Origin of the sequence: Stieleria maiorica, assembly GCF_008035925.1 — a bacterium.
Lineage (GTDB): Bacteria > Planctomycetota > Planctomycetia > Pirellulales > Pirellulaceae > Stieleria > Stieleria maiorica.
This window is the reverse complement of sequence record NZ_CP036264.1, coordinates 7,201,068-7,258,738: the sequence shown is the minus strand read 5'-3', so window position 1 is coordinate 7,258,738 and position 57,671 is coordinate 7,201,068. Positions and strand designations below refer to the sequence as shown.

The 57,671-nt window shown below is 59.6% G+C and carries 40 protein-coding genes (2 of these 40 cut by a window edge); 12 read left to right on the top strand and 28 right to left on the bottom strand.

The features are described from left to right. From Mal15_RS24625 to Mal15_RS24565, 13 genes are all read right to left on the bottom strand, one after another. Positions 1-766: the 5' portion of a glycosyltransferase family 4 protein gene (locus Mal15_RS24625; RefSeq protein ID WP_167547025.1), read on the bottom strand. 134 nt of this gene lie to the left of the window's left edge; 766 of the gene's 900 nt are visible here — the first part of the coding sequence; its start codon is at positions 764-766; its stop codon lies off the left edge, out of view. Between the two features lie 208 nt (positions 767-974). Next, on the bottom strand, positions 975-2,135 hold the full coding sequence (locus tag Mal15_RS24620) for a glycosyltransferase family 4 protein (RefSeq protein ID WP_167547024.1): 1,161 nt from the start codon (positions 2,133-2,135) through the stop codon (positions 975-977). A gap of 190 nt (positions 2,136-2,325) precedes the next feature. Continuing rightward, positions 2,326-3,261 carry a glycosyltransferase family protein gene (locus tag Mal15_RS24615; protein ID WP_147870177.1) on the bottom strand — a complete coding sequence of 312 codons (936 nt, stop codon included), beginning with the start codon at positions 3,259-3,261 and terminating at the stop codon, positions 2,326-2,328. Beyond that, on the bottom strand, positions 3,246-3,968 hold the full coding sequence (locus Mal15_RS24610) for a hypothetical protein (protein WP_147870176.1): 723 nt from the start codon (positions 3,966-3,968) through the stop codon (positions 3,246-3,248). Before Mal15_RS24610 ends, Mal15_RS24615 begins: the two co-directional genes overlap by 16 nt. Positions 3,969-4,144: 176 nt before the next feature. Then, positions 4,145-5,410, bottom strand: a complete 1,266-nt coding sequence (locus Mal15_RS24605; protein ID WP_147870175.1) for an MATE family efflux transporter — start codon at positions 5,408-5,410, stop codon at positions 4,145-4,147. A gap of 9 nt (positions 5,411-5,419) precedes the next feature. Continuing rightward, positions 5,420-6,469, bottom strand: coding sequence for a GDP-mannose 4,6-dehydratase (locus tag Mal15_RS24600; RefSeq protein ID WP_147870174.1), 1,050 nt, complete (start codon positions 6,467-6,469; stop codon positions 5,420-5,422). Between the two features lie 85 nt (positions 6,470-6,554). Then, positions 6,555-7,673: a GDP-mannose 4,6-dehydratase gene (gmd, locus tag Mal15_RS24595; RefSeq protein ID WP_147870173.1), complete on the bottom strand. Its 1,119-nt coding sequence runs from the start codon at positions 7,671-7,673 to the stop codon at positions 6,555-6,557. A gap of 232 nt (positions 7,674-7,905) precedes the next feature. Next, positions 7,906-8,268: a four helix bundle protein gene (locus tag Mal15_RS24590; protein ID WP_233903005.1), complete on the bottom strand. Its 363-nt coding sequence runs from the start codon at positions 8,266-8,268 to the stop codon at positions 7,906-7,908. A 47-nt stretch (positions 8,269-8,315) separates the two neighbouring features. After that, complete coding sequence (locus tag Mal15_RS24585; RefSeq protein WP_233903004.1) at positions 8,316-10,013, bottom strand: sugar transferase; 1,698 nt, start codon at positions 10,011-10,013, stop codon at positions 8,316-8,318. A gap of 288 nt (positions 10,014-10,301) precedes the next feature. Then, entirely contained in the window at positions 10,302-12,734 is a 2,433-nt protein-coding gene (locus Mal15_RS24580; protein WP_147870172.1) for a polysaccharide biosynthesis tyrosine autokinase, read from the bottom strand. A gap of 1,652 nt (positions 12,735-14,386) precedes the next feature. Next, on the bottom strand, positions 14,387-16,387 hold the full coding sequence (dnaX, locus tag Mal15_RS24575; RefSeq protein WP_147870171.1) for a DNA polymerase III subunit gamma/tau: 2,001 nt from the start codon (positions 16,385-16,387) through the stop codon (positions 14,387-14,389). Positions 16,388-16,698: 311 nt separating this feature from the next. Then, on the bottom strand, positions 16,699-18,873 hold the full coding sequence (locus tag Mal15_RS24570) for an ABC transporter permease subunit/CPBP intramembrane protease (protein WP_261344520.1): 2,175 nt from the start codon (positions 18,871-18,873) through the stop codon (positions 16,699-16,701). Positions 18,874-18,879: 6 nt separating this feature from the next. Further along, the gene (locus Mal15_RS24565) at positions 18,880-19,608 is read right to left on the bottom strand and encodes an ATP-binding cassette domain-containing protein (RefSeq protein WP_147870170.1); all 729 of its coding nucleotides are present in this window, start codon (positions 19,606-19,608) and stop codon (positions 18,880-18,882) included. Between the two features lie 483 nt (positions 19,609-20,091). Here Mal15_RS24565 and Mal15_RS24560 point away from each other — a divergent pair, with 483 nt between their 5' ends. Together Mal15_RS24560 and Mal15_RS24555 are read left to right on the top strand one after the other, a co-directional pair. Then, complete coding sequence (locus Mal15_RS24560; protein ID WP_233903003.1) at positions 20,092-21,591, top strand: MerR family transcriptional regulator; 1,500 nt, start codon at positions 20,092-20,094, stop codon at positions 21,589-21,591. A 354-nt stretch (positions 21,592-21,945) separates the two neighbouring features. Next, a complete protein-coding gene (locus Mal15_RS24555; protein ID WP_147870169.1) occupies positions 21,946-22,683 on the top strand; it encodes a hypothetical protein in 738 nt (245 codons plus the stop codon). Positions 22,684-22,842: 159 nt separating this feature from the next. On the opposite strand, the gene Mal15_RS24550 is transcribed toward Mal15_RS24555, so the two are convergent. The 8 genes from Mal15_RS24550 to Mal15_RS24515 all read right to left on the bottom strand — a co-directional run bounded on the left by Mal15_RS24550 (position 22,843) and on the right by Mal15_RS24515 (position 35,795). Then, positions 22,843-25,167 carry a VWA domain-containing protein gene (locus Mal15_RS24550; RefSeq protein ID WP_167547023.1) on the bottom strand — a complete coding sequence of 775 codons (2,325 nt, stop codon included), beginning with the start codon at positions 25,165-25,167 and terminating at the stop codon, positions 22,843-22,845. Beyond that, positions 25,164-27,707, bottom strand: a complete 2,544-nt coding sequence (locus tag Mal15_RS24545; RefSeq protein ID WP_167547022.1) for a BatA domain-containing protein — start codon at positions 27,705-27,707, stop codon at positions 25,164-25,166. Before Mal15_RS24545 ends, Mal15_RS24550 begins: the two co-directional genes overlap by 4 nt. A 12-nt stretch (positions 27,708-27,719) precedes the next feature. Beyond that, complete coding sequence (locus Mal15_RS24540) at positions 27,720-28,073, bottom strand: hypothetical protein (RefSeq protein WP_147870166.1); 354 nt, start codon at positions 28,071-28,073, stop codon at positions 27,720-27,722. 11 nt (positions 28,074-28,084) lie between these two features. After that, the gene (locus tag Mal15_RS24535; RefSeq protein ID WP_233903002.1) at positions 28,085-29,218 is read right to left on the bottom strand and encodes a M28 family peptidase; all 1,134 of its coding nucleotides are present in this window, start codon (positions 29,216-29,218) and stop codon (positions 28,085-28,087) included. A 384-nt stretch (positions 29,219-29,602) separates the two neighbouring features. After that, positions 29,603-31,078 carry a Si-specific NAD(P)(+) transhydrogenase gene (gene sthA, locus Mal15_RS24530; RefSeq protein ID WP_147870165.1) on the bottom strand — a complete coding sequence of 492 codons (1,476 nt, stop codon included), beginning with the start codon at positions 31,076-31,078 and terminating at the stop codon, positions 29,603-29,605. Between the two features lie 252 nt (positions 31,079-31,330). After that, entirely contained in the window at positions 31,331-32,626 is a 1,296-nt protein-coding gene (locus tag Mal15_RS24525; RefSeq protein ID WP_233903001.1) for a polysaccharide biosynthesis/export family protein, read from the bottom strand. 77 nt (positions 32,627-32,703) lie between these two features. Then, positions 32,704-34,281 (bottom strand): hypothetical protein, encoded by a 1,578-nt coding sequence (locus Mal15_RS24520; protein WP_147870164.1) that lies wholly within the window; start codon positions 34,279-34,281, stop codon positions 32,704-32,706. Between the two features lie 398 nt (positions 34,282-34,679). Then, complete coding sequence (locus tag Mal15_RS24515) at positions 34,680-35,795, bottom strand: EAL domain-containing protein (RefSeq protein ID WP_147870163.1); 1,116 nt, start codon at positions 35,793-35,795, stop codon at positions 34,680-34,682. 486 nt (positions 35,796-36,281) lie between these two features. Between Mal15_RS24515 and Mal15_RS24510 the strand changes: the two genes are divergently transcribed. After that, a complete protein-coding gene (locus Mal15_RS24510) occupies positions 36,282-37,607 on the top strand; it encodes an ATP-binding protein (RefSeq protein WP_147870162.1) in 1,326 nt (441 codons plus the stop codon). A gap of 31 nt (positions 37,608-37,638) precedes the next feature. Continuing rightward, complete coding sequence (locus tag Mal15_RS24505; RefSeq protein ID WP_147870161.1) at positions 37,639-40,881, top strand: protein kinase domain-containing protein; 3,243 nt, start codon at positions 37,639-37,641, stop codon at positions 40,879-40,881. A gap of 28 nt (positions 40,882-40,909) precedes the next feature. Here the strand turns inward: Mal15_RS24505 and Mal15_RS24500 are convergent, their stop codons facing one another. Continuing rightward, the gene (locus Mal15_RS24500; RefSeq protein WP_233903000.1) at positions 40,910-41,767 is read right to left on the bottom strand and encodes a sensor histidine kinase; all 858 of its coding nucleotides are present in this window, start codon (positions 41,765-41,767) and stop codon (positions 40,910-40,912) included. A 161-nt stretch (positions 41,768-41,928) separates the two neighbouring features. Between Mal15_RS24500 and Mal15_RS24495 the strand changes: the two genes are divergently transcribed. Next, positions 41,929-42,204: a hypothetical protein gene (locus Mal15_RS24495; protein ID WP_147870160.1), complete on the top strand. Its 276-nt coding sequence runs from the start codon at positions 41,929-41,931 to the stop codon at positions 42,202-42,204. A 67-nt stretch (positions 42,205-42,271) separates the two neighbouring features. Further along, complete coding sequence (locus Mal15_RS24490) at positions 42,272-43,315, top strand: type II secretion system F family protein (RefSeq protein WP_199773727.1); 1,044 nt, start codon at positions 42,272-42,274, stop codon at positions 43,313-43,315. A gap of 17 nt (positions 43,316-43,332) precedes the next feature. Here the strand turns inward: Mal15_RS24490 and Mal15_RS24485 are convergent, their stop codons facing one another. Beyond that, positions 43,333-43,797: a hypothetical protein gene (locus Mal15_RS24485; protein WP_147870159.1), complete on the bottom strand. Its 465-nt coding sequence runs from the start codon at positions 43,795-43,797 to the stop codon at positions 43,333-43,335. 345 nt (positions 43,798-44,142) lie between these two features. Here Mal15_RS24485 and Mal15_RS24480 point away from each other — a divergent pair, with 345 nt between their 5' ends. Next, the gene (locus Mal15_RS24480) at positions 44,143-45,381 is read left to right on the top strand and encodes a response regulator (protein ID WP_167547021.1); all 1,239 of its coding nucleotides are present in this window, start codon (positions 44,143-44,145) and stop codon (positions 45,379-45,381) included. A 147-nt stretch (positions 45,382-45,528) separates the two neighbouring features. Here the strand turns inward: Mal15_RS24480 and Mal15_RS24475 are convergent, their stop codons facing one another. Together Mal15_RS24475 and Mal15_RS24470 are read right to left on the bottom strand one after the other, a co-directional pair. Beyond that, a complete protein-coding gene (locus tag Mal15_RS24475; RefSeq protein ID WP_147870157.1) occupies positions 45,529-48,039 on the bottom strand; it encodes a transglutaminase TgpA family protein in 2,511 nt (836 codons plus the stop codon). Beyond that, positions 48,026-49,345, bottom strand: a complete 1,320-nt coding sequence (locus Mal15_RS24470) for a DUF58 domain-containing protein (RefSeq protein ID WP_147870156.1) — start codon at positions 49,343-49,345, stop codon at positions 48,026-48,028. The genes Mal15_RS24475 and Mal15_RS24470 overlap by 14 nt, the downstream gene beginning before the upstream one ends. Before the next feature lie 89 nt (positions 49,346-49,434). Here Mal15_RS24470 and lhgO point away from each other — a divergent pair, with 89 nt between their 5' ends. Genes lhgO through Mal15_RS24455 form a run of 3 tightly spaced genes read left to right on the top strand, consistent with a single transcriptional unit; the run spans position 49,435 to position 52,259 of the window. Then, positions 49,435-50,640: an L-2-hydroxyglutarate oxidase gene (gene lhgO, locus Mal15_RS24465; protein WP_147870155.1), complete on the top strand. Its 1,206-nt coding sequence runs from the start codon at positions 49,435-49,437 to the stop codon at positions 50,638-50,640. A gap of 3 nt (positions 50,641-50,643) precedes the next feature. Beyond that, a complete protein-coding gene (locus tag Mal15_RS24460) occupies positions 50,644-51,456 on the top strand; it encodes an ABC transporter ATP-binding protein (protein WP_147870154.1) in 813 nt (270 codons plus the stop codon). Then, positions 51,453-52,259: an ABC transporter permease gene (locus tag Mal15_RS24455; protein ID WP_147870153.1), complete on the top strand. Its 807-nt coding sequence runs from the start codon at positions 51,453-51,455 to the stop codon at positions 52,257-52,259. The genes Mal15_RS24460 and Mal15_RS24455 overlap by 4 nt, the downstream gene beginning before the upstream one ends. A 110-nt stretch (positions 52,260-52,369) precedes the next feature. Here the strand turns inward: Mal15_RS24455 and Mal15_RS24450 are convergent, their stop codons facing one another. The 3 genes from Mal15_RS24450 to Mal15_RS24440 all read right to left on the bottom strand — a co-directional run bounded on the left by Mal15_RS24450 (position 52,370) and on the right by Mal15_RS24440 (position 55,525). Further along, complete coding sequence (locus Mal15_RS24450) at positions 52,370-53,224, bottom strand: WecB/TagA/CpsF family glycosyltransferase (protein ID WP_233902999.1); 855 nt, start codon at positions 53,222-53,224, stop codon at positions 52,370-52,372. An 83-nt stretch (positions 53,225-53,307) separates the two neighbouring features. Then, on the bottom strand, positions 53,308-54,261 hold the full coding sequence (locus Mal15_RS24445) for a polysaccharide deacetylase family protein (RefSeq protein WP_147870152.1): 954 nt from the start codon (positions 54,259-54,261) through the stop codon (positions 53,308-53,310). 52 nt (positions 54,262-54,313) lie between these two features. After that, positions 54,314-55,525 carry a sugar transferase gene (locus tag Mal15_RS24440; RefSeq protein WP_233902998.1) on the bottom strand — a complete coding sequence of 404 codons (1,212 nt, stop codon included), beginning with the start codon at positions 55,523-55,525 and terminating at the stop codon, positions 54,314-54,316. A 366-nt stretch (positions 55,526-55,891) separates the two neighbouring features. On the opposite strand from Mal15_RS24440, the gene Mal15_RS24435 reads away from it, so the two are divergent. Together Mal15_RS24435 and Mal15_RS24430 are read left to right on the top strand one after the other, a co-directional pair. Then, entirely contained in the window at positions 55,892-56,593 is a 702-nt protein-coding gene (locus Mal15_RS24435; RefSeq protein ID WP_261344519.1) for a class I SAM-dependent methyltransferase, read from the top strand. A 547-nt stretch (positions 56,594-57,140) separates the two neighbouring features. Further along, positions 57,141-57,671, top strand: the start of a protein-coding gene (locus Mal15_RS24430) for a tandem-95 repeat protein (protein WP_147870150.1). It continues 19,389 nt past the right edge of the window; 531 of the gene's 19,920 nt are visible here — the first part of the coding sequence; the start codon lies at positions 57,141-57,143; its stop codon lies beyond the right edge, outside the window.

Here is a 57,671-nt window from a genome sequence, read left to right as displayed (position 1 = left end):
CTCCGTCGTGGCGGAGGTCGACGATCCCGGGATGGTCACCGAGGATGTAGCGAGCGGCCGGAAAGTCATTGCAAATGATCGGTAAACCGGCAATCGCAGCTTCGGCAATCACGGCCCCCAAGGCTTCGTTGTGGCTCGCCAATACAAACAGATCGGCCGCGTGGTAAGCATTCGATAACTCGGCGAGCGGAAGCGTCATCCACCGCACATTGTCGCCCAATAGTTCACGCGCCAGTTTCTGAAGCCCCGGCGTTTCCGGTGTCGGCTGACCGCACAAGAGCAACTTGTACTGCTCGTGATCACGACGCACCGCTGCCATCTCGCGTATCACATAGTCGATACGCTTATGGTGGGAATTCCAAGCCGCGACCGAGATCACCAATCGGTCGCTCTCGCGAAAGCCCAACGATTGCCGCCAGGTTGCACGATCCTTCGTAGGCGCCGGTATCGTGACCGGATGCGGAATCAACCGGGTTCGAGACTCGGGATACCCATGTGAGATGAGTTCCTCGCGGGCCGTCGGCGTCAGGTTCACGACGAAGTCGAATTCGGACGAAAACTCCGCGCCGACGGGCGCTCCGTCACAAAAGACCAGACGAGTTGGGATGCGATTCCGCCGGATCCAGCGTTGCAGCGACCTGGCCAACGTTCCTTCTTGCAGCCAAACGTATTCCGGTTGGAACTTCAATATCGCGCGCTTCGCCAGTGGCGTAAAACTGCGTTGCTGGAGCCGCGCCCCGTCATTGATCAACTTGACGCTTCGCATGCAACTTGCAACCCATCCCGTCTGCGACAGACACGGGATCCTTCGCGCATCAGGGTGCACCCCACCAGACAGAAGCTCGACATCGGCTCCGCGGTCCCGGAGAGCGGACGCCCACTGTGTTGCCGACACCTCGAATCCGCGATTGACGATGCCCAAGCCCGTAGCGATCAAAGCAATCTTGATTTGTAGACCTCGATTGGAAAGCTGTTCAGTTCGTCGAAAGCGACGCCGCAAATCGTCGCGCGATCTCGGGCAAGGCATGCTCCGCCGGTTGCCGTCGTTCCAGCTTCATCGGCTGGTCGATCGCATCACCAAAAACCGCAAGTGGACAATTCTGACGCACGTGCGAGACGAACCGATCACCCCAGATCGGTGCGCGTGTCACGACCACGGGCAATCCGTGCTCGAACATCGCCGCAGCGGCGCCACTCTTCTCGATCAAGTCCGGGGAAGAAGCGCTCAAGCCGAAATCGCACGATTGCAGTAACGCCGACACCTTTGGTTCATCGCACCTGCCGTGTTCCTCGACGGGGACGCCGGCCGTCCGGAACCGCTGCCACGCTGCGGCGGCGCCGGCGCCACCGCTTCCGATCGCACAGATCTGTGGCGTTCGTCCATTGGGGGCGGCGATCCGATGGAGCAGACCGGCTGCGTCCTCGATCCCCCAACCATCATGAACCGAACCGAAATAACAAAATCGAATCGGCCCCGAATCGTCACGGGGAACCTGCTGCGGTTCCACGGGGATGTTACCGAACAATGGCACGCGACCGACATGCTGCGTAAACTTTCCGAGTAGCTCGATATACGGCGATGCGTGAGAGTCGACACGACAAGGACGCAAACGCGCGATCATTGAAGCCAAGATTCTTCTCTGGATCGCACCCAGGAGTCGGTGCCGAAACGGCGGCGAACTTCCGAGCCCGACCCACAACTCGTGACACATCAGATGCCAACGCAAATCTCCGCCGATGCTCTGCAATCGCCGAGCCAATCGGAACGGAATCCCCTTCGGATGAAACGAGTAGGGAACAAACTGCAAGCTGACGACGTCGGGGCTCTGAGTCCGAAGAAACTCGCGCACCGAACCAATCCGCTCGCCCCACGAAAGCGATGAGTGAAAACGCAACACACGCAGTCCGACGTCGTCACCGCCCTGAAAGACGATCGGGCCATCAATAACATTTGCATCCTTGCGAAGTCGATCGCGATGAGTGCCGCGTGCCCAATCGCTTGCATAGCGGTCATTCAGAGCGATTGCAACAACTCGATGCCCTTGCCGAGTCAATTCACCTGCGAGCCGACGCGTGTAGTCCCCGACTCCATCGCTCCCTGATTCAAGGCAACCACATAAAAAGGCGATATTCATTACCATTCAATCGCAGCGCGCGTTCCAACTGAAACGCACGTCATCGATGCTAACTCTCGAACTCGGGATACCGCAGCCACATCTACCGGCGCATCGCCCGCCGAACTTACATCTTCACTGTGCAGAGGATTCACTGTGCAGAGGATTCACTGTGCAGAGGATTCACTGTGCAGAGGCAACGACTCACAACTTAGCCGCGGCAATACACTCTTCCGACAAGACTGGCAAGCTTCACCGCAATTTGCTTTTGCGTAAGATGCCTGGCCGAGAAAAGGCGAATAGGAAACTGCGCGTTGTTCCAGAAAACCTTGTCAACAGTTTGTGGCGGAAATCCAACGAGGGCGTCCCTGAGGTAGCTGCGATTCCAAGGCTTTCGCGAACCGACCGCATGGCTCATCGTCGTGCCGGCGGGCAGAAAATCCATTTCCTCCGGCCCCATCGTCGATAATGGCAAATCAGACATCATCAATGCTAGATTCATTGCGTCCTGGTCCCAAGTCGAAAAGGCCTGCAGTGGGTCGTCCTGGTCGTCGAACTTTTGGCTGTAACCGCCCGCGACGTTGACCTCAATCCCGTCGTTATGACGATGGGTGAGGACAGCATTCCAATGTTCAAGGAAATCACAGTGCTCTCTGCGAAACGCAAAGAAGCCAGAATTGAAATACTTTCCTAGTGTTCGCTTCACAACGAATCCCTTCTCCTCGGCCCACTCCTTCCACAACATCCGCTGCGGGTGGTCGGCTGACATCCTCCGCTTGACCACTTCCTCAACCAAGCACACCCCGAATTCAGTCCATTTTTCGAAGAATGCCCAATTTCGCTTGACGACAATGTCGGGGTCAAAATAGAAGACCTTGCTGCAGGAGCCATGTTCTTCCATCAGATTCAATGCGACCGACGCCTTTACCTGTGCAAGGTGCTTTGACTCGCTCGTTTGCAACGCTTTCAGTTGGACCCCGTGATTTGCGATGCTTTCGCGTGCGGGCTCGAACCAAACCGGTGGCTGCTCGCGATGCACAAGGTAGAAATCTCCTTTAAACCCGCTGTTAACGACCGAATTGAGAAGCGCGCCCGCGCCAAGGTGATAACTGCCTTCAAACAATGTGAACACTATGTCATTCGACATTCACTTTCCTTTGCTACTTTGATGGATTGAAAATAATCCTCGCATGCAGTGATTTGGCCATCGTTAGCACGCCCGATTACATTTTCGCTAAACAGGTTGCTAGCTTGGGAACCGGGGACATCAGGAAACCGCTTTCGATTGTACGGTCGATCTACCGTCACAAAATCACATCCATTCTCGCGAGCGCAATACCAAAACCAGATATCGTCGTTCGACGGTGAAATCCGGGTGAACAGTGTTCGGTCCGTCGTGGACGGCGGCATACAAGAAGCTGGATACAAGACGCCACCGGTCCCGGTTGGAAAGATGTCTCGAGTCGGCGTTTCGGGTTCACACGTCTCCCATTTCCAATCCGTGTAGCTGACGAGATCGCCCTCTTCATCGCGGACCGTTCGGTGCGCGCGGTGACACACGATTGTGTGATTGCCGACCTCTGACCGCTTTCGCAAAAGATCTTCAAGCCAATACTTTGGGTACGCAACGTCGTCATCACACACGACGATTTGCTTGTCGGGGTGGTTTTCGAGCGCATAGACCAACTTCGTATACGCCCGAACGTCTTGGACGGCACGAATTTGCAGCAAGCCCTCCGATTCGAGCTTGGTGATGATCCCTCTCTTCTTCAGCTTTTCAACCGAAAGTGCATCGGCGTACAAACAGATCTTCTCGGGAAGGGCGCTTCCACGCAGCACGGAGAGCAGCGCCACGTCCACGATCGCTACACGCGTTCCGAAAGTAGTCAGGCTTACGACGGTGCCTGTCTTTCGCTTGGCCCTTGAAGCACGCCGGATGATCAAGGGGCTAAAGGATCGAAGAAAACAGGCAGACAGGTACCCTCTCCAATACGTCTTGATGTGCAAGTATTTCAGACCGAGAGACATAACTACAGTTTCCCTGCGATGTATAGGAATCGAACCGGCGCGATGGTCGCTGTGACGGCGATCGTGCCCATCACGACTTGGTTGATATTGCGAAGATCTGCAATGCTATAGACAACCGCCTGGACGACAATCGTGAGTGGAATAATGATTGCAGGATGCATGATGATCCCACGCGAAGCCCCCAGTTGGTGCGTGCTGCCGGAAATCTGCCCCAACGCAGTTGCCGCGAAGACCAATGGCAACAGTTCCGCCAAGCCCGCATAGTCCTTACCGAGCAACCAAAGGATGGGTGTGGGAAACAGGACCGTCGCCCCCACGATCGCTGCGGCAACGATTGTCAGACCGAGGTGAATCTGGATAAAAATCTTTAGTTTCGCCCGGCTGGACTCAGGCAATCTTGCGAAACGCGGCACAACCAACGTTGAAAACAGCACGCCGAACACGCTCGTTGCCGCGGCGAGTCGGCCGAGTGCTCCATACTCTGCGATTTGATCGGTTTCGCCAAACAGCGTGATTAACAACAAGGTTGCCTGGCCGGACACCGCCAGAAACACCGCTCCTGGAAAAACGCGTTTTACAACCCGCAGTATCTCGACGCGAGCCTCAGGACTCTGCTCCTGCTGATTGTTCGAAAAGAGCGCCGCGGACCGGCGGAGCCGCCAGTTTGCAACTCCTTGAGCGATCCCGGCTGAAAAGATCGCGAAGCCGGCAAGTGGCAAGACGAGCAGGGTTACCCCCGTGATCGCCAGACGCACCAGGTTCGCGGACAGATCAATTCTTTGAAGCAGACCAACATCCTGATGCAGCTTCGCCGGCACCTGAAGCAAAGTATTTGACAAGGTCGCAAACAGCGTTGGAACAAGCGCCAAAATAAGCATTGACGCAGCTATCCACGATGCCCCATGAGTCACCAACATGTAGTACAGCACGGGGATCACCATCGTCAAGCTGATGACGGCAAACCTGAGTCGCAATGAGATGCCGGTTGCAAGTACAGCTCCCAACTTATTGCGATCATTCCAAACCTTGCCGCCTTCTGACAACACACCGGTCCCAACACCAGCGTCCGTTAGCACGGCAATCGTGCCAAGCATCGTGTTGGTCAGCGTGTACAGACCATACTCGTGGACGGACAACAAGCGAATGACGATGATTCCACAAAGAAAGCCTGCGACTTGAACAATAAACTGCGCCGACCCCACCAGGACGAGCAGGCGAACCCACTCGCCTCCCCGTCGAATTCTGTGCGATGCGAGCCTGGCAATCATCGCTGACGCTTACGAATTGCCCGCGGTATCCAGCGCCGATGGCTCTGCTGACCGCTGCAGATGCTGCAATTTTTGCCGATCCTCATCCACCATCGCTTGTACGATCACGGACAAATCCGCCTCACATTTCCAGCCGAGGATTTGATGTGCTTTGGCCGCGTCACCGATCAATGAACAGCACTCCGCGGGACGAATGAACCTCGGATCGCGTCGGTAGTAATCCGACCAATCCAGCCCGACGGCGGAAAATGCCGATGCCATGAATTCTTCGACGCTGTGGTCGATTCCGGTCGCAAGCACGTAGTCGTCCGGACGCTCGTGCTGCAACATTCTCCACATGCCCTCCACGTATTCCGGGGCGTATCCCCAGTCACGCCGTGCATTCAGGCTGCCCATTCGCAGTTCGTCTTGAATCCCCAGAGAAATCGCCGCGGCAGCCCTGGTGATCTTCCGAGTGACAAATGACTCTCCACGACGCGGAGATTCGTGGTTGTAACAAATGGCATTGCAGGCGAACACTTCGAAGGATTCGCGATACAGACGTGTCATTTGCGTGGCAAACGCCTTTGCCACCCCATAAGGTGAAACGGGCCGCATGGGAGTGTCTTCGTTTTGTGGCGATTCGTCGGGACGCCCGAAAATCTCGCTGCTGCTGGTATGTAAGAACTTGGGGCGTTTCGAAAGGTCGCGAACAAGCTCCAACAGCCTGAGCGTCCCCATCGCTGTAAATTCGCAGGTTGATTCGGGGATCTCAAAGCTCGCACCGACGTGACTCTGACCTGCGAGGTGATAAACCTCGTCTGGTGCGGTCTTCGTCAAGATCCGGCGAATCGTTGTCATATCATCTAGATCTGCATAGTGCAGAAACAATCGTCGATCATAGATCGTCTTGTCGTGGAACAACTCCTCCAACCGTTTTCGCGAAGTAGAACTGTTGCGGCGCACCAGACCATGGACGGTGTATCCCTTTTCAAGCAACAATTCCGATAGATACGAGCCATCTTGACCGGAAATTCCGGTGATCAAGGCCGTAGGTGCGCTAGGTTTCTCGGTTGTCATCAAGACGGAGACAGCAAGAAGAAGGTTTGCAACGGTGCGTTGAGACGAAACATTTCCAACCGCATTGACGAACTGCGTACCAGCCCTACTCCACCGCCACACTGACGGTGTGGCCATGGAGCTTCAACAGGGCGTGTTTACGGGCGTTTTCCAAGTCGGCGGCGACCATTTCGGCGCACATCTCTTCGACGCTGATCTCGCATTCCCAACCGAGTTTTTCCTTGGCCTTGGTGGGGTCACCGAGCAAGGTTTCGACTTCGGCCGGGCGGAAGTAGCGGGGATCGACGCGGACGATCACGTCGCCGGGGTTCACCGAAGGGGCTTTCTCGCTGTCGAGGACTTGCGTCACCGTGGCGATCTCGTCGACGCCTTCACCGGAGAATTCGACCTCCAGCCCGGCCTCACTGGCCGACATCTTGACGAATTCGCGGACCGTGATTTGCTTGCCGGTTGCGATCACGAAGTCTTCGGCTTGTTCTTGCTGCAGCATCATCCACTGCATACGGACATAGTCTTTGGCATGCCCCCAGTCTCGCAGGGCGTCCATGTTACCAAGGTACAGGCACTCCTCCAGTCCCTGTGCGATGTTGGCAACGCCGCGGGTGATCTTGCGGGTCACGAAGGTCTCGCCACGCCGCGGTGATTCGTGGTTGAACAGGATGCCGTTGCAGGCGTACATGCCGTAGGATTCGCGGTAATTGACCGTGATCCAGTACGCGTACATCTTCGCCGCCGCGTAGGGCGAGCGTGGATAAAACGGCGTGGTCTCTTTTTGCGGAATCTCTTGGACCAGACCGAACAATTCCGAGGTGGACGCCTGGTAGAAACGTGTCTTCTTTTCCAACCCCAGAAAGCGAATTGCTTCGAGCAAACGCAACGTTCCGATCGCATCGACGTCGGCCGTGTATTCGGGCGACTCGAACGAGACCGCGACGTGAGATTGGGCACCCAAGTTGTACACTTCGTCGGGCTGAACCGCGTTGATGATGCGTGTCAGGTTGGACGTATCGGTCAGGTCACCGTAGTGCAACTTGAACCGTGCCTGCTCCTCGTGCGGCGACTGATAGATGTGATCGATTCGGTCGGTGTTGAAGGACGACGCGCGACGCTTGATCCCGTGGACCTCGTAGCCTTTCTCGAGCAATAATTCCGCGAGGTACGATCCGTCTTGGCCTGTGATGCCTGTAATGAGTGCTTTTTTCATGGGTTTAGAGTTGGCAGTAGTCAGTTGGCAGTAGTCAGTTGGCAGTAAGGGAAAAAGAGAGCATGAGTTGATAGAGTAGGCGGTGTCGCTAGCAGGGAAAGGAGGGCGGCTGGCAGTTGTTGAGCCGGCATTGATTCAGGGATTCGATGTGATCACCAACCAAGGGCATTCGCCTGAATCCGTCTATCCGCCTTTTCTTCCTTCTCGTCTTCTTCGCCTTCCTGCCAACTGACTACTTTTCCCTTCTCCTGATGCTTTTGATCAGGCCTTGGAGCATTGCGGAGAGCTCTTTAGTTTCTTGTCGCCAGTGTTGGGCTGTGGATTCGTTGATGAACCCGACTTTCATCCCGACAATGACCTGTGTTCGCACTTCTCCGCAAGATCCGCGTGCATAGTCGAGAAAGCGACACTGATCCGCCACCGTCGAACGCTCCATTCCTTCCGCAATGTTCGACGGAACCGAAAGCCCGGCACGTGTAATCTGATCACGAAACCCAAAGTCCCGCAGCGAATGCGTCTCAACATAAATGGCTGCACTCAACTCGACTGCCCGCTTCCAAACCTCTAAATCCTCAAACCCAGCCAAACTTTTCAAGTCCCGTACCTACTGACGACTGTCTACTAACGACTGCCAACTCTTCTCTAACAAGCCCCTTCACGGAAGAGGGCCGTTTTAACGGTTCGCCAGAGGATGAAGATGTCCAGACCGATTGACCAGTTGTGGAGATAGAAACGGTCCATGAAGACGCGTTGGGTGTAGGTGGTGGAATTGCGTCCGGAGACTTGCCAGAGTCCCGTGATTCCGGGACGCACCATCTGGTACAGCTCAAACACTTCTGGGTAGTCCTGGATGTACTCGCGGTCGTAGTCGCCGCTGTCGATGATCGGCCGCGGCCCCACCAGACTCATTTCACCCAGCAGCACGTTGAACAGCTGTGGCAGTTCGTCCAAGCTGGTCTTTCTCAAAAAGTTGCCGATCTTGGTGACGCGAGGGTCCTTTTGCAGCTTGTGGGTCCGCTTCCACTCCTTCATCATTTGCGGATTTTGCTCCAGATACTCTCGCAATCGTCGATCCGCGTCGCAGACCATGCTGCGAAACTTGATCGCCCGAAACGGTGTCCGGAATCGTCCGACGCGGTCCTGGTAATAAAACACGGGGCCTGGATCGAAGATTTTGATGGCGATCGCGATGCCCGCCATCAACGGCAACCAGAACGGAAGGGTCAGCAACACCAGGGCAAGGTCGATCACCCGCTTGGCCAACTGGGCGTGGGGGCTGGTCAACGCGGTGTAGCAGTGAAGCTCGATCGCCTCTCCCCGCTCGGCCAGACGCACCGATTCGGTCGGGTGGTAGGAAAAGTCCATCGGCAGCATCACGTGTGGGATGCCATGGAATGCATGATAGTCTTGCCACTGGCCGGCGTCCTGTTCGGCCAACGCCAGACGGCAGGCACCGGTACCGTGAAGAATCGACTCCAGCTCCGTCGTCGGCCCCAACCAGCAGCTTTCCGAGCGACGCACCGGAGCACCGTGACTGACGGAGCGACCATTCGTGTCACCGCTCGGACGTCGCAATTCTTCAGGCGAGTCGATCCGATAGAACTGCCCGCCGGGTTGTTCGTGCAATGGAGTTCCCACGAGCTTCGATTCGGATTCATTCACCGCGGGAACGCCATCCCAATGCCGGGTCGGATCGAAAATGATCCCTGCCGGTCGCAACCCTTCATGACGTGAGCGATCCAGTCGCTCGTAGAGTCGCCGACTTGCGCTGCCATTGCCGACGATCACGACGGGCTGGGTCCACCAGTCAAACTCACTGAGCAAACGTCTGGCCACCGGACGCACCGCCGCCAAACTCACGAACAACGTGGTGGACAACGTCCCCCAACAGAGCCAAGGAAACGCATGCAAGCTGGAACCCATCAAGAGCCCGAATGCCGACCCCACCGTGACGACGATGCATGTTCGCATGATCCCGCGAAACTCGTCCGAGTAGCTCGCCCCACAGGCCGGATAGAGGCCGTGGATCCGATGCATCAATAGAACCAGCAAGACCACGCCGACGCAAAACGTCAGGTGCGGTGTTCCGCCGTTTAAGCGATGTATAATGGTTGCCAAGGAAACGGCCAGGCCGGCAGCGAGAACATCGAAAACCAGCAGTGGCGCCGTCGATCGAAAGTCATACCAGGCCTGCCTTCGCCCCAAGGCCAATGCCGCCGACGTGCCAAGCTTTTGCAGCGAAGCGGCATCAATCTTGCCACCCGCCCCATTCGGCGGCGCAGTCGCGACGCCCACTCGGACAGGTGAAACATTTGACGGTTGTTTAATGGTCGCGTTCATCGAATTCACACACTTCCATGACCGGAGTAAACGAGAACCAGGATAGGTCTGAGGGAACAAGGCATCGCAGTGGAGCGTTGTTTCAATTGATGGCTAGAAGCCGACAGTTGATCGGAAAGGTGTTGGTGCACAGCCTGGGGCGATCTGCGAGGCACGATGGCTTTTACGGGAGGTCGCCCGAAGGACTCCCGGCGCCGACCTCGAAAGGACGCCGTACGGTGGGCGGGGATCGGGAATCGGCTAAAGCCTAGACACCAACGCTTGCCAACGTCCAAACACCAACGTTTACTAGCGTTTTCCAGAGATCAAGCGATCGCTGGTGGCGGTGCGGCCGTTTACCTTTGCTACTTGGCCGTTGATGCGTTTGTGCGACCGCCCGTTGACGCGAGCCGGCTCGTCTTCCTCTTCCGCTTCGTAATAACGTCGATAGCTGTCGACGTAACCATACTGGCCTTTACCGTAGTAGTTGTAACTACTGTACCCATACCCCCGACGGCGCGAGTCGCGACTGTTGACGATCACACCATCGATCGGCACGTGGTGGTCGCGGAGGATCTCGGCAGCGCGTTCGACAAACGTCCGACTGTTCTTTTCGATCCGGACGGCCAACAGGCAACTGTCGACGTGCAACGTGATGATCGCAGGATCGGTGACAGCCAGCAGGGGCGGGGAATCGATAAACACCATGTCGAAGGACTGCCGAGCCTGTGCGATAAACTCTGCGAACTGCTCGGATTCAAGTAATTCCGACGGGGACGAGGTCCGCGAACCGGCAGGGCACACGGCCAAGTTGAGCTGCTCGCAATCCTGCTGACACTCCGAAAAGCTGACCACGCCGTTCAAGTAATCGGAAAGCCCGGGGGAACGTTCGACGCCAAACACCTTGTCAATCGTCGGCCGCCGCATGTCCGCATCGACGAGCAGCACACGCTTGCCGGCCTGGGCCATCGAAACAGCCAGGTTTGAAACCATCGTGGACTTGCCGTCTGCGGGACTGGGACTGGTCAGCAAAAAGACCTGCTTGGATTGCTTCTTGGCCAAGAACAGAACGGATGTCCGAACGACCCGAAACGTCTCCGAGTCGACTGCGCGGGGCAAATGAAACGACGCCACCATCGGCGAAATCGCCGACCCCTTAATCACACGCTTCTGCAGTTTCGATTCACGCAGCATGGGCATGTGAGCCAAGATCGGCGCCCCGACCACACTCTCAACTTCACCGGGATCCTTGAACGTCCGATCGGCCAACTCGGCCAGCATGGCCAACCCCAGCCCCAACATCAGCCCGCCCATGATGCCCATCATTGCGATCTTTGACTTGGAGGGCCAGATCGGCACGCTGGCCGGAACCGGCATCACCAGCAGGTCCGTGGAGAACCCGGAGTAGTCATTGGTGAGATTCAACTCTTGCAAACGCTTGAAGACTTCGTCGTAGCGGTTCTGAGCACGATCCAGATTTGCCTTGAGTGACGCACCTTTGAGAAAGTCCAGCTCGACCTGCTTGGCCAGCTTTGTCTCCTGATCCGAAAGCGCCAGCAATTCAGCCTCGCGCCTTGCAAATTCATTCAAGTCGCTTTTCAGCACTGCGTAATAGGTCCCCAGAATTTCCGACGGCGGGACATCAAACGCCTTTTCACCGGCACCCCCAGCCTGCTCCGCATCGGACAACTCGCCGATCTTTTCGAACGCCCTGATCTCCGCGTCAAGCGCCACCACACTCGGATGCCCCATCCCAAACGCCGTCACCAAGACCCGCCGCTTGCTTGTCAGTTCCAACAACCGCTGCGCGGCAGACTGACGGGAACTCCTTGCGATTGCCTGAGACTCACTTTCCCCCGCACTCCCAGGCTGCCGTTGCTTCTTGATGCTGATCAGCGCCTGCAGTCGCGTGACCTCCGTGTCGCTCAGCAGGGTCATCACGTCAGCATCGGTGATCTCCTCCGGCGCCTTCCCGTCCACGGCTTCGGCGATGACCGATCGCCTGGAGCGAGTTTCGGCAAGCACACGCCGAACCGAAGCCAATTCTTCTTCAATGCTTTTCAACCGTGCCCGGTGCACATCCTCCAGCGTCCCGACACCGCTGCCACTGACATTCACCAACGCCGGCACCGATGCAACAAAGTTCCGATACTCCTCATCCGCCTTCCGCAAATCCATCTCGTTTCGAAGCTGGGCCTTTGCAATCAACTCGGCCGCCTCGGCACCGACATTCTCCGAATGCCCCTCGACGTAGTTCTGATAGGTGTCAAAGATCGCCTGAAGCACCCGGGCGGCAACCTCGGGGTCCTCGTCCTTGTACGTCGCTTTCAACAGGCTTGCCGCACTTCCGGCCCCTTCGCCGCCCGTGCTGATCGACAGCCCGCGCTGGAGCTGCCCCACACTGCGGCCCAAACTCTCCCGCTCGATCGCCTGCTTGAGGATCTTGGGACTCCCGAAAAGCTCCACGTGAGTCGAAAGAATCTCCTCTTGCATTGTCACGGCACCGTCAGACGCGTCCCTCACACCAGTGGCGGCAACTTTCGTTGACAACTGCCCGACGAGCACCGCCAAGCTTGACTGGTAGACCGGCTTTTGCTTGACGAAAAAAATTGTGGCGCACGTCGACCCGACCAAAAGCCCTAGCATGATCAGATGAAATCGGCGACGGACGATCCCCAGCAGATCAATGTTCAATTCCGCGCCGTCGTCAGCCTCGAAAGCCTCGTCTTCGTATCGCTTCATAGTTTCAGTGGGGAGGGAGGGAAAGTGCTTGACGCGAAAAGTGGTCTAGATCGTTGAGAGAGCCCCACGCCTGCAAACAGCTGGCCGACGAAATGAACAAGTCCGGTCGCACGAGAAAAGCCAGCCACACTCCAGGCGCCGCCAACCTGGACTTCGTCCCTTTGGGTGACATCCACCGCGGCTGCAACAATCCAACAAGGCAAATCAAAACGGCTTTTGCAGGCCTAACGTGCGACCGAGCAAGACGTCTGGGTGCATCTTCGATCGATCACTTCGGACTTCGTCCGCATGGGTGACACCGGCGAGCAATCCAACTCGCGTGTGTGCCCCCTCACGCTGCGGCGGTAGGCTAACCACCAATCATGCCTTGGCAAGAGAGATGTTGGATCGAATCTTTGCCGTGGTAACGTAAGCCGCGTCGACTGACGTTAGCGGAGTTCATTCGCGCGTTGAAATGCAATGTGAAGTTTTATTCACCGAAGAGAAATGTGCTGGTCACATGGAAAGATGGAACTGCACACGGGCCGTCACACAGCCACCGCGCACACTCGCACTTGTACGGGCGCGCAGCTAAACATTGGTTGGCTCGATGCGCAAAGAACGATCTAGTAAACACACGCAAACAACGCCCATCGACGTGCGAATCAATCGTGATTCATCGCGACGATCTGCAATAGGAATCGACTCAATCACTTCAGTTTTACGAATGACGTGAATCACGATTCGAGACGAAGCAGAAGGCGGATTCGACACAACCGCCAACGCTTCACGCCGCAGCGATCGCCCCTGCACAACCCCACTGCAGATACCCCGGATCACCCAGGGCCATTGCGATGGGCAATCCGCCAAATGTCCAGCAAGGTGCACCGTGACGCCGGTATTGAATCGCGCATTACAACAGCATTTGCAACCTGCGAAACAATTGCGCAGTTGTCCTTTAGGAATGCTTCGACTTTCAGCGAAGCAAACAATACATCAACCTGCTGCACTAAACGTCGCGCCAGCAAAAAGAAAGTGCGTCATCGATTTGAGTCGGTAAATTGCGGTCTGAACGCACACTCCCGGGCCTAAACAGCGATTCCGCGTGTCGGTTTGGTCCATGACTTGCTTACTGCTCCAACCTGCGTCGTCGGGCGGCTTAGACAACGCGAGTTTTCTTCACCAAGATTTCTCTTAACCCGAGTGATCTGCCATGCCCGCCAACTCAAGCGATACGAATTTGTTCACCGCTAGACAACGACGAATCAACCGCCATCCGTGGTACCTGCGGTGGTTGAATCATCCAACTTACAACATCGTTGCACGACTGCGCTCACACCCCGTCTTTGACCCACGAAACACTTCCTGGCTGAGGACATTGTCTCGTCAAAGACAATGGGTGTATTTTGATCGACTAACATTGCGCTTCGTTGCCTTGGAGTGTTTGAACGCGAATGACCCGAGGCTTTGTGTGGAGCCGATCAGAGACGCAGTGTAGATCCAAATGCGTTCACCAGATCGAAGTCCAGACGACAAGAACGTTCCGCCGGAACCATCGATCGGCATGTATTGTAGGTCCGGTCTGGAGGTGGCAGACTCGGTGCCCTTCAGGTGCACCCCGATCGACCCACCAAGCCCTGGCTGTTGTGGACAATCGGTTTTAAAGAGGCGACTTATTGCTTGGGATCGATTTTGACGATCTCGGCTTGGAAGGTTTGCACGCAAGCTTGGATCCAGGGATGAGATTCGATCTCTCGCATCCGTTCCATGCGTTCCTTTGCCGATGCTTTGGGCGCGGGCTTTGGCGCTTGGGCGCGGCGTGGTGATGCGGCGCCGGCGACCAGCTGCAGCGTGACCGGGTGACCGACGATCTCGGCGAGCGCTTGGCAGACCGGACCACGATGCTCGGGCAAATCCATCCGTTTCATCGACATCGATGACTCGGCCGGAAACACCAAGTTGATCTTCGAATCGCCTTCCAGTTGCACGTCGGCCATCGAGGCGATCGAGGCCGTCATTTGCTGCACGCCCTTGAGCGCCATCGCAAGGACTTCTTGAACGTTCGACGAGGACAGCTTCATCCGGGGCATCGGCGGCGCGTCGGGTGAAGCTGCGTCGGTCCGATGCTGTGCCGAAACGGCCGGAACAGGTTGACTGGCGGCGGGCGAAGCAGCCTGACTGGCAGCGGGCGAAGCTGCTTGGTCGGCGGCCGCTGGGGCGACTTGGGGGATCGGCGGGGAGGACACGGGATCCTGCATCGGAGCAGCTGACACCGGTGAGGTTGCCGCTGGAATCACTGCCGCTGGAGTCACTGCCGCTGGAGTCACTGCCGCTGGAGTCACTGCCGCTGGAGTCACTGCCGCTGGAGTCACTGCCGCTGGAGTCACTGCCGACGGTGACTGTGCCGGTGCTGGGGTCGCCCCCGATGCAACCGTCGGTGTGACTGCCGGTGCCGTCTGTGGCTCAGCCGTTAGCTTTTTTTTTTGCGGGGGTGCGGCGGGCAGCGGTTTTCCGCTGCTGGCTGCCGCGGCCAAGTCCGCGATCGCTTGCAAGTCCGGCAGATTGCAAATCTGAATCACGGTGGATTCCAACAAGACGCGACCGTAGACACTGTGCCGAATTCGGACCAGTGTTTGATCGATCAGCGCCACGACGGCCAGCACGGTTTGCAGGCCCCAGGCCTGGCCCAGCTTCTTCAGCTCGTCGTGCATCGATGCGGCGGTATGCCGTTGCAGTGTCGCATCGCAGCCGACCGTGACGGCCATCAGATCGCGAAAGTACCCCAGCAATTGTTCGGCGATCCGTCCGGCATCGACGCCGGCATCAACGGCCGCATCCAGCTGCGCCAGTGCGGCGGCCGCATCGCGATCGCTCATCGCCTGGGCCAGCGAATGCAGTCGCTCGTCGTCGGCCGTGCCGAGCATCGAGTGCACTTGATCGGCCGTCAGATGGCCATCGCTGAAGCTGAGCACCTGCTCCAGCAAGGATTGGCTGTCCCGCATCGAACCGGCCGCCCGGCGGGCGACCAACTCCAGCGCCGCTTCATCGGCCTGGGCGTTTTCCGCAGCGACGATTTCCTGCAGACGTTTGACGATCTTGGAGACTTCGACCGGTGCAAAATCGAATCGCTGACAACGGCTCAGGACCGTGATCGGCATCTTTTCCGGGTCGGTCGTGCAGAAAATGAACTTCACATGCTCCGGCGGCTCTTCCAGCGTTTTCAACAGCGCGTTGAAGGCCGCCTGGGTCAGCATATGGACTTCGTCGATGATGTAAATCTTGAACCGGGATCGGCTGGGCCGAACCCCGACGTTGGCCCTCAGGGAGCGGATTTCGTCGATCCCCCGGTTGCTGGCGCCGTCGATTTCGATGACATCGATGTCTTCGCCCGAATCGATCGCCTGGGCGACGTCATCGTCATTGTCAAAGGTCGCACTGGGGCCGGCGGGATTGTTGAGCGCCTTGGCAAAAATCCGCGCCGTGCTCGTTTTCCCGACCCCACGTGCCCCGGTGAACAGGTAGGCATGCCCCACCCGCCCCGTCTCGATCGCGTTGGTCAAGGCCCTCCCGACGTGCTCCTGACCGACTAATTCTTCGAAATTCCTGGGGCGGTAACGGCGTGCGACAACGACGTACGAGGAATCAGTTGCGGGCGCAGGATGGTCGTCGGACATTCGTGGGGAAATCGTTATCGAACCGTGCGGGTGTCAGTCTGGGCATCCTACACGATATCGGGTGGAAATGAATCTGGTCACGCAACGGGGTGGTCAGATGATTGGGGGGTGAAGGACGAAAGGGTCAAAAAATGGGCTGGTCAAAAGATGAGGGGGAAAGGAGGGAGGGCAGAGAATTGCGTCTGAGGCTGGCCTGCCGTGTTGATGATCGCCGGTAGAGCGGGCCTCGCCGACACGGCCAGACCCGGGCGTTCTGATTTTTTGACCACTTCATTTTTTGACCCGCCGATCTCACCCCCGATCACCGGCTATCACGCGGGAGTCGTCGCCAGATTCGGATTCGTCGCGGCGGGTTTGCGGGTCGAAAACCAAACGATGGCGATTCCGATGACCGTGGTGGTCGTCAGCACGATCAACCAGGATGCCGGCAGGTGCATCTGGTTTTCGAAGCCGGCCCCCAGGAAATCGATCCGGTCCTGGTATTTTGCGGCCAGATTCAGCAGCGCGTTGTGGGTGAAATGCATCAGCACGCCCGGCCAGACACTCTGGGTGCGGTAGGCGATCCAACCGAGAATCAGCCCCAACAGGGTCGTCGGCACGAAGCGTTCGATCAGTAACATGTTGCCGGTGACCACGTGGAACAAGCCGAAGATGACCGCCGTCGTCATGATCACGCGTGCCGGCGACAGGACACGGCGAAGTGCCGTGAACAGGAATCCCCGAAAACACAATTCTTCGATCACCGCCGGCGCGAGCGCCAAACACCCCACCAGCAACCACGCCGGAGCGACCTTGAGCGCTTCGACCGTCTGCTTGGTTTTTTCGATCCGGTCGACATCCAATCCGCCGATCCCCAAGTGCTTTGCCACGACAAACGACTCGTGAGCGATCCCCCAAGCGCCCAGACCGATCAGCAGCGCGCCGACCAACGCCAGCGGCGAGGGCGGTGAAAGTTGATAGCTGGTGGAGAACCGACAACGCGCCAGCACCACCGACGCCAAGGGCAGCAACCCGAACGTGAACACCAGCGCGACGGCGTTGAGCGTCAGCACCCAATTGATCGACAACTCCGGAACGATTCGAATCAAGACGTTGCTGACCAGATAGTAGATCGGCACCAGCAACGCCAACGTCATCGCGGCGGTCTGGGGCGAAGGCGTCGGCGAAACACGTGTCGGGCGTTTCAGCATGGCGCCGAACGATTGGCCGCTGGTCCGGCTGACCGCATCGCTGCCGAACAACTTTGACGCAATCGCGATGGCCGCTGCAGCGTAACCGATCGTGCTGAGCACGGTGATCACGGCCGGCGCCGCATGTGCCGTGCCCTGCAACACCTCGCGTGCCAGTAGCACGATGTTGATCAACGGCGCGATCGCCAACGGGCCTTGCAAGGTCACACCCGGCATCAGCGACAACATGCCCGGCGTCAACGACAACAGCATGACGGGGATCAGGTAAGCCTGGGCTTCTTTGAACGAACGTGCGAAGCTGGTCAACGACAGCAACACGGCCGCAAAAAAACCGCTAAAGAGCACCAACAAGCCCAGGATTTGAAGCACGGCCACCCAAGGAAACGCGTCTTCGCCACCGGTCAGCAGCGGCAACAAACGTCCGGCCCACAACGTCGTGAACATGGCCAACAGATTTGCCATCGCGGTCAATAACGCGACGACCACGACCGCGACGTACTTGGAAAACAGTATGTAAGAACGCGGCACCGGCGACGCCATCAACGACTCCATCGTCCCCCGCTCGCGTTCGCCGGCGGTCAAATCGATCGCCGGATAAACGGCGCCGGTGATCGTCATCAACACCAGCACCAGCGGGACGATCGTGCCCAGCATGGACGGTTTTTCCGGCGCGCCGACCTTCGCAACGGAGACCTCCGCCGGCGGCGTGTAATCATTCGATTGTGACTGCAGGATCGTCTCGGCCCGCGCCAATCGCAACCAATGCAACCGTTCGGTCAACACGCGCTGGGCCCCCTGGCCGGCGACATCGCCGCTGTAGGCCGTCAGACGCAACCGTGGCGGATCGTCCAATTCGATTTCGGCGGCCAGATCAATCTTTTTCTCTTTCAACGCCTGATCGGGCGTCAGTCCGACCGACGTGGTGTTGACCACACGAAACGTCGCCAATTTCCCCTTGCTGGCCTTCAGGATCGCATCGGGCGGTTGGCTCATCGGGTCTTCCAACCAAGCGAGCAACAGCGAACCTTCATCGTCCGTTTCGACGCCGATCGTGTACGGCGTCTCTTCGGACGTTCCCGCCGTCGCCGAGACCAAAAAGCGGTTGAACGCCATGCTGAGCAACGGGTACACCATCAACGGCATCAACACCAGCGTGATGATCGTCCGCCGATCACGCATGGTTTCACGCAGCTCTTTTTGACACAACCGCACCAGCCGATTGCCGCCTTGATGGCTCCGCTTGCGTGGCCGCTGGGGTGCAACTGCGGTACTTCCGCTGTGAGATTCGTTCGACACGTTGGTCTAATTCCTGATCAAGTCCACGAAGATGTCTACCAACGATGCCTGGCCGGTTTGTTCCTTCAACTCGTTGAGTGTGCCGCAGTATCGGAGCTTGCCGGCGTGCAGCAATCCGAATCGATCGCACAAGCGTTCCGCTTCGTCCAAGCGATGGGTGCACACGACGACGGCTTTTCCACCGCGACGCAGAATGTCGATGTAATCAAAAATGGTTTGTACACCGACCACGTCCAGCCCGCGGGTCGGTTCGTCCAACAACATCACGGGGGGATCATGAATCAGACCGCGAACCAGCGTCACGCGTTGACGCTGTCCCGTGCTCAGCTCCCCGGCACGTCGATCCAACAGATGTTTGATGTCCATCATGTCCGCCAAGCTTTCACAGCGTTGTTCGGCCAACGTGGAGTCCACGGCATACAGGTCGGCGAAGTACAGCAACATCTCCCGGACGCTCAGCCACGGGTAGACGCCGTCGCTGGCCGAGACAAAACCGAGCCGACTTTTCACAGCCATCGGGTCGGTCGCGGTGCGGACACCGTCGACTTCCGCGTACCCGGAATCGGGTTCCAACAACCCCAGGATCATCCGCATCGTGGTGGTCTTGCCGGCGCCGTTGGGGCCCAGCAATCCGAAAACCTCCCCCGGCGAGATCCGAAACGAGACGTCATCGACGGCGGTCAACACGCCGTCGTCCAAGGGAAAGGACTTCGTTAGCGATTCGACATGCAGCATAGACGTCCGCATCCACCGAAAAGAGCACCAGGATTAGAAAAGTTTATCTCGCCGCCGGCCCGATCGCGGCCGGCTGATTCCACCGGTTCGCGCGCGGGATTTTGCCATGTCGCACAAGTGCAAAGCGCTTGCGAAATCACGTCTTGCGAAACCAAGGCAGGGTAGCGCGTCGACCAGCAAGACGATCCGGACCGGAATTTCATCAGGCGGTTTTCTCTGCTGACCGACATTTCGCTGCATTGTTACCGAGATTCGCCAGACTCGACTACTCCTAGTGACAGGTTCTGCGATAATCCGCACACGAATCGCGCTCGGGTGTCGGATCGATTGGCGGCCTCGACACCTTGAAACCCAGGGTTTGATCGCAACAATCGCGGCAAATGGTTCGCCGAGGAGGGAAAATACCAGCCCCCATCGGTCTGCCTACGCAACTCCCCACGACAAAGTTCCCCCAGTACATCGTCCCCCCCAACGCACAGTCCTTTGTCCGAGCCGACCGACACGAACGATCCGGCGCCCCTTCGCATCCTCTCCTGCTCCAATCCCGGTCGGCACGACGACTCCGCCCCTCCCGACGCGCCAGACGATGCCGACGAACGCGTCAAGGACAACGCCAGCGAATTCGAGATCGCTTCATTGAGCTTGAACACCGCCCCGGATGACCCGGGCGGCGATGACTCAGACAGCGATGACGAAGAACGCGATGTGGAGTCCGCCGCCGAAGACGCTCCGTCGGGCAAAACCGGCGAGAGCGATCCGGCAAGTTTTGTCGACAAACGGATCGCACTGTTCGGCCGTTTCGGCAGCATGAGTCATCGTGAAGCGGCCAACGTGCTGCAGTCGTTTCAAGCGGTCGTGGTGGATCTGCCCCGGCGTTCATCCTCGAGCCCGGCCAAAAAATCGGTTGATTCGGGCGACACCTCCGCGGACCGCTTGACGGTCGACCTGGTGGTCATCGGCGCCGACCAGCCCCCCCTCTCCCAGGGCGAGTTACTGCCGCCCGGCGTGATCGATGCCGCGGCCCGCGGCGAGCTGGAAATCATCCACGAAACCGAACTCTGGCAGCGGCTGGGGCTGTTCGATGTCGGACGCTCGGCGCAACGTTATTACACGCCGGTCATGTTGGCCGACTTGCTGGGCGTTTCGGTGCGCGTGGTCCGGCGTTGGCAACGACTGGGTCTGATCACGCCGGTAACGACGCTGCACAAGCTGCCTTACTTCGACTACACCGAGGTCGCCACCGCCAAGCGACTGGCCGGCTGGATGTCCGCCGGGGCCAGCCCCGCGGCGATCGAACGTCGGTTGGTGGATTTGATCCAAGTGCTTCCCAATATCCGTCGACCACTCGACCAACTCTCGATTCTGGTCGAGGGCAAACACATTCTGCTGCGGCAAGGCGATGGATTGGTCGAACCGGGCGGTCAGATGCGGTTCGATTTCGATGCGTTGGAAACCGACGCGGAACCGGCACGCGACGTCCTGGCGTTCGAACCGCCCGACCAACCGCCGATGTTGCGCTCCGTCGCCCCGGCGGAGCACGATCCGATTTTAGAAGCCGCGTATCAAGCCGAAGATGAAGACGACTTGGAAACCGCGATCGATTTGTATCACACGATCTTGGCCCGCGACGGCGCCCGAGCCGAAATATGCTTCCAGATCGGTGAACTGCTGTATCGAATGAACTTTCTGATCGCCGCACGCGAGCGGTATTACAGCGCGATCGAAATCGACCCCGAATTTGTCGAAGCCCGGGCCAGCTTGGGCGCCGTGCTGGCCGAACTGGGGCAGTTGGAACTGGCCGTCGCCGCACTGCGTGGCGCCCTGTCGATGCACGAGGATTATGCCGACGTCCACTACACGCTGGCAAAAACACTCGACCGGCTCGGCGATGATCTGCAAGCCCTCCAGCACTGGCAGCGGATCGTGCAGCTCGCCCCGGACAGCCCCTGGGCAGCAGAAGCGAGGGAGCGGTTGGGGATTTAAAGGGAGAAAATGGCAGAATGATGCAGCGGGGAGACAAGAAGATAGGTGACAAGAAAATGAACTGCTGGAAGTGATTCATCCGCCGTCAGTGCCGCCCCATCATTCTGCCACCCCATCATTCTGCCACCCCATCGTTTTGCCCCCATCGTTTTGCCCCCATCGTTTTGCCCCCATCGTTTTGCCCCATCGTTTTGCCCCATCGTTTTGCCCCATCGTTTTGCCCCATCGTTTTGCCCCCATCGTTTTGCCCGTCCGCCAACCTCAACAAAATCAAAAAAGAATCCGCAACGGATTCGCTAACGCAACGAAAACGGAGAGCTCGCAGACCAACGAATTCGAAATGGGGACACCGACGTGAGCTGGTCCTATGACAGTGCGGCCCAAGTGTGGCGATGCACGAACTTTTCCGATTTACAGTACGCCGAAATCAACAACTTTGCCGAGTTCGGCCAACCGGTCAGTCCCTATCAAGCGGGTTACGACCACGATCACGTGCCTGATTTCGGCAATGTGGTGATCGAAATGACGCAGGCTGCGGTGATGACCAGCGGTTACGGCGAAAACATCACGGCATTGGATTTCCCCCTGGTCAACCATTTTCTCGACAACGGCGTGTTGATGGGCGACACCAGCTACATGCCGCAGGTGGTCGAACGCGGAGCCGACGCGATTCTCGCTGCCGTGGGTGCGATTCCACGCCTGCCATCAGGCCGGCACCAATTAGGGCACCTGATCGCGCGCGGCGCCGTTCGAAACCGGGACCGGTTTATCACGACGAATCTCTACGGCTGGGGTTCCTACGGCATCACCCCCGGCAGTATTTCGGCCGCCGACGCCGCTTACATTCACGGCACGGTCAGCTTTGCCCTGAAACGCAACACCGTGTTTGTGGTGACCTCCGCGGAACGTCGCGTGGAAGCAGAAATCGGTGCCGGAGATGACAACTGGGACTTCAACTCCAGCACCATCAACCCGGCACTCAACGCCACCGTGGCCACACTGCTCGGTCCGGACCACTACAACCTGACCGCTCCCATCCGAATCCAATTCCGCGGCACCGGCAAACGGATGACCGCGACGAAGCGACTGTAGAGAGGGTCCGCCGACCGAGGCAAGACGTCCCATCCACGAGCGTCGATCGGAAAAGGGTGCAGGTACGAACGGCACAGGCATAAGCGTTGGTGTTTAGTCTTTAGGCGATCCCCGGTCGCCGCTTCGCAGCGATAGTGGGCGGCTAAAGCCCAATACCAGCTAGACCATTCCCCATCGTCTTCGTAGAAACCATTCCACGCTCAGCGCGCCGGCGAACAGGGTGAACACCAACCAACCGCTGCCGGGGCCGTCGCCTAAGCGATTCTTTTCAATCACGGGTGTCTCGGCACTGCGTCGTTTCGCGGCAATCGTCTCGATCAAGGCGTCGATCTGTTGCGGATCGAATGACGCTCCACCGTGGTCGGCGGTCAGGTCGGCTAGCTGTTTCATGTAAACCGGGTCGGCCATCGGGCGTGCCAGTTCGCGACTGGTTTCGGTGACTTGAAAGGCGACTTCATCCGGCTCGACGGAGGCATCACCGTCGGCGCGGACGACAAGTTTGTAGAAACCCGGTTCCAGTTCGGGGATCTGTCCGCTGATTCGGGGCTGGCCGCCGGCCGTCGCCGTGACATCCAGCGGTGTTTCCTTGCCCTGTTCGTCGACCACCACTGCAGATAACGTGACGTCGTCGACGACATCACCGACGCTTAATAGCCGGGCGCGAAACTCGGGCCTACTGTCAGATTCAAAACGGCGCACGTCCATCTCGGCGATCAAGCGGTCGCCACCGGATTCTTCACGCGACATCAACCACAACATCAACTGACGCCAAAACCGTTGATGGACCTCCGCTTTGCCTGCCCGCCACCAACGGTACGTCTCGTCGATCGCCAACGACGCCACCCGTCCCTTGCCGTAGCTGCCGATCACCAACAGTGGTTCTTTATCTTCGGTTTCCAGCAACGTTTGCACGCCGGCGGCAACCTTGGCGCCGACCAACCGATTCGCACCGCGAAGCTCCGGCAACGAATCCCAAACCGCTGCCGGATTCGGTCCGCCGAGATCGACGATCGGATGGCGACGTGCAAATTGCACTTTGATCGGCCCGGGGAGTTGAGAATCGGAACGTGCCGCTCGCTCCGCCGGAGTCATCACTCCGCGTGTCGGCGGGCGGCGTCGCGAGGGATCCATCTTGATCGGCAGCACGTCGACCAGTTTCCCGTCACCGTAACCACCGGTCCCGTAGGTCTGCAGTCCGCCGAGCGTGATCAGGCCGGCGCCGTCGCTGACCCGTGCGGCCAGTTCCTCCAGTTGGGCGTTTCCCAAGGCATTGGAATCGAGGTCGCCGATGATGAAGATGTCGTAGCGTCCGGGTTTTAAAACGGCGTCCAACGAAACCGGCCAGGTCCGGTCGCCCCGGATCGGCGCGTAGTCGAGTTCCAAATCAGGAAATCGGCGCAGTGAACGGCGCAGAAACGTTTGTTCCGGTCGGCCGGGACCTTCCAGAATCAAAATGCGGCCGCCGCCTTCGCGGACGTCGACGAAGGCGGTTTGGGTGTTGTTGCTGGTCACCCATTCGCCTTCCTGGGTCGCTGCTTGGACTTGCAAACGATACAGCCCCGGATCGGGTGCGGTCATCGGAATCGTCAGCGCGAGCGTTTCCCGCGCCCCACTCGGATCGATCTGTCGCGACCGCGCTTCGGTCTTGGTTCCATCGGCGGCGATCCACGAAACGGCGACCGGGATTTGTCGGCGGGCCAAACCGTTCGCCTGCACGGTCACGGAAACTTCAAATTGGTTTCCGGCGAACAGTTGGAAGCTGTCCGGCAAGTTGGTCAGTGCGACGTCACGTGCCGAAGCGTCGGTGCTGGGCGGTCCGATCGGGACCGTCCACAGCGGAACGGCAAGCGCATCAAGCACTTCGGCACCGCGGCGGGCGGCAGTACTTTGATCAGCGGCCTGACGCTCCGCACCACCGACCGCGGTTTGAGTCCCGTCACCCAACAGGACCACACCGGCCATCGGTTTACCCGCCGACGCGTCGATCGCCCCCTGCATCGCCAACCCGAGATTGGTTTCGTCGCCGAGTGGCTGCATCGAATCCAAACGGTCGGCCAGTCTTGCGATTGCGTCTCGCTCTTGTGCCTGCGCGACCGATTCGGAGATGGAATCATAGCGGATCAGGTGGACGTCCAGCATGTCATCCAGCCGGCCGACTTCCGCGAACAGCTTTCGCAGCGCCGTCTTTTGGCTGGCCCATCGATCCGTCCCGTCACCGTCGGGCAGCGACATGCTGCGTGAGGTATCGACCGCGACCACCAGCGTCGCCGCGGCGGGACGGTTGTCGGTGCGAACCAACGTCGGTCGCATTGCGGCGATCAACAGCACGATGCCGGCCAGCGACCGCAGCAAGATCAACCACTTTCGCTTGGACGGATCCTCGGTCGGCGGCGTGACCAACGCGATGACCGCGACGACGGCCGCGGCCGCCGCCAGTGCCACCCAAAGCGATCCATACAGCGGTTCCAGGGTGAATCGCGTCATGCCGCCGATCTCCGAACCGCGGATCCGGACGTTGTCGCAGCAGAGCGACGATAGAAGCGATTGCCCAAAACCTGTTCCAGCATGAAAACCAGCAGCGCCAACAGCATGATGGGGGACCACAACGAAACGACTTGGGTGCCATCGGTGGCCGTCCAATCCATCTCTTCGAGCGAATCGATTTGCCGCAACTGATCGGGACCAAACAGGCGTTCCAATCGGTCGGAATCCAAACGCGTGGTCGACAACTTCTCGCGTTGCAAGTTGGCGGTGAAGCCGAGTCCGGTTTCGTCGCCGCGAATCCAGTGCACGCCGCTGTGTTTCGGTTGCCCGACCACGATTCGCGATGCCAGGTCCCCTTCGGATGAGTTGCCGGGGGGAAGATTGATCGGAACCGGCGTCGCCCCGACCGGTGGAAACCATTGCAATCGGCGCGGGTTTCCGTCCGCTCCGGTTGCGGCTTGATGACGGATAGGGATCGAAACCGGGGCACCGACCTGCGTCGTCCAGGATTCGGCGCTGCGTCCGGTCACGTAACGGGTCACGTCGCGGACCAACGAAAACGCCGGCCAATACTCGTCGGATTGAAACAATTGGTTCCAGGTCGACGATGGCGGCGCGATGGCTGGGATCGGAGTGGTCAGCACCAGGATCCGCCCCGCTCGCGTGCCCGATGTCAGGTCAGCGGAACCCTGGTCATTGCCAATTGCTTCCGAAGCCCACTGGACCAACGCCGCATGCTCGGTGCCGGCGTAGCGCATCAACACCTGCGTTCGGCTGGAGGATGCGAGCTGCCAGTACTGGTGGATGCGGAAATCTTGAAACGGTACCCCGCCGGGCGTGTTGGCCAGCGTGACCAATGCGGGATGCGAGACGGCGGAGATTTCCAGAAAGGTCCCCGGATCGGGAACACGCCAGCGTCGACGAAACAGTGGCCAACCATCGACGGCGACCTGCCCTTGTCCCAACCGATCGCCGACAGCCACAAACACGCTGCCGCCCCGATCACGGTATCGAGTCAGTTCCGGTTCACCGAGCGCGCTCTCGGGCGGGTCAAGCAAGATCACGCCGTCGAAATCTGTCATTCGTGATGCAGCCAGATCGTCGTAGCCGATCCGCTCGATCGCATACTGTGATGACGGGTCGTCGATCGGCGCCGGAGCCGACACTGCCCAGGCGATCTCCTCCGCTTCCTCCGCCTGATCGCCGATCAACAACAATCGACTCGGCGGCAACACGGCGACGCTAAAGTAACTCGCATCGTCGATCGCCAACGCATCCTCGCCGATCAAACGGATCGCCCCGTGGTGCAAACCGACGGAAAGCGGCGGCAACGTCATCTGCAATTCCACGTCACGGCCCGGTTGCAACGTCACACTCAATCGGTCGACCGGTTTGGCCGGGGGACGAACAATCTCTCCGTCGCGCACCACCGGCATCGCGGGGCTGCTGGGATACAACACACATTCGGCGGTGACGTTCAGCGATCGCCCCGACGGTGTGGCTGATGGACTTGGTTCATTGTCCTGCCCCGACTCCGAAACCTCGGCATCGGTTCCTCCCAGAGTCGCATCCACGCCGCCGAGCGACAACACGGCGGCGACCGCAATCGATGTTTCGGGGGCGGGAGAGGTATCCGAAAGTGTCGGCAACGAAACAGATCGATTCGAACCGACGTAGCCGCCCATGTCCCAAACGGTCACGCGAATGTCCGACGACTCCAGCAGCGCGGCCATCGACGATTCCGGCGACTCGGCGGAGAAACTCGACTCGGCCAATCCGCTTAAGACCACCAGTTGCCGTGACGGTATCTCGCTGGTTTGCAGCAATCGGGCCGCCGCTTCGACCCGCGACTCCAGCGACTGGACGACCTCCAGGGCCTGTAGGGCGTCGGTCTTGGACAATGCCCCGGTCACGTCAAGCGAAAATGCGGCGGGGGCGCTCGAGCGATCAATGACGGCGATGCGGCTTTCCCGGGTGGCCGCCAAGATCAGTTGCTTGGCGGCGTCACGGAGCCGGTTCAGTTGGGTTTCCTCCGCCGAACGCCAAGCCGACAGAGGTGCATTGTCAACGACGATCGCCAAGGCAACCGGCGTCGCGTCATCGATCTGGGGTTTGGTGCCGCTGGCCAGGGTGTAGCCGGCCCAGCCAAGCGCGGCGACCAGGACGAATCCGGCAGCGCCCAACAGCGCCCAGACCAAGTGTTTTTGGTTCGGCTTGCCCGCAGCGACCGAAGCCATCGCCAATAACGCGATCCCCGCGAGCGATAGGATCCCGATGGTCGACCAGGTCATCGAGAGCGTCCCGGCGATCACCGGGCGTGCCAACGCGAGCGCGAGAACGGCGAAGGCGGCGATGCGTAACGCCAACAACCACCAGCGCCGCACGCGGACCTTGCTGCGGTTGGTTTCGAATCGCTGTGTCAGCAACCGCACCGACGGAAACACCACCTGCCTGGGTTCTTTCCGCGCGATCAGGTGCAACGCGATCGGGATCCCGACGGCGGCCAGCGCGATCAATAAGGTGGTATTTACAAAGGTCACGGATCCGTCCAGCTAGTCATCCAGTGCCCGCTTTCGCATGCGGCGGATTTTATCTTGGTGATGGCGGTGCGTTCGGAACGCATCCAAACCCGCAAGGATCACGATCACCACCAAGGTCAACGTGACGATCGACCAAGCCGCCAAATAGACGACGCCGACACCCGCAAACGTGGCCGCCAAGATCAACGCACCGCAAATCCCGATCAAGACGTTCACCAACAGACGCGACTTCTTGCGTCGCCGGCGATACTCGATGTCATCGTCGCCGTCAAACGTGTCGTGAGGCCAACCGTGGTGTTCGGTCCACTGCAGCCAGATCGCAAAAAACAACAACGTGACGCCCAGCAACAATCCTCCGGCGAACATCGCAAGTACTCCTATCGAGTCGGATCGGTGGTCGCAGAACTTTGCGCGACGAGCCACTGGTGCGCGACCCAGACGACCGCCGCGATCGACTGGCCGCTACAGTTTTCCGGCACGTCTTGCTCGGTATGCCAATACGACGGAGCGCCGATCCCAGGACGCGGGTAGTCGAAATCGATGACATCGATCGTCGGAATCCTGGCGATCTGGTTCAGCGGCAAGTGATCGTCGCGGAGGTCGTGACGCGTCCGCATCACAAAGGCCTCGACCCCCAGTTGATCCGCCTTTTTCCAAAACGATCGCGCCACCGACTTCGCGTAGCGGATGCTGTTGGCTTCATAGTACAGCTTCAACTCTTTGTCACCGATCATGTCAAACAAGACCCCGGCGGTGTAGGGCACCGCCGGCGGATCGTTCTTGTATTGTTCGGCAAAGTAGGTCGAACCGATAAAGTACCGCCCACCGTCGCGCTGCCAGATATACTCCTCGCCGTCAAACAACACCAGATCGACGCCGACATCAGGGGGCAGATCATCCAGCTGATTGGCCAATTCCATCAATCCCGCGGTACCGCTGGCCCCGTCATTTGCTCCGATGAACACGCCCCGCGGATTGTGTCGATCCCGATCCGGGTAGGGGCGGGTGTCATAGTGGGCACAGAACAGAAAACGTTTGGGGCGTTCGGGATGCCAGGACGCGATCAGATTGACCATCGTCAGTGCCGAACCGTCACGTGGATCGCGCGTTTCAAACACCTGGCGAGTCACCGTCGCACCACGCTGGCCGAAGAACTCCTCTAACAGTCGCTGCTGACGTACCATCGCGGCGCTGCCGGACGGTCGCGGTCCGAGGTCACACAATTGTTGCAGATACGACATCGACCGATCGGCGTCGTAACGATCGGGAATCGCACCACGCGTCGGGCTCTCCACCGCGACCACACCCCGCCGAAATGCTCCGGAGGAGAGCGCGATCAACAGCCCCCCACCCCCGAGCAGCGCGGCGATCAACAGCCAGGCCAATACGGCGCGGCGTTTCCCCCCGGAATGATACGGATCGCTTGCGTCGGAGTTTTCCACCTCGCTCATCGGCGGGTGCGATCGTCCACGCGGCAAAGACGTCATCGCTGGAACGGATGTTCTGGTCATTCAAAGTCCATTGGCAGACGTCTCTCGGATCACCGGCGGCAGCACCTGAACGCGGCCGGAGAGTTCATTGTATGCGCTCAAGTCGCGATCGGGCTAGGCGTTGGCCGCGGGTCGCCGCGTTCTCCGAACTCGGCGTGAGGCAAAGCTTCGCTTTATCGCGTGCGCCGAGTTCGGAGAATGCGGCGACTGTCCAGTCTTACCCGAAACCGAGCCTAGGGTAGACCACAAGCAGACGACCACAATTCGGTTTGCGGGTTCCGCGCCCGTAGCGGAAGCCGCCAAGGCTTTCGGCCCCCGCATGCGGCGTCGCCACGCCGGTGCGAAACTCTTGGCGAGTTCCGCGACCCGGAACCGAAGCGGCGGTCGTCGACCATCACCGGTGCGTCAAAACAGCCGGTTGTACCCGTTCAGCGCCGCGACGCGGTAGGCTTCGGCCATCGTCGGATAGTTGAACGTCGTTTCGATAAAGTATTCCAGGTTCAGGTCGTTCGAATCCATCACCGCTTGGCCGATGTGAACGATTTCCGACGCGTTGGCGCCGAAGCAGTGCACGCCCAAGATCTTTAACGTTTCACGATGGAACAGGATCTTGAGCATCCCGACGGTGGTCCCCATGATCTGGGCGCGGGCCAAGCTTTTGAACTGACTTTGGCCGACTTCGTAAGGCACGCAGGCTTCGGTCAATTCCCGTTCGGTCTGGCCGACGGAACTGATTTCGGGGCTGGTGTAAATTCCCGTCGGCAGATCATTGACTCGCAAGTTACCATCTTTTCGCCCCAGGACGTGCATCCCGGCCGCGCGGCCTTGGGTGTACGCGGCACTGGCCAGCGAGGGATAGCCGATCACGTCGCCGACGGCATAGATGTGCTCCTTGGCGGTTTGGAATTGATCGTCGACTTCCAATTGGCCACGTCCGTTGGGCACCAAGCCGATGTTCTCCAGCCCCAGATCATCGGTGTTTCCCGTGCGTCCGTTGGCCCACAACAGGACGTCTGTCTTGATCTGTTTGCCACTTTGCAAGTGCAAGACGACACCATCGTCGTGGCCTTCGATGCGTTCGAACGTTTCATTGTGACGAATCACGACACCTTGATCACGCAAGTGATAGGACAAGGCGTCGACGATTTCATCGTCCAAGAATTCCAGCAACTTGCCACGGGTGTTGACCAGGTTGACCTTGACGCCGATGTTTCGAAACATCGAGGCATATTCGGTTCCGACCACTCCGGCGCCGTAAATGGTGATCGAACTGGGTTTCTCCGCGAGCCCCAAAACCGTGTCGCTGTCGAAGATCCGCGGGTGGTCGAAATCGACTTCCGGCGGCCGATAGGGTCGCGCACCGGTCGAAATCACGAACGCCTTACTGCGGATCGTTTCGCCGTTCTCGATCGCGACGGTGTGATCATCGACGAAACGCGCGTGGCCGAAATGGATCGGGACGCTGTTGCGGTCATAAAACGACTGACGCATCGTCACCTGTTTGGCGATGATTTCCGCCGTGCCCCGGCGCAATTGTTCCATCGTCGGACTGGTGTTTATGCCCAATTCGCGAAACACCGGATTCTTCAATACGTTCATCGTGTTGGTGATCGTGTACCGCAAGGCCTTGCTGGGAATCGTCCCCCAGTGCGTGCATCCGCCACCGATCTGACGGTATCGTTCAGCGATTCCGACCCGCAGACCGCCTTTTCGAGCCTGCATCGCCGCCCCCTCGCCCCCCGGGCCGGTCCCGATGACGAAAAGGTCATAATCGAAGTCCGTGTCAACCATTTGTGTCCGCTTTTTCTTTCGAGTGCTCAATTCGTGCACCGCTTGTTTTACGATGTTGATCGCGTCAGTCCAATGCGATGCCGAGGGCATGGAGCAATAAAGGTTGGGATCGCAATCGAGGACATGGCTCTACATGTCCCTCAAACAGATCTCGCGAACGATTTTGATCGCCCGACGACAATGACCGCGGTCTGTCTTGGCCAGAGGGGCCGAACACCCGCGCCGTCTGCGACTCATTGTGTGGCTTTGGACAGACCGCCGGCCCCCTCATCCCCAACCCTTCTCCCCCGCAAAGCCGGGGGAGAAGGGAGCTGTCGTAAGTTCATTATCCACACGACATCCCTACCGCACTTCGATGTTCAGCGGTGGGATCGCGGCGTAGATGCCGCGGGTGAAGATCTGTTCGATCCAATTGTCCAGACGCACGATCGGACGTTGGGGCACGATCACCACGTCGCTGTCTCGCAGCCAGATCTCGTCGGCCGGTGTCGGCCGCTTGCCCAACACCGCCCCTTGCAAATCCAACATCGTGGACACCAGTCGCCAATCCTCGGCCCGTCGCAACACGACGACTTGCCGCATGTTGCCGCCGGGCAGATGACCGCCGGCACGCGCGATCGCGCCGAGCACCGTGGTCGGTCCTTCCAATTGAATCCGGTTCGGCGTTGCGACTTCACCGAGCACATAGACGAAATGATTGGCTTGCTGCGTCAGGATCGGTTCGGCTTCCAATCCGACGACCAATTCGCGATAGCGCAAGTTGATCTCTTTCTTGAGTTCCGGAAGCGAGAACCCCTGAACGCACAACCCACCGATTCCGGGCAGCCGAATCTTTCCGTCCGGCATCACCGTGACCGTGAGCGCCTGTTGTTGCAATCCGCTCTGACCGCCCACGGCGTTTCGAATGTCTTCGGCCAAACGGTTGGTACGAACCGGCGTGACATCGATCGACGGTTCGTCATAAAGTTTCTTGTACTTCTGTTCCAGCACGTCGCGGAGCTGACTGATCGACAGTCCCGCGGCATGGACCTGCCCTAGCAACCGAACCGTGATCGTCCCATCGGGTTGGATCTCCAGTCCGCGGTCGAGTGTACCACGTTGCAAATCCTGATCGGCGACCGATTCGATCAGCACTTCGTCACCGGGGGCCAACCGATAGTCGCCTTGATCTTGACGACGCGTGATCAGGTAAATGACTTGCAACTGATCACCGGGCCGCAGGCGATACTCGCCCAAATGCGCATACCGCGAGGGACCGGCGTAGCCACCCGGACCATAGGCGTCAAACGGCATCGGTTGCATGTCACGCCAACGCCCTTCCGCTCCGCAATGATCCTGACAATCGACCGCCATCATGCACTTGGGACATCCGCTTTTGCAGGGGTAGCCACCCGGAACATTTCGACATCCACAATCGGTCTCCGGCATCCTGACGCCGCCAGCCGCCGGGACACCAGCCGCTGTGGCACTGGGCGCTGTGGCACTGGCCGCTGTGGCACTGGCCGCTGTGGCACTGGGCGGCGGAGAGACGGCAACTTGGGCCGAAGCGATCGTGCAAGCGAACACGCAACCGGCCATCGCGACGGCGGCGATCCACGCCGAAGCGAGGTTCAGTCGAGAGGATGATTGAGACTGCATGGCAAAATCTCGCTTACACGAATGACATTGAGCGTGATCGATTGGATCGCGGCGAGCGATCCTGGAACGGCGTCGCATTACCACAATCTCGGAAACTTGCCGAGGAACCGTTTCATCGCGGAGCCCTGCTGATCGGTTGAGGCGGTGGGCGAGGCTGCGGTGGATGCGTCGTAGGGTTGGAATTCATCGACCGAGAAGGCTGGATCCACCGTGGGTTCGTCTTGTCGGGGATCCATCGCCGGATCTTCGGTCGGATTCGCTTTCGCCCCGATCAACGGCAGCCGAAACCCGGCCAACGACGCCGGGATGAATCGCGACGCTTTCTTCGCGCTCTTTTCAGGCTTCGTCTCGACGGGCACGGCCGGTTGGACCGCCGCCGGTTGGCGTTGGTTTGGAACCTCTGCCGCGGGACGGACCAGCGTGTTGACCGCCGGAGAGATGGATGCGAACTGGGCCGGCGACAGTTCGATCACCTGGGGCAGTCGTTGTTCCGCGACGACCGGCACGGTCGGTTGGATGCCCGGTTGAGTGCTCGGTTGGTCGGGCGAGACGCCGCCGACGGCAGGCTTCCCGCGCGCCATCACGGCGTCCAGCGCCGAGGCGACCTCTGCGGTCGGTGCGAGTGTCATCGCATGGCGCAGCGTCCATTGTGCTTCGGCGTCCAGCCCCATGTCGGCCAGCTGCATGCCCAGACGCGTCGCCAAACTGGCGTTGGAAGGCTGGCCCTGGAGCGCGGCGCGGCGGAGACAGAGCGCCGTTTCTTCGGGCAACCAATTCGTTTCGTTGCGTCCCAGTTGGATCGCGGCGATCAAATCCATCGCCTGGGCCGCTTGGACCTGGCGGGCAGCCAGAGGCGCCAGTTTCACGCGTGCAAAATCCAAGTAGCGATCGGCTAGCTGGGGAGGTGTTAATCCGTTGGGCGACATCCCAGCCGTCGCAGGCGTTTGATGCGAGGACGCGATCGCCGCAATCATCTCGACATCGACCGCCGCCCCCGCCGCCACAAAATCCCTGGCCTCTCCGATCGCCGTCCGAGCGACTCGCATGTCCGCGGCGGCCGTGATCGATTGTCCCGGCGCGGCGTTTTGCGAATCGGCGATGTCGATCCCCGTCGCCGTCAACTCCAATGCCGTCCATGCCGATGATTCCGCCGACGACCAAGCCCCGACGGAGTATTCGCGGTAGGCGTCGTCCAGATGGCGTGCGGCGCGGTCCAGGCAAGATTGGGGAGTGATCGACTGCAACCAGCGTGACGATTCCGTGTCGTGGACCGGCACTTGCGGAAGCGCCGCGGTGGCCGGGATCGCGTGCCGCCGCTTGGGCGGTGTGGTCACCGCTGGCAATTCGGGCTCGGATTCCAGGACAGCCGGGGAATTCACCGGGGAATTCACCGGGGAATTCACCGGGGAATTCACCGGGGGTAACCGACGTGGGACCGAAACCGTCGTCGACACCGGGCCGCGCCCACTCGGCTCGGCCGCATCGGTGGTGTTACTGACGACGGTGACGGTTTGAGACGACTCTGCGGCGGGGAAATACGGATTCCCGTGCGTCCCCGCACCGGCCGTCGACGCGACGGCCGAGAGTCCGATGCCCAGCAGCATCGCGCGTTGTCGATTGCGTCGCGTCATCCGTTTCCGCTCGATTGTGTTCATAGGTCTTCCGTCTCCGTACCGTCCGATTGCGGCGTCAACTTGGGACGGGGCCATCCGTCATGAGGTTGATTGCCGTAGTGATGATCGGACAGGTTGCAACGATGATCCCTGTCCTTTCGGCGTTTCCAGGGTGTCGTCGGCGGTTGTAGACGGATGAACTGTTACAACCGGCAAAGATTCGCCACAGAGAAGAGTTGCCAGCAAAGGCACTACTGCGCGCTGTCGGGCCGCCGTCGAATGGGCCTTGAGCCTCGTTCCAAGGCTCCTGCCTTGGAACGCAATGCCGATGTGGCTCCCGCCACAGACGCCGCGTGATCCCCGAGGCGGAGCCTCAAGAGTATTTCGTTCCCAGGCTGGAGCCCGGGAACGAGACCATCGTAGGAATGCCGACGAAGGCGCTACAACGGTGTCGGGCGGCCGTAGAAATAGCCTTGCGCGAGATCAAACCCGATCGCTTGACAGGCATCCGCTTCGCTGGACGTCTCGATCCCTTCGGCCAGCGCCTTGATCTCCAGATCGCGGACCATTTGCACGAGCGTTTCGAGCATGCGATGGCGGGGTTCGTCGGCGTGATCGATCGCATGGATCAGCGAAATATCGAATTTGACGTAATCGGGACGTGCTTCGATCAGTTCTGCCAGCCGTGCCTGGCCGGAGCCGAAATCATCGAACGCCAGTTCGATCTCCAGGTCTTTCACGGCGGCGGAAAGTTCACGCATGACCTGACGGTTGGTGACACTGGCCTCGTGGATCTCCAACACCAAATCGGTGTTGCCCGACATCTGGCGGACCTTGACCAGCGAATCGATCAGCTTGCCGGCATCCTCCATTTCCTTGGGATGGGTGTTGACGAACAGATTGGGGCGGGTGGGCAGGTCGCGTCCGACGCGAACACCTTCCCAACGCAACAGCTGACTGAGTTCGACTTCCAGATTCAGCTGGCTGGCGGCGTGAAACATGGCCGCGACCGATTCGAGTCCGAACACGCTGCCGCGTCCCAGGATTTCGTGGCCGACGACGTTTCGGCTTTCAACTTCGACGATCACCTGGAAGTGCGGTCGCACCAGTTTTTCGCTCATCATGCGATCGAACTGCACCAGCGCCAACGCTTCGTCACAGACGTTGCGTGCGATCGTTCCGGCGGATTGTCCGGTCGGCGATTGCCGAAGCACTCGAAAGGGCGCCTCGGCGAAGTGAATCAGGTCTTCTTCATCGACCGTGACTTCACCTTGAATGCGTTCGCCGTTGACATACGTCCCGTTGGTGCTGTTCAGATCGGTCAGCCGCAATTTGCCATCGTGGGGCGACAGGATGGCGTGTCGCCCGCTGACGGTTTTGAAATTCAACTTCAGCGACGACCCCGGTTTTCGACCGATCGTGAACTCCGGCTCGTCGATCGGCAGGTGACGCAGATTGTCCCGAGGTTCAAGAGCCCCGGACAAGAACCAAACGTCGCTCCCAACCACGGTGCTGTGGCAGAGCCGGTCGAGTGCGGAAGTGTCGAGCGAGGTCATGGGGTAATGGGCGGATGAAGGCGTCGGATGAAAGTGGGGCGTGATTGGCCGATCTGCCGATGGACCGAGATCACCCGAGAGACATCGGTTTCAGCAAAACTGTAGGTCGCATTTTCGTCCCCCCCGCTGTTCGGCGTCAGAAATCTTGTTCGGCGGCAGAAATCTTGGGAGGGATCCAATCCCCCGGGCCCCCGGCGGGGGCGATTCGCGAAAAGGGGCCGATGAGCCGTAGTGGACGACGCAAGGAGTCCTCACAACCGGCACTCCGAATGGACTCGTCGCCTCGTCCACTAGCCGAAAACCGAGCTGTGACCGAGCACGAGCCCTCGTTTCGCACGTGACGCGGGTTATTGGTGAGCTAGTTTTCAGTCAACCGTCCTACAGGAAACGCCCCGCGATCCCCCCGCCGGCAAGTTCCTGGAAGACGCCGATGCATCCCCACGCAATTTCGCATCACACTCACCACACTCAATCCGCACATTCGGTATGAACGCCGCAATCCATGAGACCCATGCTGTTGATTCGGGCCTGCTAGGCAGCCTGCTGACCGACGATACGTTTTGGCCGGCCGAGACCCAATCGCTTTCCGAAACCGGGCTGAGCGATTCGTTTGTCGAAGGCCTGATTCTCAAGTCCGTGCTCAGCATCGGCACCATCAGCGGTCGCAGCCTGTCCGAATTCATCGGTCTGCCCTTCAAAGTGACCGATCCGTTGCTCGATTCGATGCGGACCCGCAAGCTGATCGCGCACGTGCGTCCGGCTCCGTTCAACGATTACTATTACTCGTTGACCGAACTCGGCCAGACCCGCGCCGGCAACCAGATGAAACAGTGCAGCTACGTCGGCCCGGCGCCGGTCCCGCTGTCGGATTATGTGCTCAGTGTCGAAGCCCAATCGGCGGGGCTGGAGCCGGTCACGCAAGACCAACTGCGTCAGGCGCTCTCGGAGATCTCCTATCAACAGGACCTGTTGGACTTCATCGGACCGGCGATCAACAGCAACACCGGGTTGTTTCTGTTCGGCGAACCCGGCAACGGAAAAACGACAATCGCCCGCTGTCTGACGCAGTGTCTGGGCCAAGAGATTTGGATTCCGCACGCGATTCTTGATGACGGCAACCTGATCAAACTGCAAGACGACGCGTTTCATCGGCCCGCCCCGGTCCCGGAAACGGCCGCACAAATCCTGAAAGCCCAAGAATGGGATCGGCGCTGGCTTCGCATCCAACGCCCGACGGTGATGGTCGGCGGCGAACTGGTGATGGAGAACCTGGAGGTGCGACACGACGAACGCAGCAACATCTGCGAAGCGCCGTTGCAGATGAAAAGCAATTGCGGTTGTCTGTTGATCGATGACTTCGGTCGTCAACGGATCGCCCCCGAAGAGCTGCTCAACCGCTGGATCGTTCCGTTGGAGAATCGATGCGACTTCCTGACGCTGCCCACCGGCAAGAAAATCCAATTGCCGTTCGAGCAGCTGTTGATCTTTTCGACCAACCTGGATCCGGGCGACCTGGTCGACGAAGCCTTTCTGAGACGCGTTCCCTACAAGATCTTTGTGGGAGATCCGGGGCCGGAAGAATACCGGCAATTGATGAGAACGGTCTCGCGTCAGATGGGATTCCCGGAAACGCCCGAAGCCGCCGAATACATGCTGTCGTACTACCAGACCAAATCACGCAAACCACGGCGCTGTCACCCGCGCGATCTGTTGAAACAGATCGAAGCCTTTTGCCGCTACCGACAGCTGCCCTTGGGCATTCGCCCGGAGTATCTGGAACGCGCCTGCCGAAGCTACTTCAGCGACCTGTAGCGTCCACTTGAGTCACCGAGAGCAACGGAAGATGACGACTGTCAAAACCAAACGGATTCAACCCGGTTATGAACCGATCGAAGGTTACGTCCTGGAAAAACGGATCGGACGCGGCGGGTACGGCGAAGTCTGGCGTGCCAACGCGCCCGGTGGGCTGAAGAAAGCCGTCAAATTCGTGTTCGGACAGCAAGACGAACGACGGGCCGAACAGGAACTCAAATCGCTCGAACGCATCAAAGCGGTCCAGCACCCGTTTATCCTGACGCTCGAGCGGTTCGAACTGATCGAAAACCAGCTGGTCATCGTGACCGAGTTGGCCGACGGATCCCTGGAAGACGTCTTCAAGCAACACCAGGCGCGCGGATCCTGTGGCATCCCTCGCGACATGTTGTTGGGGTACATGAAGGATGCCGCCGACGCGTTGGATTATCTCCACCAGCTCTACAAACTTCAGCACCTGGATATCAAACCGGGAAACCTGCTGATCGTCGGCGGCCGTGTCAAAGTAGCCGACTTCGGATTGCTGAAAGATCTCGGTGACATCGAATGCAGCATGGTCGGCGGGCTGACGCCCATCTATGCGCCGCCGGAAGTCTTTGACGGACGCCCGAGCATGCATAGCGACCAGTACAGTCTGGCCGTGATGTACCAGGAGCTGTTGACCAGCACGCGTCCCTTTAGCGGGCGGACGATCGCCCAGCTGGCCACCCAGCACGTTCACAACGCGCCCAATTTGAAACCCTTGCCGGCCAGCGATCGCCCCTGCGTCGCGCGAGCGCTGGAGAAGTCGCCGGAGCGACGGTTCGCCAGCTGCACCGAATTCGTCGAAAAACTGGTGCGGCCCCACGCCACCGTCGGCGAAGTCGATCACCGCGAGGGAACGACGTCCCAAACGGCGGCGCGCCCGGTGGAGAATCTGCCGCAGCTGGAAGACAGCCTGGGCACGTCCAACGAAATCCATCAAACCCAAGCCCTGGTCGTCGCCCTCGGCGGCACCGGTGCGGACTGCCTGAGTGCGTTGCGGTCGCGAATCTATGACTTTGGCGCCGGGTCGCCGGTCGTTTTGCACAGCGTGCTGATCGACACCAATCCGATGACGACGCAGAGCGCGTTGATGGTCGACAGCACCGACGTCGTGCCGCGTTGCCGGGTCGTCGAAGCCCGGCTGCGAACTCCCAACGAATACCGCAATAGCGGAACCGGGCGATTGAAGACCATCTCGCGGCGTTGGATTTACAACGTGCCGCGAAACGGACAGACCGGGGGCATGCGACCGCTCGGACGACTGGCCTTGGTCGACCACGGCGAACAGGTGATGCAGACGCTGCGTGACGCGGTGGAAGCATTGAACGCCGCCAAAAGCGAAAACGCTCCGCCGAAAATCTATGTCGTCGGATCCTTGACCGGCGGAACCGGTAGCGGCATGTATCTCGACATCGTTTACCTGCTGCGACATCTGCTGGACGAATCCGCGATGGAAAACGAACCGATCCTGTCGTTCTTGACGACCAATCGGTTTCAAGGTGATCCGTCGCGTCCGCTCGCACTGCACGCGACCAAATCCGCGATCAAAGAACTGGCCCATTTTTTGATGCCCGGCAACAGCTATCCCGGAGACGCCGGTGCCGGATGGCCCAGTGTTCCCGCCGCCCGGACACCGTTGCACAACACGTACGTCATCGCACAATCCGATCGGCCCGGCGCCCCGCCGCCGCTGCACTCGGTCATCGACTACCTTTGGGCCGACGCCACCGTGTGCGGCGAATGGTTCGCCAAAGGTCGCCACGAAGACGACGACTCGTCGACCCGGCCGAGCGTCATTCGAACCATGAGTGTGGCTCAGATCGGTGATCCGGAAGACCGACAGCCCAACCTGCTGGCACCCCACGCGGTCAAGTTGCTGCTGCTGCGCTGGTTGGGAAACCCGCGTGATTCGAAAGCCGCTGCCAAAGAATTCTCCGGACGCATCCGCCGTCGCTGCCGATTGGACAGCGACGCGTTGTGCGGCCAGACCGTGCAATGGTTCGGAAACAATCGACAAGACCGCCGCGGCAAGTTGATGGAACGACTGGGCAACCTGGACCCGGCCCTGCTGCAAAAGCCCACCGCCGTCCGATCCCATCTGGTGAAGTGGCTGACCGAGGTGATCGACCTGGATCAAACCGAGGTGCTGGCAGGACAAATCGTCCATCAGATCCAGCGTGAAATCAATTCCCGTCTCCAAGACGGAAAGTCGGACCTTTCATCGACGATCACCGGGCTCGGCGAAATCCGGCAACAGATGACGCAGTTGCAACAGGCCCTGTTGCAGCGTTCCGAGGACGAATTCCAGCGGATCGCCGACAACGGCGACGGCGACCAAGCTGCGCCGGACTGCGAAAACGCCGACTCCCCGCGGGGGCCGATGGCCGCACTGCGAAGTGCCTGTGGCATCGGTGAACAGCTGGTCGAAATCATCGCCTGTCGCGCCGCGGCATCGGTCGCAGCAACACTGATCGACAATCTGGCCGAGATGGCCGAAACCTATGTCGACGCCTCCGCCCGCCTGGCCCAAGCGATCACCCAACTCGCCGACGACGACCGCCAAGCCGTCGATCACTGGTCCACTCTCGCCCCCGAGATCCGCAACGGTCTACCCGACATCGTCGAAAAACTGCATCGCGCCAATGTGGTCGGCCAACTGTTCCGGGTGATCCAAGCCCCGGCGACGATGACGACCGATTTCATCGTCAATGAACTGTCCGTCGCTGCCGCCGGGCTGATCCGCCAGCGGACGGCCACCGCCGACGATTCATCATCAGGCAACGCCACCACACACGATGTGCGCCGTTCACATGGCGCCGATGCCAACACCGCCTCCACCGCGACGACCGACGAACTGCAGATCGGCAACACGACCTGTTTCAACCCCCAAACCGATCCGGTCGCGATGACCCAGACCCACACCTGGTCGACGCCCGACGCCGTACCGAGTCTGACCGCCGAGTCCGCCTTCGAAGCCGTCCGTCCCCCGTTGCTGGAATGTGGCGGCAAGCAACGTGTTTTTCTTGTCTGCCGCGACAAGACCGAACAGCGAACCCTGTTGTCGCAGCTGCCCAAGGACGAAGCACTGTCGCTGACCACCATCCAGGCCAAGGCTTCGATGCCCATGCTGGTTCACGAAGCCCAGGACATCGAGCTTCAGAATGTGTTGTCGTGGCTCGACGCGCTGACCGGCGACGACGGCCGGATCAGCGATCGTCTGGTCACCCGCTGCGATATCAATTGGAGCTAAGCCCAGTGAGGACTAAGCCCAGTGAGGACTAAGCCCTGGGCAGACGAATCGTGAACGCCGTGCCGACACCGACGGTGCTCTCGACGCGGATCTTGCCGCGATGGGCGTCGACGATCTCCTTACACGCGGCCAACCCCAGCCCCGTGCCTCCCTTGCCCGATTCGTCGGGTCCGTTCTTGGTCGAAAAGAACGGATCAAAGATTTGCGGCAGGGTGGCCGCGGGAATCCCGGCCCCGCTATCACGGACGACCAATTCCACCGATTGATTGTCATCGCTGTTGGCCAAGCGGATCAACAACTCGCCGCCTTCACCGATCGCTTGTCGGGCGTTGATCAACAGATTCAACAGCACGCGTTGGATCTGGTTTCCGCTGGCGATCGCCTTGGCCACCCCCGGTTGGATCTCGGTCGTGACCGACACGCGGTACTTGTTCATCTCGCGTTCGAGCAGGACCAGGGTGTCCAGAATGATCGCGCCCAGATCGGTCGGTTCGAAGGACTCGCTGCGATTCCGCGCCTGGGCCAGAATCGTGCCGGTGATTTTCGACGCCCGTTCGGCGGCATCCAGGATTTTGCCGAGTGCCTTGTCGCGTGATTCGTCGTCCCGGTTGCGGATTCCCAATCGGGCGTAATTGATGATCGTCATCAAGACGTTGTTGAATTCATGCGTCGCCGTGCTGGTCAATTCCCCCAGCGCGGCCATCGATTGCGACTGTCGCAGATGGGCTTTCAGATGTTGAATGTACTGCTGTTCGTCGCTCAACGGAGCCGCGGACGGGGCGTTGCAGGGCGCACCGCCGGCCAGCGTGGCGGGGGAGTCATTGGTTCCGCTTGTCGAGCGACTTGCCGTGGCGGCCGGCGTTGGCATTGCGTTGGGTGCGTTCATGATCCCCGGGTGGGTTGGCTGGCAATTGCATCGAGACTGCTTTGATCTATCGTCGCCGAGTGGCGATTTGCTACACCCTGTCCCGGGCCGTAGGCAAAGCTTGCCAGTGCTGGTGACGGCCCTCACAATCGGAAAAGTTTCCGGAGAACGAGATGCCGACCATGCCGAAACACTCCCCCCCGTCTGCCCCGACAGACCCGCCCAACATCGTCCAGAGACTCGCCCAAGCGGTCGGAACCGCGAAAGAAATGGGATTCGAAGTCCGCAAGGTGGTGCTGGACGACCAGATGCCCGGCTGGTGTCAAATCGGATCCAAAAAGATCCTGTTTCTCGACCTGGCCGCTTCCACCAGCGAACAACTGGACCAGATCGACCAGATCGTGGCGTCCTATTGCAACCAACGCCAGCAACGCAGCGAAGGCAGAATCGCGGCCTAGCGACGAGTCCCGCCGTGGACTAGGCTTCCAGGCTCGTCAATTCATGTTGATCATGCGGGCATAGCGAATGTTGTTCAGGCGAATGGGAATAGCGGCGGCGGCCGGGTTCTGTCGGCGAATGGGCATCGGCCTGCGCGCCGGTGCGGATCTGCTGCGTTTGCTCAAGGCCGAGACCAAGTACGGTTCCCCGCGACAACGCGAAGCGGTTTCGCACGTGCTGGAGAGTGTCGAAGCGGGGTTTCAGATCAGCGACGCGATGAAGCAGCGCGCCGCCTTTTTCCCGCGGCTGATGGTTTCGTTGACCCGCGTCGGCGAGAGCACGGGAAAGCTGGAACGCACCTTCAACACCCTCGCCGATCACTTTGATCAACAGGTGGCCCTGCGACGGCTGTTCCTGACTTCGATCGCCTGGCCGGTCATCCAGCTGGGACTCGGGCTGGGCGTGATTTCGATCGTGATCTACCTGATGGGCATCCTGACGCCTTCGACCGGCGGCCAGATGGCCGACATCTTGGGATTCGGGCTCCGCGGCGGCAAAGGCGTGTTGATTTTTTGGGGCTACATCGCCTGTGTCGCCGCGATCCTGTGGTCCCTGTATTTCGCCTATCAAAAGAACCTGGGCGGAGTCCAGAATCTGGTGCCGCTGTTGTACATGGTGCCCAAGTTGGGTCCGTCGCTACAGACGATCACGCTGTCCCGATTCACGCGGACGTTGTCGCTGGCACTCGGCGCGGGTTTGGATCCGATCCGAAGCGTGAAACTCAGCCTGGACAGCACCGACAGTGATTACTACCGTGGCGGCGGGGAACTGTTCGAGTCGGCGATCCGCGACCGAGGCGACACGCTCGCCGGTGGACTGCGCTCAACCGATCTGTTTCCCGAACCCTTTTTGCATCTGGTCGAAGTGGCCGAGATGTCGGGAACCGAGAGCGAATCCATCGATCACTTGGCGGTGGAATACGAAGAACGCGCCAAGATGGCGATGCGGACCCTCTCGGGTGTCGCCACCGGGATCATTTGGATGGCCGTCGCCGGCACGCTGATCTTCTTTATCTTCCGCATGGCGTCGGTCTACCTGGGAGCGATCAACGAGGCGGCGGGATTGAATTGATCAACCGCTGCCTTGAATCAACCACTGCCTTCGGGCCATTCCGACGGGATCAATTGGATGCCGCGACGGCCCCGCGGCTCGGCCACCCGCAGCGAATCGCGGACATAGTCGTGACACTGGATGCACAGGTTGGTCATGTGCAAGTACGTGAACGTCGCGCCCTGGTGGTTCTGTTGCTCGGCCAGCTCTTCGAGTTGATTGCATTGGCGGCGAAACTCAGCGCTAAAGTGCTCGTACACCGAGTCCCGTGCCCGCGGCCACTCGGCGGCTTCGCTGATCAACTTCATCTCTTTCGCGCCACGTGCGATCGCGCGAAAGTCTTTGCGGAGCAGGCCTTCCAAGACATGCTGCGAACGTTTCAATTTCGAACGCATCAGCATGCCTTCGGATTGTTCGATCGGCTGAACGACCGGATCGGCCCAAGTGATCATGGTGACCGGCAAGGTCAGCAAGACACCGAGCAAGACGAGTTTGAATCTCATTTGGAAACCTGGTGCTGAAGCGCATCGGATCAAACCATCGCGTCGTTCGCGATCGTCCGCAACGTTTTCTCAGTAGCAGAATCCCCGGACACGGAAAACGGCAACCCACTGCACGAATCGGATTTCAGCCAAAATCCGCGGTCGGTGTGCGTCGACGCACGTTGGCGACAACGGACACGCCAACGGGGCGGGTATTCCCTCAACCGATTGGCTTTCCCGCGTCCGCTGTGAACCGCGTGTTAGCGTTCCCATGAGGAGAAGGTCGCCGGATGAACTGCCGGGGGGTCTTCTGTGTACCCGATACGTTGCGGATCGCGTCGATTCGCATTACCAGGAGCCGGCAGGGTGACCGTCTTATTCGTCGATGATGAACCGCAAGCGTTGCGTCAGCTGGAACGGCAGCTGATCGCGGAAGATGTCGATTGGGAATGCGATTTTGCGACCAGCGGCGAAGAAGCGATCGAGATGATGGCCGCGTCGAAATTCGATGCCGTCGTCACCGACATGCGAATGCCGGGCATGGACGGTGCCGCGTTGCTGAACTACGTCAGCAAGAACCATCCCAACATGGTTCGGATCGTGTTATCGAAACCGTCCGATCGCGATGCGGTGCTGCGATCGATCGTGTCGATGCACCAGTTTCTGCCCAAACCCTGCGACGCGACCGAGCTGCGAACGACGATCGACCGCGCCTGCGCGCTTCGGGATGTCCTGGTTTCCGATTCGTTACAGCGTTTGGTCGGCGGCCTTTCCCGGTTGCCGAGTGTTCCGTCGGTGTATCGCGAGCTGACAAACGAACTGCGCAACGAAGACGCGTCGATTTCCTCGATCGGCAAGATTGTCGCCAAAGACGCCGTGATGACGGCCAAGGTGTTGCAGCTGGTCAACTCGGCGATCTTCTGTCTAAGTCATCACATTTCCGATCCGGTCAAAGCCGTTTCGTTGCTGGGCGCATCAACGCTCAAGTCACTCGTCCTGGCGATCGGCATCTTCCAAGAATTCGAAGCCTTGGGTGTCAACGGGTTCTCCGCCGACGTGTTGATGCAACACTGCCTGCGCGTTTCCCGGATGACCAAGCTGATCGGCCAGCGGGAACGCTTGGATTCACAGGCGGTCGAAGACGCCATCACTGCGGCCACGCTTCACGATATCGGCAAACTGGTCCTGCATTCGATCGACCCCAAGACCTGCGCCCAGGCCGCGTTGAAAGCCGAAATCGACGACATCCCCTTGTGGCAGGCCGAGCGCCAGATCTTCGGCGCCGACCACGCCGCCATCGGGGCCTATTTGCTAAGCGTTTGGGGGCTGCCCCAGACGATCATCGAAATCGTCGCCTTGCATCACACGCCGACCAAAGCGTTCGAGATTTCGTTCTCCCCACTGACCGCCGTGGTCGCATCAAACTACCTCAGTCGGTGCGGCAACCAATTGCCATTGCCGTCGCCTGAAGACGAACTCGTCCGCTATTTCGAAATGGTGGTCTGCGGCGAAAAACTGGAATCGTGGCACAACCTCTGCTCCGGCGTGACCAAGCGGAACAACGCCAATGCCAAAGCACCGCTCCCGCAAGACGTCAGCCTGTAAGGCTCCGCCCGGTGTAGCAAACTCGTGCTCTGTCAGCGTGAAATTTCGGGTAAATGGTAGTGGACGACGCGAGGAGTCCTCGCAGTTGGCAATCCGAAGGGACTCGTCGCCTCGTCCACTACCGGAAAATCAAGCTGCGGCAGAATACTAGCCGTCTCGGGCTTGAATCTGCGTTTCAACATCCGCCGTCAACTCGGACAGAGCGTCCTGCAAATGCCGCTCTCGGCCGATCTCGCTTTGTCCGTAACGGCAACGTTCAAAGGCATCGGTCAGCAATCGCAATGGCGGGAAACGTTGGCCCACGCGCTGCAACAATTCGCTCGGGGTTTCGTCCGCTCGGCGTGTGATTCCGACGCGTCGCAGTTGATTCAGCGTTTCGGCGTAAAAGTGCAATTGTGGCTGTCCCACCGGCACGTCGGCCGGAGACCGTTCACGCCGCCGCAGACTCAGCCGCGTCAACCGCATCCACAAAGCGATGGCAACCATCGCCGCCGCGACGGCGAGCAACCAACGGCCGATCGATCGCATCGGCAATTGAACCTGGCCCGCCTCCAGACGCCCGTCACGGATCTGCGCGAGCTTTCCCCGCATGGAATTCCACATGCGTTGATACGAACTTTGCACGTCGCGCAACCCCGTCACTTGCACCAGATCGTCACTCTGACGCTCCGCATCCATCTCGACGACATAGTCTTCCCAGACGTTGTTGGCCAGATTCAACAGCCCATCGACGCCCTCCGGGTTGCCGTCATCGAGCGCGCTTTCGGCAGGCGTCGGATCCAGTCGCATCCAATAGCGATCCGACGGTCGCTGACCGGCCAAATCGGTGTCGGGCGGAATCTGATCTCGCTCAATCAACGCTTCGACCCACGCATGGGCGTGCAATTGTCGGGCGATGTAGTACTTGCCGATCGCGTTGTACTCTTCGGTTCGGTAGCCGACGACGACGCGACAGGGGATGCCGACGCTTCGCAACATCAATGCCAGCGCCGAAGCAAAGTATTGACAGTGGCCGCGACGATCGACCGACAGAAACTGTTCGACCGGATCGACATCGGGGATCGGTGTGGCATTTAGGTTCAACGTGTAGGCAAACGCGGGGTCGGTTTTCAAATACTGTTCCATCGCCACCGCGGCACCGGAAAGATTGACGTCCCCGGCGGAGGAATCCTCCAGGATTTGAGTGGCCAATCGGGCCGCCGTCGGCACGCTGTCGCGATCGACCCGCAACAAATCGCTGACATAGTCTTGTCGCGGTCGCCGCGTCCGGCGTCCGAAGCGGCGTTCCCACGTCAACTCGTACGGCGTCAGCATTCGTTCCGCTTCACTCGCCCGAGCGATCCATCGCGTCTGCACGCCGTCACGAAATGCATGGGTGCCGAATTCGTAGGTTAAACGTGGAAACGGCGGTTCGGATGCTTCGCGGGCGAGCGTCCAGCGGTCGATCGCATGAACGACGTCCAACACTTCACCGACCTGATGAAACGGCGCGATGGCAAACAGCGCCGGTCGACTCATCGCTTCACAGGTGACTTTTGCATGAACGCGATCAAATCGGGCCTGCTCGGATGGCTCACGGGAGCGATACGGCGGAGGCATCCGGCCACGACGGCTGATCGAACCCTGGTCGGTCGCCACCCACTTCGCGATCGGGCGGTTCGACGAATAATCCACCTGATACGTTTCCAGCACTTTCCCGCGCAGATACAAGCTGTCATTGACCAGGTAGGGCTGGCCGGTCGTCTGGTCCGTCAACTTGACCCTCACCGCCGGATCCGAGTTCTGCATCACTTGGCCGAGTTGTTCCATCCGGATTTCGTCATCAAATCCGACCATCGCAGGACCGCCGAGGGCCGATCGTGACGGCTGGACGCGTCTGGGCAAGACAAAGAAAAACGCAGCTGCGATCAGGAACACGGACGGCGACAACACGACCAGGGCGTAACGGGACCAGGGCCCGGCCGCCCAATGAATCGAGATCACCGACTCCGGCGATGACGTCGCAACGAACTCGTTGCGTGGCGGAAGGTCTTCCCGCGCCCCGATCACGAACTGAATCAAACGCCCCAGTCGCGTTTTCGGCGGCGGGACGACCGGGTGGTCCAATGTCACGTCGATGCTTTCCATCAACGTCACCAGCCCCAACAAGCTGAGCGCGCTTCCGCCGACAAGGGCGATCGGAATCATCCACAGCCCAAAGCCGATCGCGTCATTGAAAATCGCAGCGACCACCAACTCCAACAAACAAAACACCGCCAATTGCTCCAGAATCCGCCGCGACTTGCGCTGCATCATCAACACGCCTTGAACCAACACCAACAACAGTGCGACAGACACCATCTGTGGTTCGCCACGCTGCTGCAGCCCCCAAAAATCCTGAACGCAATAGCCCGCCGCGCCGGCCATGGCCAGATAGGCTCCGATCGGCGGCAATTCAAACACTCGCAACCAATCGACGAAGACGAATCCGAAGACGGCGGCGAACACGGCCAACAGCGCGATGCCGTCGATGCCTTGGCCGCTGGCCAGCACCAACCCGCCGGCGGCCGACAACAACGCAAACTGAAACGCCAAACGTGTCCGCACGGTCGGCACCGCAAGCAACTCGCGTCGCATCGAGTCGGAAAGCTCCGTGCGACTCCCGCTAACCATCGACATTCGCCGCCTCCCGTGTCACGCCGGACTTGAGGTGGCCGCCATCGTCGATGGACAAGTAACGCGCAACCGCCGGAGAGTCCACATTGATCCAAGCCAGCCGAGAGCGTTGATCGAAATAACGCCACACCGACAACGCCTTCTCACGTGCCGGATCGGCGGATCGGCGTTGCGTGACGTCGCTGAATCGTCGCTGGCTGACCACGACCAAATCGTAGGGGAATAGCTGCGACGCTTGCTGGGCAACGGCCCGGGCCAGCGGATCGTTCCGTGAATCATCCAGGCGGACCGGTTTTGCGATCGCCAAACGTTCCAACAGCGGCGTGACGTCCGCCCTGGCCGACGTGTACACGCCGCAGTGACTGGATGAACCCAAGGCGTGCGCATCGGCGACCAACAGTGCCATGGAACTGGTCGTGCATGCCAATTCGCTGATCATCGTCGCGGCCGCTTCCAGGACCCGTTCTTCACCGCCACGTGTGCTTTCGTTGTCGACCACGTCGACGATGAAACAGAGTTGATGCCGGTTGCGTTGTTCAAATTGCCGCACCGCCGGCGCACCGATCCGCGCCGTCGTCCGCCAGTGAATGTGCTTGACGTGATCTCCCGATTGCCAGGGCCGCAACCCAAAGAACTCGCCGTCATCGTTGCTTCCGCCGCTGGACCGATGACCGTCACCACCGCGTCGTGGTGGCAGCATCGCCGTCCATCCGCGACGCAAGGTCAGCAACCGCGGGTAAACCCACAATGACTCGGACGTCTCCGGGCCCAGTCGTTCGCAATTCATCAAACCGAACGGAAAGGTCGTGGAGACGACGACCGGCCCCAATCGATAGCGGCCGCGGCGGTGGAACCGACAGATGACCGACGTGCTGCGGGTTTGACCGGGCGGGACATGCCCCAGACTAGCGACCAACGTGGCGATCACCGCGCCGGGATGTTTCTCGTCGAGCGGGCCCGTCGCTGCACGGGTGTCGCCAGCATCAGCGGCAATCAACGGGTCTTCGATCCGCAAGCACCACAACGGGCTCCATCTGCCGGAATTCCGCACGTCATAGCGCATTGTCGCCGGCGTACCGGCAAACACTCCGCTGCCCCCGTGGCGACGAAGATCGGCTCGCAAAATCGCATGGCGTCCGCTGCGCCACTGCAGCAGCACCACGCTGATCAACAATCCCGCCAGCACCAACAGCAGATTGAACCCCCGCAGTGCCCCGCCGATCATCGCGAACAACGCGACAAACAGCACATGGAATCCCAATCGCGTGATGCGGTAACGAAACAGCGGTTTGGGTCGACGTGTCGCCATCAGGCCTGTTGGAGCAGAGGTTTTTCGAAGGCTATAGTATCACGACCTGTCGATCGACGACCACTCCCAGCCATCGCAACGCCCCCCGAATGTCCTCCAGCGCTGATCCAATCGACTTCATCGTGATCGGCGCCGGGATCGTGGGGCTGGCCACCGCCCGACGTCTGCTGCAGCGATTTCCGGATTGCTCGGTCCTGGTCGTCGAATCGGAATCCGACGTCGCTGCACATCAAAGCGGCCACAATTCCGGTGTTCTGCATTCGGGGATCTACTACAAACCCGGATCGATCCGCGCGAGCACGTGTCGCACCGGCAAAGCGGCGATGGAAGCTTTTTGCGACGAGCACCAGATTCCCTGGGATCGCTGTGGAAAAGTCATCGTCGCGACCGATCAGGACGAACTGCAATCGATGGAAGGGATTGCCGCACGGGGCCGCGAGAATGACGTCGCGTTGGAGCGTCTTGATAGCGACCAACTGAGAGAATTGGAGCCCAACGCGGCGGGGATCGCCGCCCTGCACGTGCCCGAAACGGGCATCGTGGACTTTCGCGTGGTGTGCCGAAAACTGGCCGAGTGCATCCGCCGATCCGCTGGCCGGATCGTTTTCGAGACCCGCATCGTTTCGATCGATGCAACGCCCCGCTCGATTCGGCTGACCGCCGCCGACGGCCAGGTGTTTGAAGCGGCCATGATGGTCAATTGCGGCGGATTGCAATGTGACCGCATCGCCGCCATGGCCGGTGTCTCGCCGGAGATTCGAATCGTCCCGTTTCGCGGCGAGTACTACGAACTGGCACCCGGCCGCGAGACCCTGGTGCGAAACCTGATCTATCCCGTCCCGGATCCGTCCTTTCCCTTTTTGGGGGTGCACTTCACGCGGATGATCGGCGGAGGTGTTGAATGTGGGCCCAACGCCGTGCTGGCGCTTGCCCGAGAAGGTTACGATTGGAAAACGCTCCGCTGGAAAGACCTGTCACAGACACTCGGTTTTGGCGGCTTCCGAAAACTGGCGCTGCGACATTGGAAAACAGGGCTGGGGGAAGTGCATCGCTCGCTCAGCAAAGCGGCCTTCGTCGCCGCACTGCAAAAGCTGATGCCTTGTTTGACGGCATCCGACCTGGTTCGGGGACGTGCCGGAGTTCGCGCCCAAGCGGTCGCGCCCGACGGACAGTTGGTCGACGACTTTTTATTCCAACGCAGCGACGCCGCCGTACACGTTTTAAACGCGCCGTCACCGGCCGCGACGGCATCGTTGGCGATCGCGCAAACCATCGTTGACCAGGTCGAGCGTTGAAACGTGAACGAGCTTGCCCCTGACGACCGACCCGCCGCCGCCTCCATTCATTGCCGAGCCGTCACGGTCCAGTTCGCCCCGCAAGCGATCGCCGTCGATCGCGTCGATTTGAACGTGCGTAGCGGGGAAATCATCGCATTGATCGGACCAAGCGGATGTGGAAAAACGACGCTGCTGCGTGCGATCGCCGGACTGCAAACGATGACCGGCGGCACGGTCGAACTCGAACCGGTCGCCATCGCCGGGGAAGGACAGATCGGATTCGTCTTTCAACAACCGGGGCTGTTGCCCTGGGCAACGACGTTGCAAAACGTCCTGCTGCCGATGGAGTTGATCGGACGTGGGACCCGACAACAACGTCGGCTTGCCGCCCAGGCATCCCTGGCGTCGGTTCAACTGGCCGATGCCCAATTCAAACGGCCACACGAACTGTCCGGCGGGATGCAGATGCGGGCGTCGATCGCTCGGGCACTGGTCACCCATCCCAGCGTGTTGTTGCTGGACGAACCCTTTGCCGCGTTGGACGACATGTTGCGCAACGATTTGGGCCGGCTGCTGCTTTCGCTTTGGCAGCGACAACGATTCACCGCCGTGATGGTCACCCACAACATCAGCGAATCGATCCTGCTTTCACACCGTATCGCCGTGATGCGCGAGGGGGTCTTGGAAACAGTGGTCGACAATCCCCTGGCGTGGCCACGCGATCCGGCGATGATGAGAACACCGCAGTTCGCAGAGTTTTTTGGCGTCGTCAGCGACTTGCTTCGCGGTGCGGCCGATTCCACGCAGCCCGGAAACCGCGGCGGTGCGTCATGAGCGGCCCCCATTCACGCTCACTGGCAATCCGTGCCTCTGATGCGGCACGGCACTGGGGACCAGCCGTCATCGTCGCCCTGGTCGCCCTGGCGACGTGGCATCTGATCGCTTGGGGGTTCAAGATGCCATCGGCGTTGCTGCCCAAACCGGCCGAGGTTTGGAAGGCGGCGATGGAGCACCGGATCGAATTGTTGAAGGCCTTGTACGCGACCGGATTGGCTGCCGCGGCAGGGTTGCTTGCCGCGATCGGATTGGGATCAATGATCAGCGTTGGGTTTTCACAATCGCGGCGTGTCCGCTTGGCATTCTTTCCTTACGTGATCTTTTTGCAAACCGTTCCCATCGTCGCGATCGCACCGTTGTTGATCATCTGGAGCGGCTACCAGTTTCGCACGGTGGTCATCGTGACCGTCATCGTCTGTCTGTTCCCGATCGTCAACAGCGTGACCGCAGGCCTGATGGCGATCGACCGGCAATGGTCTGACCTGTTCGCTCTGTACGGGGCCGGGCGATCCCAAAAGCTGGCACGGCTTCAAATACCTGCCGCGGTGCCCTACCTGATCCTGGGCGCGAAAACCAGCAGCGGACTGGCGGTGATCGGAGCGATCGTCGCCGAGTTCTTCGTCGGCAACGGCACCGATTATGACGGCTTGGGCACATTGATGACCCACTGGCAAGGCTTCGTCAAAACCGATGCCCTGATCGCCGCGGTCTTCACGTCAACGCTGCTGGGACTGTTTCTGTTCGGGCTGGTTCACCTGGTCTCACGCACCCTGCTGCGCCGCTGGATCGACGTGGGATAAACGGATGTCTCGCTCCCAGGAACCGCCTGGGCTGCGCAAAATCGTTTGATTTGTTCGCGTTTTCGTTCGTCGGATTTTGGCGTTTTGGATTCCGCTAAACTCTCTTGAAATCAACCGAACAACAGCTCGCGTTGCGGCGGTCGGCCTTGCTCTTGTTGCCGATGCATCAAGCCGAGTTTTTGAAAGGCCAATCGCGTTACGAACGCGGGGTTGGTCGTCAGGTAGCGTTTGGCCAACCGTCTCGGTTCGTGTGCCATTCGAAACAGCCATTCCAGTCCATGGCGTTGCATCCAAGGCGGCGCCTGGGCCAACATGCCGGCGTGAAAGGCAAACGCGGCACCGACGGCTATCAAGGGCATGTTCAATCGAGATCGCATTTCATAGGCGAACACCTCCTGTCGGGGACATCCCAGTCCGACGAAACAGATCCCGGCACCGCTGGAGTTGATTTCATCGGCCAACGCGTCGCGCTCTGCAGGTGACAACGTGCGAAATCGGCTCGGACGCACACCGGCGATCTGCAACGCCGGAAACTGGTCCTGCAACGAATCGGCAAACCGGGTCAACACCTCGTCGGTCGACCCGAACAGGAACACCCCCACCGCTTGCTGTGCGGCGGCGCGGCAAAGCATCAGCGTCAAATCGGGGCCGTACACGCGATCGGTCAAACCACAACCGTGCAACAGATTCAACGCCCAGCGAACGGGTTGACCGTCGGGGCAAACCAGATCGAATTGATTCAGACGATACCGGTGCTCCGGATCACCAACGCCGGTCATTACACCGTGAACGGCGAGCGCCGTGACCGACATCGGCTGCCGCCCAACTGCGGCACCGATCACTTTGTCGATCGCCGCCTCGTAATCGATCGCGTCGACCCCGATGCCAAGCACGTTGTGTTTTCCCAGATCGATCACAATGTTTTTGGGTAGAGCGTCAGAAAGGGTGTTAGACAGGAATGGCACGGGCTTGGTGAGCCGACGGCGCTAGCGGCGGGCCTTGATACGCCTTTTACACGGCGGTAGGGCCCGAGGCTAGCGCCTACGGCTCAGCGTATTGACCTAAGCAACCTTAGCTGATCGATCATGGTTTGAACGTGGAAAGTTCGGGCGTAAAGCCGAAGTGCCCAGCGGACGAGTTCAAGCTTGTCGGCGCGTGGCAGTTTCATGCCCGGAAAATAGGCCATGTCCGCATCGTCTTCGCGGCCCAAAACGTCAGGCGGATGCAGCAGCAACGAGGGTGTCGTGCCGGTCCAGCGGCAAAGCCGAAACGCGTTGCTCAAGTAGGTCCGGGCCGCAAGTTTTGAGACGCTGGCCAAAAATGTGAAGTAGCTGAAATGGATCGGGGTGCGAATCAGCGGCATCACCGTCACCGGGATTTCCCAGAGCTGGCCGGCATCGATTCGGCGGCGGAAGGGCCGATTCGGATTGCGCATCGCCGCGAAGCCTCCGTAAAGCTTCTTGGCCCGCTCTTTTTGTTCGCCCTTAAGTTTGGTGCGGGCCAGAAAGACGGCGCGGGCGATCGGTGCAACGGAGGTGGGAAAAATGGAGGCGTCGTAGGCATAATCCAATTTCGCCAAAACACGCAGAACTTCATCGGGGCATGAAAACCCCGGGCCGCGAAACCCACGCGGATAAAATCCCAATGCCGACACCATCGCGTCGTGCGTCAACGAGATCTCATCATAGATCTCCTGATCCTCCATCGTGTGCATCCAAGGCAGGTGATTCATCGAGTGGTTGGCGTACTCGACCTCCTTGAGCGACCGAAACGATTCGATGGCTTGGACGTCCGAATCGCGGCGCAAATCTCGGCCGACGACGAACACGGTCAGCGGCAGATCCAGTTCCCCCAAAAGATCGACCATTCGCTCGGCCGCAATCGGCAGGTAGCTGGATGCCGATTCCCAATCCCGACGGCCGGCGGCGCGAAGGTAGGCCCACTTGTTGTCAAAGTCGACCGACAGACTTGCCGGTGGCTTACACGCGGTCTCAACCGACATGTTCAAACCTGAGCTTTCGTGTGCGATGGTCAGCGTCGCGCTCACGTTCGGTTTACTCACCACCGCGTCCGGTCAACGGCACCAATGCGGTTCGGGCGATCAGATGCAAATCCCGCCAGAGGTCGTTGCGGTCGACGTACTGTAAATCCATCCGCATCCAGTCGTCGAACGTTTCTGCGGCCGACTTGTTGACTTGCCAGTAGCACGTCATCCCCGGCGGCACATCCAATCGACGGCGTTGCCAATGATTGCAGGCGCGACTTTCGTGCCACGGCAACGGTCGTGGTCCGACCAGCGACATGTCACCGCGCAGCACGTTGATGAATTGGGGCAACTCGTCGATACAGGTCCGCCGCAAGAAATGTCCGATCGGCGTGACGCGGGGATCGTGCTTGATTTTAAAAGCCGGACCGTCCCGATGACTTTTTTCGCGGAGGGCGGACTGTCGACTCTCGGCGTCCAGGACCATGGTCCGCATCTTGTAGATCGTGAACGGTTTGCCGTGCATCCCCTCACGTGTCTGTTTAAAGAATGCCGGCCCGGGGCTGGTCAGCTTGACCGCCATCGCGGCGACCACCAACAGTGGGCTGACCAAGACCAATCCGACCGATGCGCCGACGATGTCGATAGCACGTTTGATGAAACGTCGCTCCAGCGACCGATTGGGCAACGGATCATCATGGGTCACCAAGGCATCCGCCGCTACGGTTTGCATCATCGCCCCGCCGGATCCCGACTTGATCGCTTGCGATCGTACCGCCGGCGAAGGTGATTGGACCGCCAAAGCCGTTGACTCGTTTGCCCCGTGGTCGACGCGCAACCAAGTGGATTCCGACTTGTCATCCCTCCGTCGCTTGTCCGCCCCCGTGGGAAGATCGCGATCCTGGTCCGGGTCAAAACCTTCGGGGTCATGGACACGCAGCGACAACGTGGCGTTGATGTTCCGCGTTTCGCAGAGACCGGAAAGTCGATCCAGCACGGCACGTCCGCCCATCTCCGGAGTATCGACCAGCAACACGCCGAACCGATTGTTCCCTAAGTCCGCTTTCTGATCGGTCAAGCGAATGTTGCGGTGCAGGATGCGGATCAAGTCGCCGCGACGCGACGCGAGTTTGCGACCGCCGGCCACTTTGATCGTGACAATACAAAACGGGATCGACCGGCGACTTGCTCGGATCCGCTCACGCGTTACCTCACGATTGAACTCCGTCTTCGTCAACAACAGCGAATCGCCATCTCGGAGAACCGAGCGTCGAAACGACATGCGATTGATCAGGGCGCCTAGCACGGTGGATTCCACACTCGTATTTCACGGCCACCATCCATGCACCGCGTGTATTCTGCAAGTTAGGTCATCGGCGCTCGCCATCCTGCGTCGCCTCGGTCAATGTCCTGCGTTCCGGTCAATCACCTGATCCAAATTCTCAATTGGAACCAAGCAATAGGCTAGTTATCCGGTCAATTCGGTCTAGGCGGATTTCTGCCAAGCATATTTGTAGTAAACCAACCGGCGAAAGTGGTAACTGTTACTCCGATTTTTACGGTTGGGTTTGTTCTGTAACCTTAGACAACGCGAAATGCGCACACGAACACCTACCACTTTCCCCGTTGCTTCAAGAAGAGTGTCACTTTGAACACGCCCCAGCCGCCCCACGCGTCCGTTTTGCCACGCACCCTCGAGCCGGAGCCGATGGACGATGCCACGGAGGTCCAGGAGTATCAACAAATGGACCACCAGGGTGTGAATTCAGCGTTTGTCGACGACTTGATCGCCGGTGGGACTGTCGGACCACGAGTGATCGACCTGGGCTGTGGCACGGCGCTGATTCCCATTTTGCTGTGCCAAAAACAGAGCGACGTCGAAGTCGTGGGCGTCGACAGTTCGGTCGAAATGCTGGAAGCGGCGCGGATCGAGATCGAATTGGGATCGGTGACCGGCCGGGTCCATCTGGAACACGCCGATTGCAAGGTGCTCGAAGGGTTCCAGGACGCCGCGGCCAACACCGTGATCTCCAACACGATGTTGCATCACGTGGCCGAACCGGCGCGGGTGGTCGCCCAAGCGTTTCGTGTGCTCGCCCCAGGTGGTCGCCTGTTTCTGCGCGACCTGGTTCGACCGGCGACCGAGGCCGAGGTTGAGGCATTGGTCACGCTGCATGCCGAGGGCGAGACGGATTACGCGCGCCAGTTGCTCCGCCAATCGCTTCACGCCGCTCTAACCGTCGCTGAAATTGCAGACATCGCAGCCGGACACGACATTCCGGCCGAGGCGATCCGCATGACCAGCGACCGTCATTGGACACTCGACTGGATCAAGCCCGATGCCATTTAATTTATGAGCCGACGGCGCTAGCCGCGGGCCGTGGATTGCCCTTTGAGACTTGTAAGGCCCGAGGCTAGCGCCGACGGCTCATTTTGTGATCGAAAGGCCCAGGCGGAGCTAGGGTAAATGGCTCGTTCACTGGCGGAACCTGGAAACCAAGCCAGATACCGCGCGACCTCGGCCCGAGTGGATGAATTTCGAACTCGATGCCCCCCGAAGAGACGACCCCAATCTTCCGGTGGAGCCAGCGCCGCACCCGTTCGCTAGCGGGGATCGACGGGTGCATGAACAAAGTTCGAGCGATTCGCCAATTGTTTGTGGCTAATCGGAATCCCCGAATTTAGACTGTGCCATCAAATTTGCCGGTATTTCGGAATTTATGGGTGACAACGGCACCATCTCGCTCGTGCCAAGTTCGCCGGATTTCATTTTTCTTATCTCGGCAACTAGTTCATTCCCCCATTTTTTCGCGTGAATCTATCGAGGCAGTCGGATCACTGGCGGCAACGATTTCACGCGGATTCGTTGGTAAATACGCACTTTCGTAGTCTGATTTATGGCCAATCGATCCTTCCCGCGTCGTTCCCGTTCGAATCTCTTTCGCGACCCGTCACGCCCAAAACTGTCCAGCAGCCGGTTGAAATCACGGGGCGTCCAGTTGGAAACGCTGGAGAAACGCGAGCTGCTGGCGGCTGAAATTGCCCACGCGATCTTCGCCCCCGACACCCCCCAGGACGTGGTCGAACAATGGGAATCGCGATTGGCTCCCAACGGCATCGACGCGTTGGCCGATCCGATCCTGCGCGGTTCACGCTGGACGACCAGTGCGTTGGATTCGTCGACCAATTTCGGCGACCCGATGACGCTGACCTGGGGGATCGTGCCCGACGGGACCACGATTTCGAACCCCGGCGGTGGGAATGAAGGCAGCAGCGATGTCGTCGCATTCATGGACAGCATCTACGGCGGATCGGCCGAACCGGTGATCGCCAATAAACCCTGGTTCCCGATCTTTGAGAACATCTACGACCTGTGGGCCGACGAAACCGGCCTGAACTTCGTTTACGAACCCAACGACGACGGTGCC

What these genes read in the sequence shown, in the direction of transcription:
- Mal15_RS24495 (WP_147870160.1), top strand. Translation starts at nt 41,929, where the DNA reads ATGCCGAAACACTCCCCCCCGTCTGCCCCGACAGACCCGCCCAACATC.
- Mal15_RS24550 (WP_167547023.1), bottom strand. Translation starts at nt 25,167, where the DNA reads ATGACGCGATTCACCCTGGAACCGCTGTATGGATCGCTTTGGGTGGCA.
- Mal15_RS24540 (WP_147870166.1), bottom strand. Translation starts at nt 28,073, where the DNA reads ATGTTCGCCGGAGGATTGTTGCTGGGCGTCACGTTGTTGTTTTTTGCG.
- Mal15_RS24565 (WP_147870170.1), bottom strand. Translation starts at nt 19,608, where the DNA reads ATGCTGCATGTCGAATCGCTAACGAAGTCCTTTCCCTTGGACGACGGC.
- Mal15_RS24510 (WP_147870162.1), top strand. Translation starts at nt 36,282, where the DNA reads ATGAACGCCGCAATCCATGAGACCCATGCTGTTGATTCGGGCCTGCTA.
- gmd (WP_147870173.1), bottom strand. Translation starts at nt 7,673, where the DNA reads ATGAAAAAAGCACTCATTACAGGCATCACAGGCCAAGACGGATCGTAC.
- Mal15_RS24520 (WP_147870164.1), bottom strand. Translation starts at nt 34,281, where the DNA reads ATGAACACAATCGAGCGGAAACGGATGACGCGACGCAATCGACAACGC.
- Mal15_RS24440 (WP_233902998.1), bottom strand. Translation starts at nt 55,525, where the DNA reads ATGTCGTTTCGACGCTCGGTTCTCCGAGATGGCGATTCGCTGTTGTTG.
- Mal15_RS24580 (WP_147870172.1), bottom strand. Translation starts at nt 12,734, where the DNA reads ATGAAGCGATACGAAGACGAGGCTTTCGAGGCTGACGACGGCGCGGAA.
- Mal15_RS24605 (WP_147870175.1), bottom strand. Translation starts at nt 5,410, where the DNA reads ATGATTGCCAGGCTCGCATCGCACAGAATTCGACGGGGAGGCGAGTGG.
- sthA (WP_147870165.1), bottom strand. Translation starts at nt 31,078, where the DNA reads ATGCCCTCGGCATCGCATTGGACTGACGCGATCAACATCGTAAAACAA.
- Mal15_RS24615 (WP_147870177.1), bottom strand. Translation starts at nt 3,261, where the DNA reads ATGTCGAATGACATAGTGTTCACATTGTTTGAAGGCAGTTATCACCTT.
- Mal15_RS24600 (WP_147870174.1), bottom strand. Translation starts at nt 6,469, where the DNA reads ATGACAACCGAGAAACCTAGCGCACCTACGGCCTTGATCACCGGAATT.
- Mal15_RS24505 (WP_147870161.1), top strand. Translation starts at nt 37,639, where the DNA reads ATGACGACTGTCAAAACCAAACGGATTCAACCCGGTTATGAACCGATC.
- Mal15_RS24525 (WP_233903001.1), bottom strand. Translation starts at nt 32,626, where the DNA reads ATGCAGTCTCAATCATCCTCTCGACTGAACCTCGCTTCGGCGTGGATC.
- Mal15_RS24500 (WP_233903000.1), bottom strand. Translation starts at nt 41,767, where the DNA reads ATGAACGCACCCAACGCAATGCCAACGCCGGCCGCCACGGCAAGTCGC.
- Mal15_RS24490 (WP_199773727.1), top strand. Translation starts at nt 42,272, where the DNA reads ATGTTGTTCAGGCGAATGGGAATAGCGGCGGCGGCCGGGTTCTGTCGG.
- Mal15_RS24455 (WP_147870153.1), top strand. Translation starts at nt 51,453, where the DNA reads ATGAGCGGCCCCCATTCACGCTCACTGGCAATCCGTGCCTCTGATGCG.
- Mal15_RS24535 (WP_233903002.1), bottom strand. Translation starts at nt 29,218, where the DNA reads ATGACCAGAACATCCGTTCCAGCGATGACGTCTTTGCCGCGTGGACGA.
- dnaX (WP_147870171.1), bottom strand. Translation starts at nt 16,387, where the DNA reads ATGTCCGACGACCATCCTGCGCCCGCAACTGATTCCTCGTACGTCGTT.
- Mal15_RS24585 (WP_233903004.1), bottom strand. Translation starts at nt 10,013, where the DNA reads ATGAACGCGACCATTAAACAACCGTCAAATGTTTCACCTGTCCGAGTG.
- Mal15_RS24485 (WP_147870159.1), bottom strand. Translation starts at nt 43,797, where the DNA reads ATGAGATTCAAACTCGTCTTGCTCGGTGTCTTGCTGACCTTGCCGGTC.
- lhgO (WP_147870155.1), top strand. Translation starts at nt 49,435, where the DNA reads ATGTCCTCCAGCGCTGATCCAATCGACTTCATCGTGATCGGCGCCGGG.
- Mal15_RS24620 (WP_167547024.1), bottom strand. Translation starts at nt 2,135, where the DNA reads ATGAATATCGCCTTTTTATGTGGTTGCCTTGAATCAGGGAGCGATGGA.
- Mal15_RS24515 (WP_147870163.1), bottom strand. Translation starts at nt 35,795, where the DNA reads ATGACCTCGCTCGACACTTCCGCACTCGACCGGCTCTGCCACAGCACC.
- Mal15_RS24445 (WP_147870152.1), bottom strand. Translation starts at nt 54,261, where the DNA reads ATGTCGGTTGAGACCGCGTGTAAGCCACCGGCAAGTCTGTCGGTCGAC.
- Mal15_RS24475 (WP_147870157.1), bottom strand. Translation starts at nt 48,039, where the DNA reads ATGTCGATGGTTAGCGGGAGTCGCACGGAGCTTTCCGACTCGATGCGA.
- Mal15_RS24470 (WP_147870156.1), bottom strand. Translation starts at nt 49,345, where the DNA reads ATGGCGACACGTCGACCCAAACCGCTGTTTCGTTACCGCATCACGCGA.